This window comes from Streptomyces sp. NPDC008092 (assembly GCF_042957285.1).
Taxonomy (GTDB): Bacteria; Actinomycetota; Actinomycetes; order Streptomycetales; family Streptomycetaceae; genus Streptomyces.
The window spans coordinates 171995-220173 of sequence record NZ_JBIBHY010000019.1 but is presented as its reverse complement, the minus strand read 5'-3'; the positions used below and the strand labels follow the sequence as shown (position 1 = coordinate 220173).

General features: G+C 73.0%; 43 protein-coding genes (1 of these 43 cut by a window edge). 31 read left to right on the top strand and 12 right to left on the bottom strand.

Annotation, left to right across the window (positions count from 1 at the left end):
• Positions 1-733 precede the first annotated feature (733 nt).
• From ACFZB3_RS43745 to ACFZB3_RS43655, 19 genes are all read left to right on the top strand, one after another.
• Positions 734-1558 carry a hypothetical protein gene (locus ACFZB3_RS43745; RefSeq protein ID WP_391387838.1) on the top strand — a complete coding sequence of 275 codons (825 nt, stop codon included), beginning with the start codon at positions 734-736 and terminating at the stop codon, positions 1556-1558.
• Between the two features lie 107 nt (positions 1559-1665).
• Complete coding sequence (locus tag ACFZB3_RS43740) at positions 1666-2850, top strand: hypothetical protein (protein ID WP_391387835.1); 1185 nt, start codon at positions 1666-1668, stop codon at positions 2848-2850.
• Between the two features lie 22 nt (positions 2851-2872).
• Complete coding sequence (locus ACFZB3_RS43735) at positions 2873-3265, top strand: hypothetical protein (protein WP_391387828.1); 393 nt, start codon at positions 2873-2875, stop codon at positions 3263-3265.
• Positions 3266-3268: 3 nt separating this feature from the next.
• On the top strand, positions 3269-3601 hold the full coding sequence (locus tag ACFZB3_RS43730) for a hypothetical protein (protein WP_391387825.1): 333 nt from the start codon (positions 3269-3271) through the stop codon (positions 3599-3601).
• A 61-nt stretch (positions 3602-3662) separates the two neighbouring features.
• Positions 3663-4172, top strand: a complete 510-nt coding sequence (locus ACFZB3_RS43725; protein ID WP_391387822.1) for a hypothetical protein — start codon at positions 3663-3665, stop codon at positions 4170-4172.
• A gap of 58 nt (positions 4173-4230) precedes the next feature.
• Complete coding sequence (locus tag ACFZB3_RS43720) at positions 4231-4599, top strand: hypothetical protein (RefSeq protein ID WP_391387820.1); 369 nt, start codon at positions 4231-4233, stop codon at positions 4597-4599.
• Positions 4600-4633: 34 nt separating this feature from the next.
• Positions 4634-6277: a hypothetical protein gene (locus ACFZB3_RS43715; protein ID WP_391387817.1), complete on the top strand. Its 1644-nt coding sequence runs from the start codon at positions 4634-4636 to the stop codon at positions 6275-6277.
• A complete protein-coding gene (locus ACFZB3_RS43710; RefSeq protein WP_391387814.1) occupies positions 6277-6591 on the top strand; it encodes a hypothetical protein in 315 nt (104 codons plus the stop codon). Before ACFZB3_RS43715 ends, ACFZB3_RS43710 begins: the two co-directional genes overlap by 1 nt.
• A complete protein-coding gene (locus ACFZB3_RS43705; protein WP_391387811.1) occupies positions 6588-7037 on the top strand; it encodes a hypothetical protein in 450 nt (149 codons plus the stop codon). Before ACFZB3_RS43710 ends, ACFZB3_RS43705 begins: the two co-directional genes overlap by 4 nt.
• Entirely contained in the window at positions 7034-8344 is a 1311-nt protein-coding gene (locus ACFZB3_RS43700; RefSeq protein ID WP_391387808.1) for a baseplate J/gp47 family protein, read from the top strand. Before ACFZB3_RS43705 ends, ACFZB3_RS43700 begins: the two co-directional genes overlap by 4 nt.
• Positions 8341-11592, top strand: a complete 3252-nt coding sequence (locus ACFZB3_RS43695; RefSeq protein WP_391387806.1) for a LamG-like jellyroll fold domain-containing protein — start codon at positions 8341-8343, stop codon at positions 11590-11592. The genes ACFZB3_RS43700 and ACFZB3_RS43695 overlap by 4 nt, the downstream gene beginning before the upstream one ends.
• Positions 11585-12193: a hypothetical protein gene (locus ACFZB3_RS43690; RefSeq protein WP_391387804.1), complete on the top strand. Its 609-nt coding sequence runs from the start codon at positions 11585-11587 to the stop codon at positions 12191-12193. Before ACFZB3_RS43695 ends, ACFZB3_RS43690 begins: the two co-directional genes overlap by 8 nt.
• Before the next feature lie 8 nt (positions 12194-12201).
• Positions 12202-12855, top strand: coding sequence for a hypothetical protein (locus ACFZB3_RS43685; RefSeq protein WP_391387802.1), 654 nt, complete (start codon positions 12202-12204; stop codon positions 12853-12855).
• 16 nt (positions 12856-12871) lie between these two features.
• Positions 12872-13507 (top strand): hypothetical protein, encoded by a 636-nt coding sequence (locus tag ACFZB3_RS43680; RefSeq protein ID WP_391387800.1) that lies wholly within the window; start codon positions 12872-12874, stop codon positions 13505-13507.
• 9 nt (positions 13508-13516) lie between these two features.
• Entirely contained in the window at positions 13517-16999 is a 3483-nt protein-coding gene (locus ACFZB3_RS43675) for a hypothetical protein (RefSeq protein WP_391387797.1), read from the top strand.
• Between the two features lie 67 nt (positions 17000-17066).
• Entirely contained in the window at positions 17067-18584 is a 1518-nt protein-coding gene (locus ACFZB3_RS43670; protein ID WP_391387790.1) for a hypothetical protein, read from the top strand.
• A gap of 166 nt (positions 18585-18750) precedes the next feature.
• A complete protein-coding gene (locus tag ACFZB3_RS43665) occupies positions 18751-19563 on the top strand; it encodes a BTAD domain-containing putative transcriptional regulator (protein ID WP_391387787.1) in 813 nt (270 codons plus the stop codon).
• A gap of 129 nt (positions 19564-19692) precedes the next feature.
• Entirely contained in the window at positions 19693-20667 is a 975-nt protein-coding gene (locus tag ACFZB3_RS43660; protein ID WP_391387785.1) for a GH25 family lysozyme, read from the top strand.
• 41 nt (positions 20668-20708) lie between these two features.
• Positions 20709-20975, top strand: coding sequence for a hypothetical protein (locus tag ACFZB3_RS43655; RefSeq protein WP_391387782.1), 267 nt, complete (start codon positions 20709-20711; stop codon positions 20973-20975).
• 113 nt (positions 20976-21088) lie between these two features.
• Here ACFZB3_RS43655 and ACFZB3_RS43650 read toward each other — a convergent pair whose 3' ends face one another.
• Positions 21089-21562: a GNAT family N-acetyltransferase gene (locus ACFZB3_RS43650; protein ID WP_391387775.1), complete on the bottom strand. Its 474-nt coding sequence runs from the start codon at positions 21560-21562 to the stop codon at positions 21089-21091.
• Positions 21563-21785: 223 nt separating this feature from the next.
• Between ACFZB3_RS43650 and ACFZB3_RS43645 the strand changes: the two genes are divergently transcribed.
• The 6 genes from ACFZB3_RS43645 to ACFZB3_RS43620 all read left to right on the top strand — a co-directional run bounded on the left by ACFZB3_RS43645 (position 21786) and on the right by ACFZB3_RS43620 (position 28197).
• A complete protein-coding gene (locus ACFZB3_RS43645; protein ID WP_391387772.1) occupies positions 21786-22733 on the top strand; it encodes an ATP-binding cassette domain-containing protein in 948 nt (315 codons plus the stop codon).
• Positions 22730-23572, top strand: a complete 843-nt coding sequence (locus ACFZB3_RS43640) for an ABC transporter permease (RefSeq protein ID WP_391387768.1) — start codon at positions 22730-22732, stop codon at positions 23570-23572. Before ACFZB3_RS43645 ends, ACFZB3_RS43640 begins: the two co-directional genes overlap by 4 nt.
• A 28-nt stretch (positions 23573-23600) precedes the next feature.
• On the top strand, positions 23601-24908 hold the full coding sequence (locus ACFZB3_RS43635; protein WP_391387866.1) for a histidine kinase: 1308 nt from the start codon (positions 23601-23603) through the stop codon (positions 24906-24908).
• The gene (locus tag ACFZB3_RS43630; RefSeq protein ID WP_362579418.1) at positions 24905-25573 is read left to right on the top strand and encodes a response regulator transcription factor; all 669 of its coding nucleotides are present in this window, start codon (positions 24905-24907) and stop codon (positions 25571-25573) included. Before ACFZB3_RS43635 ends, ACFZB3_RS43630 begins: the two co-directional genes overlap by 4 nt.
• A gap of 183 nt (positions 25574-25756) precedes the next feature.
• Positions 25757-27247 carry a hypothetical protein gene (locus ACFZB3_RS43625; RefSeq protein ID WP_391387863.1) on the top strand — a complete coding sequence of 497 codons (1491 nt, stop codon included), beginning with the start codon at positions 25757-25759 and terminating at the stop codon, positions 27245-27247.
• Positions 27248-27252: 5 nt separating this feature from the next.
• Entirely contained in the window at positions 27253-28197 is a 945-nt protein-coding gene (locus ACFZB3_RS43620) for a lysylphosphatidylglycerol synthase domain-containing protein (protein WP_391387766.1), read from the top strand.
• A gap of 125 nt (positions 28198-28322) precedes the next feature.
• Here the strand turns inward: ACFZB3_RS43620 and ACFZB3_RS43615 are convergent, their stop codons facing one another.
• The 5 genes from ACFZB3_RS43615 to ACFZB3_RS43595 all read right to left on the bottom strand — a co-directional run bounded on the left by ACFZB3_RS43615 (position 28323) and on the right by ACFZB3_RS43595 (position 33934).
• On the bottom strand, positions 28323-29069 hold the full coding sequence (locus ACFZB3_RS43615; RefSeq protein WP_391387763.1) for a response regulator: 747 nt from the start codon (positions 29067-29069) through the stop codon (positions 28323-28325).
• 56 nt (positions 29070-29125) lie between these two features.
• The gene (locus ACFZB3_RS43610; RefSeq protein ID WP_391387759.1) at positions 29126-31777 is read right to left on the bottom strand and encodes an FtsX-like permease family protein; all 2652 of its coding nucleotides are present in this window, start codon (positions 31775-31777) and stop codon (positions 29126-29128) included.
• 67 nt (positions 31778-31844) lie between these two features.
• Positions 31845-32507, bottom strand: coding sequence for an ATP-binding cassette domain-containing protein (locus tag ACFZB3_RS43605; RefSeq protein WP_391387756.1), 663 nt, complete (start codon positions 32505-32507; stop codon positions 31845-31847).
• Positions 32497-33291, bottom strand: a complete 795-nt coding sequence (locus tag ACFZB3_RS43600) for an ATP-binding cassette domain-containing protein (protein WP_391387753.1) — start codon at positions 33289-33291, stop codon at positions 32497-32499. Before ACFZB3_RS43600 ends, ACFZB3_RS43605 begins: the two co-directional genes overlap by 11 nt.
• 7 nt (positions 33292-33298) lie before the next feature.
• Positions 33299-33934: a hypothetical protein gene (locus ACFZB3_RS43595; RefSeq protein WP_391387750.1), complete on the bottom strand. Its 636-nt coding sequence runs from the start codon at positions 33932-33934 to the stop codon at positions 33299-33301.
• Positions 33935-34088: 154 nt separating this feature from the next.
• On the opposite strand from ACFZB3_RS43595, the gene ACFZB3_RS43590 reads away from it, so the two are divergent.
• Complete coding sequence (locus ACFZB3_RS43590) at positions 34089-35411, top strand: histidine kinase dimerization/phospho-acceptor domain-containing protein (protein WP_391387747.1); 1323 nt, start codon at positions 34089-34091, stop codon at positions 35409-35411.
• A 58-nt stretch (positions 35412-35469) separates the two neighbouring features.
• Here the strand turns inward: ACFZB3_RS43590 and ACFZB3_RS43585 are convergent, their stop codons facing one another.
• From ACFZB3_RS43585 to ACFZB3_RS43575, 3 genes are all read right to left on the bottom strand, one after another.
• Complete coding sequence (locus ACFZB3_RS43585) at positions 35470-36564, bottom strand: ABC transporter substrate-binding protein (protein WP_391387744.1); 1095 nt, start codon at positions 36562-36564, stop codon at positions 35470-35472.
• A gap of 84 nt (positions 36565-36648) precedes the next feature.
• Complete coding sequence (locus ACFZB3_RS43580) at positions 36649-37530, bottom strand: ABC transporter permease subunit (protein WP_391387741.1); 882 nt, start codon at positions 37528-37530, stop codon at positions 36649-36651.
• Positions 37527-38387, bottom strand: a complete 861-nt coding sequence (locus tag ACFZB3_RS43575; RefSeq protein WP_391387738.1) for an ATP-binding cassette domain-containing protein — start codon at positions 38385-38387, stop codon at positions 37527-37529. The genes ACFZB3_RS43580 and ACFZB3_RS43575 overlap by 4 nt, the downstream gene beginning before the upstream one ends.
• A 258-nt stretch (positions 38388-38645) precedes the next feature.
• Between ACFZB3_RS43575 and ACFZB3_RS43570 the strand changes: the two genes are divergently transcribed.
• Entirely contained in the window at positions 38646-40340 is a 1695-nt protein-coding gene (locus tag ACFZB3_RS43570; RefSeq protein WP_391387735.1) for an ATP-binding protein, read from the top strand.
• Entirely contained in the window at positions 40337-41026 is a 690-nt protein-coding gene (locus tag ACFZB3_RS43565) for a response regulator (protein WP_391387732.1), read from the top strand. The genes ACFZB3_RS43570 and ACFZB3_RS43565 overlap by 4 nt, the downstream gene beginning before the upstream one ends.
• Before the next feature lie 6 nt (positions 41027-41032).
• Here ACFZB3_RS43565 and ACFZB3_RS43560 read toward each other — a convergent pair whose 3' ends face one another.
• Positions 41033-41815, bottom strand: a complete 783-nt coding sequence (locus tag ACFZB3_RS43560; RefSeq protein ID WP_391387727.1) for a hypothetical protein — start codon at positions 41813-41815, stop codon at positions 41033-41035.
• Between the two features lie 184 nt (positions 41816-41999).
• Between ACFZB3_RS43560 and ACFZB3_RS43555 the strand changes: the two genes are divergently transcribed.
• The 3 genes from ACFZB3_RS43555 (at position 42000) to ACFZB3_RS43545 (ending at position 45842) form a co-directional block, all read left to right on the top strand.
• Positions 42000-43163: a histidine kinase gene (locus ACFZB3_RS43555; protein ID WP_391387724.1), complete on the top strand. Its 1164-nt coding sequence runs from the start codon at positions 42000-42002 to the stop codon at positions 43161-43163.
• Entirely contained in the window at positions 43160-43822 is a 663-nt protein-coding gene (locus ACFZB3_RS43550; protein WP_391387719.1) for a response regulator, read from the top strand. Before ACFZB3_RS43555 ends, ACFZB3_RS43550 begins: the two co-directional genes overlap by 4 nt.
• 268 nt (positions 43823-44090) lie before the next feature.
• On the top strand, positions 44091-45842 hold the full coding sequence (locus ACFZB3_RS43545) for a hypothetical protein (RefSeq protein WP_391387858.1): 1752 nt from the start codon (positions 44091-44093) through the stop codon (positions 45840-45842).
• A 108-nt stretch (positions 45843-45950) separates the two neighbouring features.
• Here ACFZB3_RS43545 and ACFZB3_RS43540 read toward each other — a convergent pair whose 3' ends face one another.
• Positions 45951-47444, bottom strand: a complete 1494-nt coding sequence (locus ACFZB3_RS43540) for an ATP-binding protein (protein WP_391387716.1) — start codon at positions 47442-47444, stop codon at positions 45951-45953.
• A protein-coding gene (locus ACFZB3_RS43535; protein ID WP_391387713.1) for a winged helix-turn-helix domain-containing protein crosses the window boundary here: on the bottom strand, positions 47441-48179 show its 3' portion. The gene runs 23 nt beyond the window's last position; only the last 739 of its 762 coding nucleotides appear in the window; its start codon lies beyond the right edge, outside the window; it ends in the stop codon at positions 47441-47443. The genes ACFZB3_RS43540 and ACFZB3_RS43535 overlap by 4 nt, the downstream gene beginning before the upstream one ends.

Sequence of the window (48179 nt, the reverse complement as noted above, 5' to 3'; positions counted from 1 at the left end):
CCGTCAGGTCCGACGGATACCCACCCCCAACACTGCTCACCGCGAGCTCAACGAGCGCCTCAGCAACGAGACACGGCAGATCTCAAACACGGTCTGAGGGTTGTTCATGGCGAGCAAGCGTACGGCCAGCTCGACGGTGCAAGCAGCGGGTTTTGAGATGCCACGTTGGGGGCCGTGTAGATCCATTAAGCGGGCGCTCCGCGCCCCGATGATCAAGACCTGAGCGGCGCGCACCGCGCGCTTCCTGGCCCCGCTGGTGACGTGACAGGGCCCATGTATAAGGGGTAGGGCGTCTCACACGTTTCTCACAGACCCCCGCCCGTGCGATCACGCCCCGGGCCGCTGACCTGGACGTTTCTCGAACTGCCTGGACTGGATGGACGGTACGGACTGGTCATCAGCTACTGGGGGCCAAGGGGTCGCAGGTTCAAATCCTGTCGTCCCGACTCGATGGAGTCGTAGGTGAAGGGGTGGTTCCGGAGAAATCCGGGACCACCCCTTCATCGTTCTTGGGGACGGCACATGCCACCGTCCCGGCCGGCCGCGGGGAGCGGCCCCGAGGTGGCCCGTACCCCCGATGCCAGGTCGGCTTCTCGACGGCTGCTCGTCCGGTGGCGATCCGGACCCCTCGCTGACGCCGTGGTGACGCCTCCGTAACGGCCCCCCTGCCAACGTGGCCATCGCCGGAGGGGCCTGGATCACCCGCCGGGACCGGACTACCAGCGGGGGAATCATGTCGGCATTCGGGGACCGGGCGCTGCTCTCACTGAGTGACCCTGTCGCGCTGGGGGCGTTGCTGTCGCCCACCGACGGTTCGGGTGAGCAGCGGGTCCGCACGATGCTGGCCTCGGTCTACGACCTGTCGGCCGTCCGGCTCGACACGATCACCGGCGCGCGGGTGCGGGAGATCGCCCTGCAACGGCCGCTGTTCCCGACCGGTCGCCGGGACGGGGCGTGGTCGCAACTCGTACCGTCCTACGCACGGACGGAACTGACCCTGACCGTCCCCGAGCCCACCCGGCCGGTCTGGGTCGACCTGCGCGCCACCATCGACGTCACGCTGGTCGCCGAGATCGACCCGGCCGGCGCGGAATCGGTGGTGGCCCGGGCGTTCGACGACTTCGCCACCTTCGACGAGTTCCGGGCCAGGTTCACCTTCTTCGATCTCGACGCCTTCCTCGCCGAGCACGGAATCAGCACGGTGGAGGAACTGAAGGACGCCTTCCACTACGTGGTCGCGGAGATACAGCTGCGCACACCACCCCCCTTCGACCCCGACGACCCGGCGAACACGCACACCCTCCCGGTCACCCTGGCGGCCGTGGTCGTCGACCCGTTCGACCTCGCCGGCGGGCTGCGCGCCACCCGGCTCGTACGGGAGGCGGCGCGGCCACTGACCGGCCCGCCTCCCGCGGGGCTCCCGGCCGAGGTCGCCGAGGCGTACGCGACCGCCGTCGTCATGGCGGAGGACGGTCTGCCCGACGGGCTCGCCGCCGCCGATGTCGAACGGCTCTGCGCCGGCGAGGGCGTCGCCTGCCTCTTCCTGCCCGCCCCCTGACGAAGCCGTCATGACGGCGACCGCGGCCCGCGGTTCCGTCCACCCTTCTCTGCCTCTGCCTCTGCCATCGACCCGGCCTGACCGGCCCGCCCTGGAGGAGAACCCTGATGCCCGTTCGGTATATCCGGGTTGACCCGACCGTCAACCTGTTCGCACCGGCCGTCCGCGCCTTCGGCACGATCGCGATCGTGGGCCGCGTGACCGCACCGGCCCCCGCTCCGGAGCCCGTGGCCGCGTCGTCGTCGGCTTCGTCCTCGGCGTCGGCCAAGAAGGCCGCCGTCGCCGAGGCGACCGTCGTGGCGCCCACGCCGGTGGCGCTCACCAGCCCGGACAAGGCGGACGAGAAGTTCCCCGGTGAACTCGCCGACGCCATCAGCCTGGTGTTCGCGCAGACCCCCGGCCCGACCCTCGTCTACGCCGTCCCCGTCGACGCCACCGCACCCGACTGGAAGGGCGCGCTGGAGGTCGTCGCCGGTCTGAACGTCCAGCTCGTGGTGCTCGCCAACACCCCGGTCGACGCCGGCTCGAAGACCCCCGACGGACCGATCGGGCTGCTCTCGGCGCACGTCACCACGGTGTCCAACACGGGTGCCGACGGCATGGAACGCATGGGTGTCGCGATGCTGCCGCAGGGCAGCGCCGACCCGAAGGTGATCCTGCCGAACGACCGCATGGTCTACATCGCGCACAACAGCGCACAGGACGCGGCGGTCGCCGTGGCCGGCACCATCGCCGGCTACGAACCCTTCGTGTCGATGCTGCTCAAGCAGGTCAACATCGTCAGCCCGCCGTTCGGCCCCACCGACATCGACACCTTGAACGGGCCGCCGGAGAGCTCCGGGACCGGGCCCACCGGAGCCGGCGTCAACTGGCTGACCAGCCCCGCGCTCATCCCCGGCAACGGCGTCTACCTGGGCGAGGGCTACACCGGCAACCCCGGCAGCCCGAAGAAGTACATCGACATCTGCCGCTTCATCGACCATCTGTCCTTCCTGCTCAAGGCACAGCTGATCAACTCGATCGGCAACGTGCGGATCAGCAGGTCCGGGCTGCGCGCGCTGGTCGCGCAGATGGAGGCGGTCCTCGGCCCCTTCGTCGACGACGGCGTGCTCAACAGCTTCGAGATCGTCGTCCCCGTCCTCGTGCTCCTGGACAAGGACCCCGCCACGCTCACCACCGAGGAGGCGGGCCGGATCCACACCGCCGAGGTGCAGCGCCTCGTACAGGTGCTGGCCGCCGTCGAGTACGCGGGCGCCGTGCACCGGATCTCCATCGACCTGAAGTTCGACTAGTCCGACTAGGAAGGCACTCCTGATGGCCGACTGGAACACCCGCCTCGAAGTGAAACTCGGGGACTCCACCATCACTCCGATCTCGACGTTCACCCCGACCTTCAACGTGCCGCACACCGTGCTGCACAGCATCGAGGCGGACAACGTCGGGTTCGTCCGCCAGCCCACCACGTTCACCTTCACGATGGGCGTGCCCGCGGTGGCGACCGTCGTCGCCGACCTCACCCAACTGGCCACCGAGGGAACCGAGTTCCAGATCATCGTGGCCGAGAAGAAGGGCACGGACTGGGCGTTCAACTCGATGAAGTTCGCCCGCTGCGTGGTCACTTCGGCCAACCCCAGCAACGTGATGGTCGACGGCGTCCCGCAGGCCAGCTTCACCTGCCTCGCGCTGTCCGTCGGGGTCGAGGCCTAGCCCGTGGGCGACGACGGCGACGGCGACGGCGCCCCGGAGGAGGAGCGGGACGGCGTCGAGGCCGGTCCCGGCGGCCAGGACCTGTTCCCCGTACCGGGGTTCGCGACCGGCGGCCGGGTGGAACGCACCGGGATCGCGCTGGTGCACGAGGGCGAGTACATCGTCCCGCAGGCCGGCAGCGAGGCCGTGATCTCGCCGCGGAGCGAGTCCGCGGTCGTCAACTACTACTTCCCGGTCCAGGTCGAGGTCGTCGGGACGCTGCCGGACACCGAGGTCCAGCGGGTGGCCGGTTACGTCTTCGACCAGCTCGACCGGGAACTGGCGACCCGCATCTGACGGACACGGACACGGACACGCACGCCCGCCGTCCGACGGGATTCGAAGGGGGACGAACACGATGGCTGATGCGGTGAACCTGCCCGTGCTGGTGGGCCCTGTGCAGCTGCTGTACGTGCAGAGCATGACCGTCAACGAGGGCTACCGCATCGAGCGGATCATGGGCAGCCGGTTCTCCCAGGCCACGCAGCCCACGAACAGGACGATCGCGATCGAGGCCGTACTGCTCGGCCCGCAGCGGCAGGAGCAGAAGAAGGCCCTGGAGGCCCTCGCGCTCACCTCACGGCTGCTGGTCGCCGCCGTCGCCCGCGGGGAGTCGGCCGTCGGCATCCCGGTGGTGTCGGGCCTGACCATCAGCCTGAACATGCAGATCACCGATCTGCGCTTCACCCAGGGGGTGGCCAAGCGGGACGCGCTGGACGTGTCGATCGCGCTCCAGCAGATCCCGCCCGCGCTCACGGCCGCGGTGCTCGGTGAGATCGGCGACCTGAGTCTCGCCGTGGGCACCGCGGCCGTACCGAGCGGACCGGCGGCCAGTCCCATCGCCCGGACTCCGGGCGCCCTGTTATGAGTTCGCGCCACACACGGTGCGTTCGCCGTGAACCCCGTCATGACCAAGGAGGCAGGATATGGCGGCCCTGAACTATCTCGCCCTGCCGATCGACCCGGCCGAGGGGTTTCCGCAGGCGTTCCGGCTGTCCCTGGCCGGCCGCTCCTACCGGTTCCGGCTCTACGGCAACATCGCGGAGGACGTGCTCGACGACCTCCCGGACGGCCCGCTCGACCTGCCCGCGAGGTCCGCGTTCCTCGTGCTGTCGGTCGAGCGGGAGGACCCGGCGGGCCCGGCCTCGATCCTGCTCCGCAAGCTGGTGCCCGGCGTGGAGTACCACGCGGCCGAACTCGCCCTGACGTTTCCGACGTTGAGGCTCGACCCGCGCAATCTCAACGGAGCCGGCTCGTTCGGCTCCCAGGTCGTGGGAGGGGTGGCCGCGCGATGAGCCGACGCACCGACGCCCGGCGGGAGTCGACGCCATGAGCTTCGTCATCCGCTACGAGGTGGAGATCTCCGCACCCGGGGAAGCCGTGGGGCCCGGACTCCCGGTGACCGTGTCCAACGACGTACTGGCCGGCTCCTTCGTGCTCGACGCCGACATCACCGTCACCATGACGGAGGGCGCCGCCACCGACACGTTCGAGGTCACCCTGATCAACCTGCCGACGGACGTGACCGACCTGATCCGCTCGGCGCAGGCCAGGACACCGGTCAACGTGTCCGTCCGGCTCGGCTACTTCGACGACCCGTCCACCACGAAGGGCGACGCCGGCCGGGTCCTGGTGGGCCGCGTCACCCGGGTCTCCGGCAGCGTCGGCCAGGACGGATACGCCCGCACGGTGCTGCACGGCCAGGAGGAGGGCGGCTATCTGCTGCGCAACGAACCGGCCCAGGCCGGCACCCCCGACGGGACGAGCGCGGCGGAACTCGCCGGCTCCCTCGCCGGCAAGGTGGGCGTGCCGTTCGCGGAGGGCTCGACGCTGCCCGGCGACCTGAGCGGGTTCACGATCCGCAGCGGATCCACCCTGGACGCGCTGCGCGCCCTGGCCGAGCGCGGGAACGTACCGCTGGTGGTCCGGGACCGCACGATCTACCTCGGTGACGCGGTCGGCGCGGCGGGGGACACGGCACCGGTGGCGCTCGACCCCGACACCAACATCGTGTGGCTGGACAGCTCCTACGGGGAGGACACCTCGGGCGAGCTGTCGCCTCCGGTGCGCACCACCGTGAACCTGGCCGTGCTCGGCCATCCGGGGCTGCGGGTCGGGCAGGTCGCGAAGATCGGCGGACTGTCCGGGGTGCCCGACGGGACGCTGCGGCTGTCGCGGGTGGTGCACCGGTTCACCACCGCCGGCGGCTACACCACGGAACTCGGCCTGATCGCGGCGGGCGCCGGCGAGCGGGCCCAACTCGCCACCGGCGTCCAGGTGGTGGTGGACCGCTGGCGCGGCATGGTGGACCGGGCCCGCGACGACCATCCGGCCGTGGACGTCGGCGAGGTCACCGAGTACGCGCCCGGCGCCGCGGGGCACCTGGCCTCCCTGCACTACGCCCAGGTCCCCGAGCCGGGCGTGGTCGCCCCCAGCGTGGCCAGTCCGGTCGACACCGGCGCGAGCATGCACGAGAAGCCGATCTCATCGGTGTTCGCGTTCGACCGGACGGGCCTGGTGGTGCCGGTGTACCCCGGCATGCGCGCCCTGCTCGCGCACAACCGGGGCGCCGTCAACGACGCCGTACTGGCCGGGTTCCTGTGGCCGGACAACCCGCAGACCCGGCGCCCGGCCAACGAGCCCGGCGACTACTGGCTGGCGCTGCCCACCGGACTCGGCGACGACGGACGGCCCACCGGCCCCGGCGCCAACGACCTCACGGACGCGGGCGGCCACCGGGTGATCCAGACGACCGGTCTGCACATCCTGGTCGGCAAGAACGCGCTGCCCGAGGTGGGCACCCGGCCGGAACCGCCGGCCGACGACACGATCACCATCGAGCACAAGAGCGGTACGACCATCACCGTCGCCGCCGACGGCGCGGTCACCATCAGCACGGACCACCACCCGATCTCGCTGACCAACGGCACGGTCGGCCTCACGCTCGACGGTTCCGCCGTGGCGGTGTCCTGATGGCCGCCGTCCTGACCGCCGCGTCGACGCTGCAGTGCCCGCACGGCGCACCGCTGTTGATCGTGCCCGGCGGACATCTGCTCACCGTGGACGGACAGCCCGTCCTCACCCGCGCCGACCTGCTCACCGCGACGGTTCCGGCCTGCCCGAGCCAACCGCCGTGCGGCGCGGTCGTGTCCGTCGACTCCGGCCTCGCCACGAAGCTGCGGATCGGGGACGAGCCGGTGGCGCTGGAGACCGCCCAGGGATCGACCCTGACGGCGTCGCCCTGGCGGGTCGTCTCGGCCGGCCAGACGAAATTGGAGGCAACATGACAACGCCGACGTCCCCGGACCCGTTCGGGCACGGCCTGCGCGTGGACGACGGGGACCTCGTACTCGACGGCGGAGACCTGGCCGAGGTGAGCGGCATCGCCAACCTCACCCAGGCACTGACCCTGCGCGTTCTGACCCCCTTCGGCTCCGACCGCTTCAACACCGGCTACGGCCTGGACGTCACCCGGGCGTTCACCGAGCCGAACGGTGCCCGCATGGTCAAGGAACTGCTGAAACTCAACCTCGTCGGCACCCTGGGCACCGACCCCCGGGTCAGCGAGGTCCGGCAGGTGACCTTCGACGACGATCCCGAACGGCTGGCCGCCGGCCCCGGCGCCGTGGCCCGGGCGCGCGCCGCCCGGCTCCGCCGCGTCTGGACGGTCGAGGCCGACCTGGAGACGGTGGCCGAGGTTCCGGTCACGCTGCGCGTGAACGTGGAGGTATGACGACCGTGACCGACTACGGGGTGACTGCCGACGGCTTCGTCCTCAAACCCGTCGACGCGATACTCAGCGAGTCCTTCGACCGGGCCAGGGCGGCGTTCCCCGGCGCGGACCTGACCAGCACCAGCGCGCTGCGCAAGATCCTGGAGACGGCCGCCGCCGAGGACGGCGAACTGTGGAAGCGGCTGGAGGACCTCTACTACGCCAACTTCATGTCCACGGCGGTCGGCGACGCCCTCGACCTGCTCGGCGAGGACACCGGCCTGGACCGCGCGCCGCTGCCGAGCACCGGCACGGTCAAGGTCACGCTGGACAACGCGGTGGAGGGCCGCCAGTACGTCCTGCCGCAGGGCGCGATCCTGGTGACGGCCGCGGGCCGGACGTTCGGCACGGTGGCCCCGGTCGTGCTCGACAGCACTGAGACCACCGCGAACGTCGGGGTCGTGGCGTTCGAACCGGGACCGGACGGGGACGTCGCCGCCGGGACGATCACCGCCGTCGACCCGACCTACCGGTCGATCTACCTCGCCGACATCGGGTCCGCCCACTTCGAGGTGACCAACCCGGCCGCCACCAAGGGCGGCACCGACGAGGAACCGGACGCCGCCTACCGCGGTCGGCTCCTCGGCATCGCCCGCAACCTGTGGACCGTGGAGGCCGTCGCCCAGGCCGCCCTCGGCGTCAGCGGGGTCCTCGACGTCGTCCTGTCCGACCCGCTCGGCGGGGTCGACGTGTCGCAGAGCTACTTCGACCTGTTCAACTTCGACCAGCGCGCCTTCAGCAGCGAACGCCGCGTCGGGCAGCCGTACTTCTTCACCGTCGTGGTGGCGCACGACTTCCGCTGGCCGTGGCACACCACCGGTCCCGTGCCCGGCATCTTCGAACGGGTCGGCGCGGCGGTCGACGCGGTCCGGCCGATCGGCATCCACGCCAACGTCGTCGAGGCCGACCACATCGAGATCGGCGTACGGGCGACCCTCGTCGTCGCCCCCGGCTCCGACGGCGTCGGCCTCCTTTCCTCGGTGCGCCGACGGCTCGCGAAGGACATCGCGGCGCTGCGTCTGGGCGGCGACGTCCTGTACGCACAGGTGGTCAGCGCGTTCGTCGAGGAACCGGGCGTGCTCGACGTACAGGGGCTGCATCTGCGCCGGGTGCCGGCCGCGTTCGGCAGGATCACCTTCGGCGACGTGCCGTTCCAACGCGTGCTCGCGGAGGGCGCGGTGGGCGAGAACCTCACCATGGGCCCGACCGAACTGGCGACCTTCGTGGCCGACGGCGACGCCTTCGACGTGACGGTGGTGACCGGATGACCACCGAAGCTGTCACCCCCGTGCTCGCCGTCACCACGATGGCGCGCCGCCTCACCCCACCGTTCGCCCGCGGCGCCGACACCCTCGACCTGCGCCTGCTGCCCTTCAACAGCTCGCAGGCGGAGATAGGGAGTTACGACTTCGCCGCGCACGAGGCCCGCTTCGGCGCACCGGCCGAACCGCGCTACGTCCTCGCCACCACCCGCGACGTCGACGTCGACACCACGGTGACCCTCACCTACGAGGAGCCGGGCGCGCCGTCGAGCGTGGACCACCAGCTCACCGTCCCCGCCGGGACGGTGACCGGTACGTCGTTCCTGCTGTCGCGGCCGGTGACCGCGACCGCGCGGCTGGTCCTGCTCACCATGGGCACCTCGCCGTTCGACAACCGGCCCCAGGACTGCTGGACCCTGACCGCCCTGCTCGGCACCACGGCCAAGCTGCTGTGGGTGATCGGCGCCGAACGCGACCAACTGCGCCGGCACGCCGTCACCACCCTCGCCCAGCGGCACCTGCCGACCGCCCTGGGCCTGAGCCTCGACCTGATCGGCGCCGACCTCGGCGTACCGCGCTTCCCCGCGCTGCCCTACGGCTTCGACACCGACGCCGTGGCGCTCTACCACCTCGACGACGCCCCCGGCGCCGACCCGCAGGTCGCCGACGCGACCGCCGCCCACCCGGGCCGGACCGCGCACCACGGTGTGCTCCAGGGCCCGGTGCAGGTCGGCCTGCCGGGGCGGTACGGCCGGGCGATGGGCTTCCGGTCGGCCGACTCGGTGATCACGGCGGCCACCGACGCCACGTTCGACATCGGCGAGTGGGACGACGCGACCCTGGAGTGCTTCGTACGCCCCGACCCGGCACCCGACCCCGACCCGGACTCCGACCCCTGCGCGCACGACGGGCCGGTGCTCAGCCGCCGACCCCCGGACCCCGGCGGGAAGTCCGGCCACGGTGAGAAGGCGCGCGCCGGCTGGGAGTTCGCGATCGGCGACTTCCGGCGCGGGCTTCCGCGCAACGTACGGTTCACGATCGGCGACGGCGATCCCGGCCACGACGTGACCCTGTTCGCCGACACCACCCTGCCGACCGACGTGTTCACGCATGTCGCGGCGGTGGTCGACCGGACCAGGGGACGGGTGGAGCTGTTCCTCGACGGAGTGCTGCGCGACTGGCGGTTCCTGTTCCCGCTCGGCGCGGTCACCGGCACCGAACCGCTGCGGATCGGCGCGGCGGGCGGCGCCTTCCGCGGGGTCGTCGACGAGGTGCGGATCAGTTCCTCGGCACGCAAGGACTTCGCGCCCGCGCTCGGCGAGGACGACGACCACTACCGGCGCCGCCTCGAACTGTTCCGCCGCTGGACCCTGCCGACCCCGGCGAATCTCACCGCCCTCCTCAACCGGCTCGCCGGACCCATCGCCGGGCGGCCCGACGCGCTGGTGGTCGACGACACGAACGCCACCCTGGTCCGCGGCACCCGCCTGGTGCACATCCGCCCGCACGTCCTGCTCCCCGGCGAGACCGTCGACGCCACCGGGGCGCGCCGGACGACCGAGGCGAGCGTGGTGGGCACGGCGGCCCAGGAGGACACCTTCGACCCCGCCTACCTGCTGCGGTACGCCAACCCCGGGGTGGACTTCACCCCCGGGACCGCGCCGGCCGACCCGCACCTGGTCCAGGTCGGCGTGGCCGAATGCCTCGACCGGCTGGTCACCCTGGCCGGAGCCGAGACCGCACCGCCCGGCCGCCTGCGGATCGACGCCGCCTACCACCCCCTGGCGGCCGATCTCCGGGCAACAGGCCGGGCGGTGCTCCTCTCGCACAGCTCGGTCCCCCCGGACCGCCTCGCGGCCCTCGCCCACCGCGCGGGCTTCGACTACGTCGCCCACCGCACGGGGGCCACGGGAGGCGGGGTGTACGCGGCGACCGCCCAGGGCGACTACTTCAGGATCGACATCGCCCCGTCCGTCACCAACACGCTCACCCCGGCCGCCGTCGCCCCGCTCGACGCGGCGTCGGGCGGCCCCGGCCCCGTCGAGCTGCTGCCGGGCATCCCCATGACACTGTCGCTGCGTCCCGCGCCCCCCGCGGACGCCTTCCTGACCTGGCTGGTGGTGCCCGGTGGTGCCGGGCGCGGCACGCTCGCACCGGAGACCGGCGCCGGATCACGGCACCGGACCGCGGAACTGGTCGCCACCGGCCCCGGGCAGCTGACGGTCAAGGCCGATGTGGCCCGGGGCAGGCACACCGTCTCGGCGTCCGCGACCCGCACCCTGCGGATCGGCCTGGCGGGCCTCGACGAGGGCGCCTCGGTCGCCGCGGACGGCACCACCGGCGTTCCCGCGTCGAGCGTGGAACGCCCGGGCACCTACTTCGACCGGGCGTTCCTGGTCCGCCACGACCGACCCGGCCTCGACTACGGCGGCGACGGCGCCCACCTGATGCAGCCCGCCGTGGCCGAACTCCTGGACGCCCTGCTCGCCGAACTGACGCGCCTGTCCGCCGGCGGACGGCTCACCGTGACCGCCGGGTTCGACGACACCGGCGACCCCGTGGACCCGGCCGCCGCGCAGGGGCGCCGGCTCCTGCTCCGGCACAGCTCGCTGGACCCCGGAACGCTGGCCAGGGCCGCGTTCGCCGTCGGGTTCGGGTACCTCCGGCGCAGCGGCGACGACCTGGAGGCGCGGCAGGCCCCGGGCCAGCTCGTCGAGGTGCGCGGGCCCTCCGGCACCGAGGACGGCGCCGTCGTCGAACTGGACGAGGGCGACACCATGGACCTCACGGTGACCCCCTCGCCCGACACCCTCGCCGCCGCCGGGCTGATCGGCCAGTTCCCCGGCGAGGGACCGCGGTTGGGCTGGGCGTCCGGCACGTACGACGCCGCCGCGATCACGGTGGTCTCCAGCACCCTGCAGACCGTCACCCTGCACGCCGGCGCCGCCGGCATGGCCTGGGTGCAGGCGACCTATCCGGTCGGCGGGCAACCGGTGCCGTACACCTTCCAGGTGCGGCTGCGGCCGGAGCTGGACGTGCCGGCGACGGTCGTCACCAAGGACCAGCACGACCTGATCATGAACATCCTCAACGTGCTGCACCCGGTCGGCGTGGAGGTCAACACCGCCGCGGTCCGCGCCCATGTGATCGAACTCCAGGGCGACCTCGCGCAGGCCAACCCGGACTACACCTACCCGAGATTCCGTGTCCGCGGCCCACTGCCGCCCCGAGCGAGGAGGCCCGCCGATGGCTGACATCGTCTTCCGACCCACCTTCAGCCACAAGGAGTTCGTCGACGGCCCGGACGGCGACCGGGTCCGCGCCGACGAACCCAACGGCTTCAACGCCCGGTTCGCCGCGATCGAGACCGATCTGCATCAACTGGCCCTCGTCGTCGAGCAGATCGACGCGGCGGTGGACGCGCGGGGGTCGGGGCCGGTCGGACATCTGCTCGACCTGCCGCCGATGCTGCGGACGACCTCCGCGAACGCCCTCGACTGGACCATCACCGCCAACGGAGCGGCCCAGGCGCAGGGCAAGAACGTGTACGGGCTGATGGAACTGGAACTCCCGGACAACGCAACGCTGTCCACGTTCCGCGCCGTGGGCCAGGGCTCCGCGTCGGCGCAGGGTGTGGCCGTCTCCCTGTCCCGGGTCCGCATCCCCGGCGGAACTCCGGAGGTGCTGGCCTCGGTCGACGGCGGCCCCGACCCGTTCGACGCGACCGCGGACATCGATCCGGCCCTGGCCACCACCGTGACCGCCACCTACCGGTACATCATCCAGGCCTCCGTCGTGTCCACCGACGAACCGGTGACGATCGCCGCCTTCCAGATCGCCTACACGACCAGCTAGGAGTCATCGTGGCCGACATCAGCTACACCCCGACGTTCCACCACGTCCGCTGGGAGGACCGCAAGAACCGTGTGGAGGCGGCCGGTCCCAACGGGTTCAACGTGCGCTTCAACGCGATCGCGAGCGATCTGCGTCAACTGTCCGCGGTGGTGACCCAGGTCGGCGAGGCGATCGACTCGACGAACGTCCCCCCACCGCCGCAGCAGCAACGGCTGACCTTCACACCGTCGTTGCGCAACAGGATCGACTCGACCCGCCCGTGGTTCTACGACGCGAACGGCGTGGCCACGGCGCAGCTGAACCCGTCACCCGGTGTGCAGGCCTTCGGGGTGAGCAACCTGAACCTGCCGGACGGGTACTGGCTCACCGCGCTGCGCGTCGTGGGTTCCATCAACGCCATCAGCGGCGCGCCGCTCTTCGGCAGCGTCACCTTGGCGCGCACCCCGATCCGGCTGGTCGTTCCGCCGGCCACGCCCGAGACGCTCGCCACCGCCACGGGTATCGGCGGCAGCACTCAGGGCGCCTTCGACCTTCCGGTCCCGACCACGGCGACCCTCATCGACACCGGCGTCTTCCGCTATCTCCTCACCCTGGGCCTCACCGGCCTCAACGGCACGATGAAGGTCGAGGCCGTGCAGCTCACCCTGACACCTCCGTCCTGACCGGGAAGGGCCACTCATGACCGACCTCAGCTACACGCCCGCCTTCGACCCCATCGACTGGGTCGACAACGTCAGCCGTATCTCCGGCGACGGTCTGGACGGCTTCAACATACGGTTCGACACGATAGTGAGCGACCTGCACGGGGCAGCCGCCGCGATCGACCGGATCGACATCGCCCTCGGTCGGCCCACCGGCACCCCGACCGGATCACAACTGTTCACGCCCGGCCTCGACTTCGTCCTCCCGGCGGGCGCCGTCGGAGAGTGGACGTACGACAAGACCGGAGCGGTGCACCCCAGGTTCGGTGACGGCGCGAGCACCGCCGTGATGGACCTGAGCCTGCCGGCGGACGTCCGGCTCGACTCGTTCCGCGCCGTCGGCCTGTACGCGGGCAGTCCGACCGCCCTCACCATCGACCTGCTCCGGACTCCGACGGACGACGTGGGCGCGACACCGGACAGGCTGGCCAGGGTCAGTAGCGACGCGTCCCCCCTCACCAATCCGTACGACGTGACGATGCCCGTCGACTCCCGGTACACCCTGGTCGATCCCGTGGCCTACCGGTACTGCGTCGTCCTCACGGCAACCTTCGTGCAGGACGTCACCGCCACGAGCCTCGCCACCGTCCAGCTCGCCTACACCGCGGCCTGAGCCGGCGCCATGCGGATCGACGTCCACGTCCCCATCACCCTGCGGCTCGTCGGGGTGCCCACCGACGACCAACTGGCGGCAGCGGGCCGGGAGCTGACCCGCGCGGTCGCTGCCCGCCTGGCCGAGGCCGAACGTCTGCTGGCCGACCGGCACGGCCACCACGACCGGCACGGTGCCGCCTCGGCAGAGGTCCGGGACCCGTACGACCCGGGCCGCGCGGGCGGCGGGGGATACGCCGTCCCCTCCTACGACGACGCCGGGCACCCGGTCGCCGTCCCCGTGCGCCCACGCGCCAAGGCCCCGGCCCGGCGGCGGGCACGGCCGTTCCGGCTGACGGTGGAACGCGTGATGTCGTCGCCGGAACTGCTGCGCGAGTTCGTCCGGCAGTACTACCGGACCACCGACGAGCGGGAGGTGGACCGGCGGGTGCCCCTGTGGCACTGGCAGAGCCCCCTCGGACGGGCGGCCACCGCGGAGGACAAGGACCGCGGCTTCATCATGCTGAGCGTCACCGACGTGACGCAGACCGCGATGGACCGGCTCTCCGAGACCGAGCGGGCCGAGATCAACGCGGCGGCCGACGCCCGCTTCCGCCGCGACAACGGCCTCGGTCCGGACGTCAGGCTCGGTACCGGCCCCGAGGACGCCGTCCTGCGCGCCCGCTGGCTCTCGGCCCGCGCCGACGTCCTGCACGAGCACGAGCAGCGCCGGGACCTCGCCGCCCTGCCCGAGGGCGTCCGGCGGATCCTCTTCGCGGGCGGCCGGCAGGCGACCCCGGAGGACTACGAGGCACTGCTCCGCCTCGGCCGGAAGCTGACCGGCCTCACCGAGGCCCAGCGCAAGGAGTACCTGGGCAGGGTCACCGGCTCGACGGCGAGCTGGGCCGACCTCGACGCCTCCGTCGACCGCTACCTCGCCGTCGTCCGCAGACGCGACTCCGAGGCCCGGGCCACCGACACGGCCGCGAGCACCCTCTTCGGGTGCGAGGACCTCTACCTGATCTGGGCCCGCACGAAGGAGCTGAGGGCGGGCAGCGCGTACGCCGACGAGGCCGCGTCCTCCGACGCGTACACCGCGCTGGTGGGCGAACTGATGGACGCCGAAGCCCAGTTGAGGGCGGCCCTGGCCCGGCACGGGTTCGCGCACGAGGGCGCGTTCCGCGACGCGACGGAGACCTACCGCCTCCGGTTCCGCGACGAGGCGGCCACCCTCGGCACCGACATCCTCGCCTTCTACGACCACATGCTCCACGAGGAACGCACCCGGCTCCAGGACCTGCGCCACGTCGAGCGGATGCTCGCCGGCATCGCGGGGACCACGGCGGCCGGCGACTACGCGAACGCCGACGCGCAACGCACCCTCGCGATCAACCTGCTGGAGGAGGGCGGCGACGTACTGCCCGTCGAACAGCTCACGGCCAATGCGGCAGCCGCCGACCGCCACCTGGTGGCGGCCGACGCCGCCTGGGCCTCCGCCGAGAACGCGGTGGTCACCGGCTCCGGCGGCGACCCGCTCGTCGACCCCGGGAAACTCGGCCGGGCCACCGACCGCAGGAAGCTCAGCGGACTCGACGCGCCCGCCGCCCAGCGCTATCTGCTCGACCTCGTCGAGCAGCGGCTGGCGGACACGGCGAAGGCCCGCGCGGAGTTCGAGCAGGACCCCGAACGCGTCTTCAGCGAGCGGAAGCTCATCGAGGCCGCGAAGAAGGCCCAGGGCGTGCAGGACGACACCGTCTACGCCTGGATCATCCGCGACCACAAGCCGTCGTCGCACCTCTTCTCGGCCGTGGTCCTCGGCATCCTCGCCCTGGTCCTCGCCGCCCTCGTGCCCGGCGGCGGGTGGGTCGCGGCGGCGGCACTGATCGCGAACACGGCGCTGAGCACCTACCAGGCGGTCGAGGCGATCGACGAGTACCGGCAGCAGGCCGTCCAGTACCGGCTGGCGTTCCTCGACGAGGAACCGTCGCTCGTCTGGGTCGGGATCGCCGTCGCGGCGGCGGCGCTCGACCTCCACACCACGGTCGCCACCCTGCTGAAGTCGTCGGCGAAGGCCCTCACCTCGCTGGAGGCGCCGCTGCGCGAGTTCGCCGCCACCACCGACGTGGAGACCGCCGCCACCCGCCTCAGGGCGCTCACCGAGCGGATCGACGCGGTCGAGGGACTGCGACCGGAACTCAAGGCCGCGCTGCGGGCCCACGCGACGGCGGCCTTCGACCTCAAACGGGCCGCGGGCCGGGCGATCGGCCGGGCCTTCAGCGGGGGAGGGGACCCGGCCGCCGTGCTCACGACCCTGTACCACGCGGTCCGGGCCGGAGCCACCCGCTTCACCCAACTCCGCACGGACGCCCGGCTCCTGGCCCTCCTCGGCGACGTGACCGGACTGACCGGCGCCGAGCGCGCCCAGCTCGAACTCGCCTTCCAGCAGGTGCGCGAGGCCGTCGACCTCGGCACCAGGAGCGGCATGGACGAGGTCACCCTCATGGGGTACGTCGACCGGCTCGCCGCCCGACGCGCCGCGGGCCAGGGGGAGTCGGGGGACATCCTGGCGGAGATGCGGGCCTGGCAGGCACCCGCACCGGGGCAGGCCGCGGCCGAGCGGACCGCGGCGGACTCGCTCGGCGGCCAAGTCCGGCCCGACGCAGGGGAGTTGGCGGCCCCCAGCGGACCGGTTCCCGCCGAGGCCGCCGGCGCCCCGCCCCGCTGGCACAGCCGCGAGGAACTCCAGGCGGCCGCCGCCACGAACCCCGAGGCAGGACGGGCCAGGAGCTGGTACGAGACCGCGACCGAGGAGCAACTCCTCGCCCGCGAGGCCGAGGACCCGGTCGCGAGGGAGTACCTCGACGCCCGCTGGGGCGGTCAACGACGACCCTTCCGGCCCGAACGGCCGACCGACCCCGCGATGCAGGACCGGCTCCGCTCCGACCTGGGGGAGGCCCGCGCCGCCGTCGAGGCCGAACGGCACCGCCTGGAGGCGGCGGGCCTGCGCGAACCCACCACACCCGAGCGCGCGGGCTGGCGCGAACGCCGCACGGCGGCGGGCACCCAGAGCGTCCCGCCGACCGCCAAGGAGGCCGCGGGGTACGAGGGAACCGTCGCCGTCGCCCGCTCCGACATCCCCGCTCTGCAAGGGGAACGCTTCACCGGCGGCTCGCCCCGGGCCCTCGGCACGTACGACCCGGCACACGACATCAGACCGCCCGAGAACGTCGTCGTCCCCCAGGCGCACGGGCACGCGGAACAGGACATCGGCCAGCAACTGGACGCCCGTCTGTCCCGCCTGACCGCCGCCGAACGACAGGCCGCGCACGGGCGGACCGTGTACATCCGCGTCGACCAGGAGGTCTGCTCGATCTGCGCGGCCGGGCTGGGCGGCGGCACCCGGACCGGAGTACTCGGCCGGCTCAGCGCACTCCACCCGGACATCGTCTTCGAGATCACCGCCGACGACACCAGCGCGGTCTACCGCCTCCTCGGCGGAGCGCGGGTGCAATGAGCGGCCCCACCACGGGCCCACCCCGAACGCGACGTCCCGATGCCATCCCACCCGGAGGCCGAAGGCCATGCAACGGCGCTACCACCCGCCCACCGACATCACCCTGCCCGACGACGTCCCGGCCCAGGACGGCGAACGGCTGCGCGCGGCCGTCGCGACCGCGATCCACCGCGCCCTGCGCACCGCGGCGCCGGGGGAGACCACGGCACCTCCGACGGCCCCCCGCCCGAAGCCCCGCGAACGCGTCACGGGCACCGACCGCCACACCTACGCCGTACCGAGCTACGACCACGACGGCGAGAAGGTCGGCGTCCCCGCCGCCGCCCGCTCCGCCGACCCCAACGACCCGCACAACACCCTGACCGCCGACGAGATGTTCGACCTCTGGCGCCACCACTGGACGGCACGCCTCAACCGCGCGATCGGGCGCGCCGAGGAGATCAGGAAACAGCTCTGGCACCGGGACGCCAAGGCCTACACCGACGCCATGGACGCCTTCGCCCACGGCCACCGGGCCGCGCTCGGCCCCGAGTACGAGGCGGCCGTGGACGAGCGGGACCAGTGCGCCTTCATCCTCTCCGCGACCGTCCGGGGCTGGCTCCTGCTCCAGGAGCAGCGCCACCGCCCGGTGACCTTCGAGCAGGTGAACGCCCAGGCGTTCCGCATGGCCCAGGCCCACGCGACCATGCAGAACGTGGTGGCCCCGGTCCTCATCGCGGGCCTGGGCTCGGCACCCGCGCCCGCCGGACGTACCGCACCACCACCCACCACGACCGCGCCGGTGCGGCCCGCCCCGCCGCGCGGCATCGCGGCCTGGAGCCGCGCGTGGGCGGTCCGCTCCGGCCTGAGCAGGGCGATGACCGGCGTCGACGAGGCGCTGCCGGTCCCCAGGACGGCGGCCTCCTCGCGCGCCCCGTCCGAACAGTCCCCGGCACCGGCTCCACCGCCGGCCCCGTCCCGGCCGTCGACCGTCCAGGTCCGGCAACCGGTATCCCCGGTACGGCAGTCGGCCCCGCTGGACACCACGCTCAGCACCGAGGACGTGTTCGCGCAGATCGCCGGCGAACTCGCCGCCCTGCCGTCGTCGGCGGCGGGCGGCAGCGGTCCCGCCGCCGCGGTCGCCGACGCCCGGGCCGCCGGACTGATCGGCCCGCAGGGCGTGCCCGGCACGGCGGACCTCGCGGTGCAGCGGCACACGGACGCGTCCGCGGTGCGCGGCGCCTACGGCGTGACGGGCGCGCAGGTCCAGTCGGCCCACGCGAGCCCGACCTCCTTCCTGCGCGACGTACCCGGCTACAGCCGCGGCGCCGCCCCCAGCGTGCTCCTGCCCACCTGGGTCCACACCGCCTTCGACCAGCACTGGAAGAACTGGGCGATGGCACGCCGCCGGGCCGGCGACACCACCGTGACCGCCGCCGCGCTCTACGCCGAGATGCTCACGGCCGTGGACCGCATCCCCCTCCTCGACCAGGCCACCCGGAACGCCATCGCCTGGGTCATCCACCGCGAGCTCTTCTACGACCTCGGACTCGCCCCCGGCGACCGCCTCACGCTCCCCTACCCGAACGTGCCGCCGAGCCCGTGACGTGCCGTCACACCCGGGCGCCCGTCCCCGGTCCGATGAGCGGAACCGGATATGACAGACCCTTTCCAGCCACCCCACGCTGAATACCTCGGGCATATGCGAACGGCGGCCCGAGCGGCAGCGGCCCCGCAGCAGACGGCCGCCACACGGGGAAACGGGGACGGCGATGGCCGGAAACGAACTGACCGCGCAAGCACGAAGACACCACACGACGGAACAGGCGCCGACGCCCGCCGGACTCCGCCTGTTCGGCGCCTTCCGGCTGGAGGGCGCCGAGGGCGGCATCGCCGTTCCGGCCAACGAACAGCGGCTGCTGGCCTTTCTCGGGCTGCGTCGGCGCACACCCCGGTCGGTGGTCGCCGGCACCCTGTGGCCCGACGTCACCGAAGAGCACGCCCAGGGCAGCCTGCGGACCACCCTGTGGCGGCTGCGTCGCGTCCCGCACCCGGCGGTCGGCACCGACGGCGACACCCTCTACCTCGCCGACGGGATCTCCGTCGACGTCCACGACTTCACCCGCGCCGCCCTCGCACTGACCGGCTCGGCCCACGACCCGGGCGACGCGCTGCCCCCGCTCGGCCTGCTGGACCGGGGTGAACTGCTCCCCGGCTGGGACGAGGAGTGGATCTGCTCCGAGCGGGAGCGGCTGCGCCAACTCCGCCTGCACGCCCTCGAATCGCTGAGCGCCCGGCACGCCCGGCGCGGCAGCCACGCCCTGGCCCTGGAGGCCGCCCTCACCTGCGTCGCCATCGAACCGCTCCGCGAGAGCGCCCACTGCGCGGTGGTGACCGTGCATCTGGCCGAGAACAACGTCGCGGAGGCGATCCGGCACTACGAGGCGTTCCGGCGGCTGCTCGACGAGGAGCTGGGCATCGAACCCTCGCCGCGCTTCGCCGCGATGCTCCCGCACCGGACCGCGCGCGGCACCCGGCCGGCCGCACCGCCCGCGGACACCCCCGAGCGGCACGACCGGGGTTGACGCCACGGTGACGCCGGGGTCACGGGCCGCCTGCCACCGTTCCCCTCACGAACCGAAACCGCACGAACGACGACCCGAACGACGACCCGAACGACGATCCGAACGACGATCCGAAAGGGGAATGCCGACATGGCCACCACCTGCCGTGGCGTCGACGTCTCCGCCTACCAGGCGGCCCAGAACTGGACTGCCCGCAAGGCCGAAGGCGTCGTCTTCGCCTTCGCCAAGGCCAGCGAGGGCGAACACACCCACGACACCCGCTTCGCCCAGCACATCAGCTCCGTCGTCGCCGCCGGACTCGTCCCCGGCGCCTACCACTTCGGCTGGCCGAACCAGAACGCGGCCACCGAGGCGGCCAACTACGTGGCCGCCGTGAAACCGCACGCCCGGCCCGGCTTCGTGCACTGGCTGGACCTCGAACGCCGCTCCGACGGGGCGAACTACGCGGGCGTCACGGCCGCCGGGATCCTCGCCTACGCCGAGGCGTGGATCGCGGCGGTACAGGCGGCGTTCCCCGGCCAGCGCGTGGGGGTGTACACCTCGGGCAGCGACCTGTCCGCCGGACACGCGCCCACCGGGGCGACGCTGTGGTACCCGGCCTACCCGTGGTCCGGCGCCGCGACCTACGCGCAGGCCGAGGCGCACGCGCGGCCCGCGCCGTCCGGCCGTACCCCGCTGTTCTGGCAGTTCACCTCGACCCCGCTCGACCGATCCATCTGCTACCTGAGCGAGTCCGCGCTGCGCACGTGGGCCGCCGGAACGGAGACCGACATGCCGCTCACCGCCGACGACATAGCCAGGATCGCGACCGCCTCCGCGACGGCGGTCCTCACCATGGACGGGCTGATCGCCGCGCCCCCGGCGGCCCCCGACATCAAGACCAACCCGTACTGGGAGCTCCAGTCCTACATCAAGGACACCAACCTCCGCCTGCGGGCCGTCCAGGCGACCGAGGCGGCGCAGAGCGCGGCCATCACCCAACTCGCCGCGGCCGTCGCGAAGTTCGACAAGAACATCGACCCCGCCGCCCTGGTCTCGTCCATCACCGCGGCCATCGAGGCGGCCGTGGGCAAGGTCGTCGTACACCTCGACACCGCCCCTTGAGCGGTACCCGGAACCCGCGAGGCACGGAAAGGACTCTCCCGGTGAACCTCTTTGTCAGCTTCATGCGTACGGTCGTACCGATAGTCGCCGGACTCGTACTGACCCTGCTGGTCCGTATCGGTGTCACCTTCGACTCGGCGGCGGTGGCCAGCGTGGTCACCGCGATCCTGACGGGCGCCTACTACACCCTGTTCCGGCTTCTGGAGACCCTCGCGGTGAAGATCCGGAACCGGCCGCTCGCGGCTGTCGCCGGGATCCTGCTGGGCTGGGCGACTCCGCCGGACTACCCGGACACGGCCGCCGCGTAGCGCGCCGGCGACCCTGATCGTTCCCTTCGTCGCGTACCGGCGTCTCAGGCACGAGGAGCCGATCGGGGCTCGGCATCGGCCCTGCTGGGCGATTGCCGGTGGCGGGCGGTGGGTCAGGGCCGCGGGACGACGAGCGGCAGGTCCCGGTGGAAGACGGCCATGGCCAGGCCGGGGCCGTTGTAGTCGTCGACGATCTTCGCGTCGAAGCCGAGGCTGCGGTGGAAGGCGATCGATCCGGTGTTCCCGGTCGACGTGACCGCCTTCAGCCGCCGTGCACCGTGGCGTTCCGCCGCCTCGGCGAACGCCGCGTACAGGCGGCGTCCGAGGCCGGTGCCGCGGGCGTCGTCCCGTGTGGCGATCAGGTGCACGTACCCGGTGCTGTCCGGGGTGACGAACCCGAAGACGTACCCACGGATTCCGTCCTCGGCCCGGGCGACCAGGCAGGTCGGGCCGAACTCCTGCACCAGTGCCAGAAGATGCAGCGACCGGAGGTCGCGTTCGCCCCAGTAGCGGGGATGGTCGGCCAGGACCTGGTGGAAGTCGCCCACCTGAGCCGGTGCGATGTGTATGCCCATGACGACGATCATGACAGGCGGCCCGGCAGGCCTGCCGGGCGGTCGTGATCGCCGTGACGGCGGGCGCGGCCCGTGCGGCCGGACCGAAGGCGTAGCCGCACGTAGTACCGCGGTACTACCCGCCGGACGTGGATCAGTCCCCGGTACCACCGAATCGGGGCGTTTCGCCTCCTAGCGTTGCCGGTGAGGCGTCAGGGCGACAGACGGGCGCCGGTTCCCACAGGAAGAGGCGCGCATGATCGACGCACAGCAGCTGACCAAGAGATACGGCGAGAAGACGGCCGTCGACGGGCTGGACTTCGCCGTGCAGCCGGGTACGGTGACCGGCTTCCTGGGGCCCAACGGCGCGGGGAAGTCGACGACCATGCGCATGATCGTCGGGCTCGACGCCCCGACCAGCGGGTCGGTGACGGTCAACGGGCAGCGCTACGCCGGCCACCAGGCACCGCTCCAGGAGGTCGGGGCGCTGCTGGAGGCGAAGTCGATCCACCCGGGCCGCTCGGCCTACAACCACCTGCTGGCGCTCGCGCTGACCCACGGCATCCCGCGCCGCCGGGTCGACGAGGTGATCGAACTGGCCGGCCTCGGCAGCGTGGCGAAGAAGCGGGCCGGTGCCTTCTCCCTCGGCATGGGACAGCGGCTCGGTATCGCCGCGGCCCTGCTGGGCGATCCGCAGACGGTGATGCTCGACGAGCCGGTCAACGGGCTCGACCCGGAGGGCGTGCTCTGGATCCGGAACCTGCTGAAGGCCCTCGCCGACGAGGGCCGGACCGTCTTCGTGTCGTCGCACCTGATGAGCGAGATGGCCCTGGTCGCGGACCATCTGATCATCGTGGGGCGCGGGCGGCTGCTGGCCGACACCACCGTGGCCGACCTCGTCCGGGAAGCCGGCGGCGACACGGTGCAGGTGGCCACCCAGGAGCCGGCCCGGCTGCGGGAGGCACTGGCAGGTCCCGGCGTCGACATCACCGGCAAGGCCGGCTCCGAGGAGCTTCAGGTGACCGGGCTGAGTGCCCGCGAGATCGGCCTGAAGGCGGCCGAGCAGGGGATCGCGCTGTTCGAACTGACCGCGCGGACCGTGTCGTTGGAGGAGGCGTTCATGAACCTGACCAGGGATGCCGTGGAGTACCACGGCTCGACGACCGGCATCGAGACCCGCGCGGCCGAGGGGAGTGCGGCATGAGCACCCTCACCGCGCCCGTCGAGGCGTCCCCGGCCGCCGCCCCCGCCCGCCCCGCCTACCGGGTGACCGGCCGGCGCGTGCTCGCCTCGGAGTGGGCCAAGCTGTGGTCGCTGCGCTCGACCTGGATCACCCTGGGCCTCGGCCTGCTCTTCCTCGTCGCCTTCGGTCTGATCGCCGCGAACCACTACAAGTCCGGCATCGGCTCCGGACACCAGGACCGCGACTTCGCCACCGCGACGGCCGTGAGCCTGTCGCTCTTCGGCACCAACTTCGCCCAGCTCGCCCTCGGCGTGCTCGGCGTGCTGGTCACGGCGGGCGAGTACTCCACCGGAATGATCCGCTCCACGCTCACGGCCGTGCCGCGCCGGCTGCCCGTGCTGTGGTCCAAGGCGGCGGTGTTCGGGCTGGTCGCGCTGGTGGTGGGGACGCTGGGCGCGTTCGTCGCCTTCCTCTTCGGGAGCCAGATCGTGTCCGGCACGCCCGCGGCCATGGGCCTCTCGCACGCGGGTGTCGTGCGGAGCCTGCTGGGCGCGGGGCTCTACCTCGGCCTGGTCGGCGTCATCGGCACCGCGCTGGGCGCCCTGCTGCGGTCGGTGGCCGGCGGCATCTCGGTACTGGTCGCCTCCCTGATGCTGGTCCCGGGCCTGATCTCCCTGCTGCCCAGCTCCTGGCAGGACAACATCAGCCCCTACCTGCCGAGCAACGCGGGCGAGTCGATGTTCGCCCTGACCCACGACAGCACCACCCTGTCGCCCACCGCCGGACTGCTGGTCTTCCTCGGCTGGACGGTGCTCGCGCTGGCGGGTGCCGCGTACCGGCTGGTGCGCAGCGACGTCTGACGACCTGCACCATGGGCAGGTGACCACCTTGACGACGACCTCCTCCGCCGCCACCGACATCGGGGCGACGGGACCGCTGGCCGCCCGGCTCGCCCGGGTCGGCCAGCGGCTGCGGCACGCGGACCGCGCCCACCCGTGGGTGCTGGACACCGCGGTGGCGGCGCTGGTCTTCCTCATGTTCTGCCTGCCGGACCTGCTGCACCACGGCGGCGCCGGGCACGGGGACGGCGACGACGACCGGCGCAGGTTCCAGTTCGCCTTCACCCAGCTCCCGCTGGCGGCCGTGCTGGCCCTGCAGGCCGGCCTGGTGCTGCCGCTGCTGTGGCGGCGGCGCCGGCCCATGGCGGCCTTCGTCGCCGTCGCGGCCGTCTTCGTCCTGCAGTGGTCGCTGGATGCCGTGCTGCGCGCGGACGTCGCCCTCTTCGTCGCCCTGTACAGCCTGGCCCTGCACGGGCAGCTGCGCCGGCTGCCGTGGGCCTGCGCGGTCATGGCGGCCGGGATGGTGCTGGTCGCGGTACGGGTCTCGGCGGCCGTGTCCGTCTGGGACGCCCTGTTCTTTCTGCTGAGCACGGCGACCGCGGCCCTGGCCGTCGGCCTGATGGTGCGGATCCGGCGGGCACAGCTCGCGGGGCTGCGGGAGCGGGCGGCGCGGCTGGAGACGGAACGCGACCAGCGCATCAGGCTCGCGACCGCCACGGAACGTGCCCGGGTGGCCCGTGAGATGCACGACATCGTCGGCCACAACCTGTCCGTGATCATCACCCTCGCCGACGCGGGTGCGTACGCCACCGACACCGCTCCCGAACGCGGCAAGGAGGCCCTCCAGCTCATCGGCGACACCGGCCGCACGGCCCTCGGCGAGCTGCGCCGCGTGCTCGGCGTCCTGCGCGAGGCGTCGGACGGCGCCCGCCGGGCACCCGAACTGAGCCCCCAGCCCGGCCTCGCGGACATCGAGACGCTGTGCGACGGCGTGCGCACCGCCGGCCTGGAGATCGTCTACCGGACCGTCGGCGAGGTGGACGCCCTGGACCGCGGGATGCAGCTGACGGTCTACCGCATCGTCCAGGAAGCCCTGACGAACACCCTGAAGCACGCGGGCGCCGGCACCCAGGTGAAGCTGTCGGTCGCCGTCGGGGACGAACGACTCGTCGTCCGGATCCGCGACAACGGCCCGGCCGGACATCCCGGACCATGGAACGAGGAGGGACACGGACTGGTGGGTATGCGCGAACGAGCGGCGCTGTACGGAGGGACCGTGAGCGCCGGACCGGCGGCCGACGGGGGCTGGGCCGTGGAGGCCGCCCTCGACCTGACACCCCGAGGAGGCACCCGGTGACCACGGTGCTCGTCGTCGACGACCAGCAGCTGCAGCGCTACGGCTTCCGGGTGCTGCTCGACTCCATGCCCGAGACGGAGGTGGTCGGTGAGGCCGCGAACGGCTCCGAGGCCGTCCGCAGGACCGCCGAACTGCGGCCCGACGTCGTGCTGATGGACGTACGGATGCCCGGCATGGACGGCATCGAGGCGACCCGCCGGATCGCCGAGGCCGGGGGGCGCTCCCGGGTCCTCGTGCTGACCACCTTCGACGTCGACGAGTACGTGCATGCCGCCCTGCGGGCCGGAGCCAGCGGCTTCCTCCTCAAGGACGCGCGCCCCGACGAACTCCTCGCCGGGATCCGGGCGGTCGCCGGGGGCGACGCGGTGATCGCGCCGGCCCTCACCCGCCGCATCCTGGACGAGTACGCCCGGCACGTGCCGGCCCGAAGGGGCGACCCGGGCGAGGACCCCCGCCTGGCCGCCCTCACCGAACGCGAGCGCGAGATCCTCGTCGCCATCGGCAAGGGCTGGACCAACGGCGAGATCGCCGCCCGCTTCGTCGTGGCCGAGTCCACCGTGAAGACGCATGTCGGCCGCGTCCTGGCCAAGATCGGCGCCCGCGACCGCGTCCAGGCCGTGATCTTCGCCTACGACCAGGGAATCGCCCGCCCCGGTGCCGGCTGAGGGGGCCGGGCGGCCCGCACGGGGACGGGCGGTCCGGAGGAAACGGGCGCGGTCCGGAGGGAACGGACGTCTTCTCACCCGCCTCTAACCCTACAAGCCGTAGGGTGGGATGTCCTCCTACGAGCTGTAGGAGGATCCGGCTCCGCGGCCGGTTCCGCGGTGTGTGACGACGAGAGGTACCAGATGGCCGAGGGCTCGAACGCCACGACGACCGGCGTTCCTCGCACCGGCCTCCCCGCGCGGGCCGTCGGGACCCGGTGCGTGCTCCGGGGCGAGCCCCGGCTCGGGGCGGTCGCGGCCGCCTTCACCCTCGCCCAGCTCGTCCTCGTACGGCCGGATCTCGGTCTCGGCTGGGACGAGACCGTCTACGTCAGCCAGGTCAGCGGCCACGTTCCCGCCGCCTACTTCAGCGCCCCCCGCTCCCGCGGCATCTCGCTCCTCGCCGCCCCGGTCGCCTCGTGGTCCGACTCCACCGTCCTGCTCCGGATCTACCTGGCCGTCCTCTCCGGCCTCGCCCTCTACCTCGCCCTGCGCGTCTGGCGGGACCACTTCGAGCCCGCCGTCCTGGCCCTGGCCGGCGCCCTGTTCGCCTCGCTGTGGGTGACGCTGTTCTACGGCTCCCAGGCCATGCCCAACTACTGGGTGGCCATCGGCGCCCTGGCCTGCGTCGGCTGCTTCCTGCGGGCCCGCGCGAACGCACGGGACCGGGCCGCCTGGTGGGGGGTGTTCGCGGGCGCCGCGCTGATGGCATGGATGCGCCCCATGGACGCGGTCTACGTCGTGCTGCCGCTGCTCGCGCTCTCCCTGCGCCGGCCCCGGCTGCTCGCCGTGCCGGTCGCGGGCCTGGTGGCGGGCGCCGGCGAGTGGGTGATCGAGGCGTACACGAGTTACGGCGGCCTCGCGCGGCGCCTGTCCGCCGCCTCCGCCATCCAGGGCGGCCTCGGCTGGCACCTCGCCGTGCTCGACCAGCTGCGCAGCCTGGGCGGACGCACCCTGTGCCGGCCCTGCACCGGATCGGCGCCCAACCCGGCGGTGACCCTGTGGTGGTTCGCGCTGCCGCTCCTCGCCGTCCTCGGCGCGGTGGTCGCGGTGCGTGCCCGGCGCGCGCTGCCCGTCCTGCTCCCGGGGGCCTGCGCCGTCACGGCCGCGGTCCCCTACCTGTTCCTCATCGGCTACGCCGCCCCCCGCTTCCTGCTGCCCGCCTACGCCCTGCTGGCCCTCCCCGTCGCCCACGGCCTCGTCCACCTGGTCACCGCCCCGGCCCACCGGACCGGGCGCACCGTGGCCGCCGGCCTGGTGGCGGCCGGCCTGGCAGGCCATGTGGCGGTGCAGTACGTCGTCCTGGAGCACACCGTGCACAGCTCCGCCGTCTCCCGCGCCGACTGGGCCCGCACCGCCGCCGACCTGCACAGACTCGGTGTGCGGTCGCCCTGCCTGCTCAGCGGCTACGACGCCGTCCCGGTCGCCTTCGCCGCCGGCTGCGGCTCCGCGCAGACGGCGGGGCACGACGCCAGCACCACCGTGGCCGGACTGACACGCGCCGCTCGGCGCACCTCCTTCGCCGTCCTCGCTCCGGCCGGTGGCCGTCCGCCCGCGTACGCGCGCGCCTGGCCCGAGGAGCGGGCCGGTGTTCTCCGGGCGTACCTGGCACCCGGCGCACGGCAGGGGCGGTGACCGCCGTGACCGAGGCCGTGAGCCCGCCGGCCGCCGCGGGCGGCAGGCGTCTGTACATCCAGCTGGGCATCACCCTGGTGGTGCTCACCGCGGCCGGCGGGATCCTCGCCGCGCACCGGGCCACGCTGGACAGCGGCACCGACCGGCTGGCCGCCGCCGACCGGGAGTGGCTGGTGCTCGCCTGCCTCGCCGCGGTGGGCACCTGGGTGTGCGCGGCCGTGGCGCAGCAGGGGGCCGTGGTCGAGCGGCTGCCCAGGGGGCGGCTGGTGGCGGCGCAGTTCGCGGCCGGCGCGGCCAACCACCTGCTTCCGGCGGGGGCCGGGGCGGCCGTGGTCAACCTGCGGTTCCTGACGCGGTGCGGGCTGTCCGCCCGGCGCTCGGCGACCGCGCTGGCGGTGAAGACGGCCGTCGGCGGCGTCGTCCGGTGCGCGCTGGGCGTGGCCCTGCTGGTCACCTCGCCCGGCACGGTCCCTCTCTCCACGCGGGTCCCGCACGTGCTGCTGGTCCTGCTGCCGGTGGCGGCCGGAGCCGTCGTCCTGGCGGTGGCGGTGAGCGGCCGCCTCAGACGAGTGGCCAGCCGGGCCTTCGCCGACGTGCGGGACGTGCACCGGTGCCGGGCACGGGCCGGTGCGCTGTGGGGCGGGTCGGTCGGGTTCGCCCTGCTGCATGCCGGGGTGATCGTCGCCGTGGTCCATGCCATCGGCCTCGGCCTCCCCGCGAGCCGTGTGGTCATGGCCTACCTGGTGGCCAGCGGCGCGGCGGCGCTGCTGCCCACGCCGGGCGGACTGGGGTCGCTGGACGCCGCGCTCGCCCTCGCCCTCACGGCGGCCGGCGCGCCCGGACCGGCGGCGGTCTCGGCGGTCCTCGGCTACCGTCTGCTGACCGGGTGGCTGCCGATGGTCCCCGGGCTGCTGGTCCTGGCACTGCTGGCCCGCCGCTCGGCAGTGTGAACCGCTCGGCGTCAACAAGCCGGTCGTGAACCGCCTGCCGTGAACTGCCGGTCGTGAACTGCCGGTCGTGAACCGCCCGTTGCGAACGCGCGTTGTGAACCGCCTCGCCGTACCCGCGCCGTCTCTCAGTCCGGCGGATCCGGTTGCCGTTCCAGCCGGTACCCGTGCCCCCGCAACGTGGTGATCCGGGGCAGCCGGGCCTGCCGTCCGCCCGCCTGTGCCGCCTCGGTCAGCCTGCGGCGCAGGCCCGCCAGCGTCACGTCGAGGGTCTTGGTGGAGCCGAACCAGTTCTCGTCCCAGACCTCGGCCATCAGCGTCTCGCGCGAGACCGCCTCGCCGACCCGCCCGGCCAGCACCGCGAGCAGGTCGAACTCCTTGGCCCGCAAAGGGACCTCGGCTCCGAGCAGGACGCAGCGCCGGGCCGTCACGTCGACCACCAGATCGCCCAGCCGCACCGGCTCCCGGGCCGGCGCGGCCACCGCGTGCCGCCTGAGATGAGCCCGCAGCCGGGCGAGCAGCACGGTCAGGCTGAACGGCTTGACCAGGTAGTCGTCGGCCCCGGCGTCCAGCCCGGCGATGATGTCGATGTCGTCGGTCCGCGCCGTCAGGACGACGATCAGCAGGTCGGGGAGGCGGGCGCGCAGCTGCCGTGCGACGTCCAGGCCGTCCACGTCCGGCAGCCCCAGGTCCAGCAGCAGCACCTCGTACGGTGCCCGCCCGGCCTCCGCCAGTGCGCCCGCTCCGGTACGGCACCACGTCGGCGCGTAGTCGTGGCCGCGCAGCCCGGTTTCCAGGTGGCGGCCGATGGTGTCGTCGTCCTCGACGACGAGGACGCGCACCCGGCTGCGGTCCGGTGCGGTGGGCGTACGCATGGTCGACAGCCTAGGAGCCGCCGGGGCGCGGGGCCCGTCGTCGGTGTCCGCCGTGCTCACAGGTCGCGGAGCTCCTCCACGGCGGGGCGGCGGCTGCCGCGGACGCCGTTGAGGGCCGCGGCCAGCACGGCTGCGACGGCGGCTGCCCCGGTGAGCGCCAGGTAGGCGCCGGGGACCGACAGGGCGGCGGGCGGCGGATCGAAGACGCCGGTCAGGACCTTGACCAGCATCTCCGACAGGGCCCAGCCGATGAGGGCGCCTCCGGTCAGGCCGGCGACGGCCAGCAACAGGGCCTCGGAGAGGACCATGCCGCGCAGGTGGCGGGCCCGGGCGCCGAGGACGGTGGCGATGGCGAACGTGCGGCGGCGCTCCGCGAGTCCGAGCGCGAGGACCAGGCCGCCGGCCCCGGCGGCGAGCAGGACGGCGAAGGCGAGCTCGATCCGGGTGAGGCCGGCCAGGTCGACGGAGGTCAGGCTGGTGCCGACGGTGCCGCGGGTCTGGGTGAGGTCGGTGACGGTGGCCCCGGTGCCGAGCTGCCCGCGCAGCCGGTCGGCGATCCGCTGCTGGTTCGTGCCGGCGGTGTCGAGCAGGAAGGCACCCGCCGAGTCGTCGCCGGTGGCCTTGGCGACATAGGAGGCGTTGGCGACGAAGAAGCTGTCCTTGGGGGCGGTGGGGAACTCCTTGACGATGCCGGCGTAGTGGAAGGGGACCGTGCGCAGGGACTTGGTGCGGGCGTCCTGGACGCGCAGGTTGACGGTGTCGCCGGGGGAGAGCTGGAAGTCGTTCACGGTCTCGACGCTGACCAGGAGGTTGTCCGGGCGCTGGGCGAGGCGGCGCATCAGCTGGTCGGCGGTGCCGCCCGCGAAATAGGCGTCCTGGAGCGAGGTGGCCCGCGCGACGGTGCCGGGGCGGACGCCGTAGAGGTCCTGCAGGTCGGAGCCGACGTAGGCGAAGCGGTGCTGGAGGGGTTCGACGTGCCGTACGCCGGCGATCTTCAGCGCTGCCCCGGCGGAGGGCGGGACCTGGGCGCCGGGGGGTTCGGTGACGGTGACGTCGGCGCCGTTGGTCAGCCGGGCGTCGACCTCGGCCTGCTGGTGGTAGGTGGCGTTGAAGACGGCGGTGGAGATGGCGAAGGAGACGGCGAGGGCGAGCAGCACCACCGACCGGGCGAACGGGCGGCGGCGCCGGGAGAGCGTGGCCGCGGTGGTGCCGGCCAGGGTCGCGGTCAGCGGCCGGACCAGCCGGGCCAGGACGGCGCGGCCGTGGGTGAGGGCGAGCAGGGTGAGGCGCCACAGCAGCAGGGCCGCGCCGATCCACAGCAGGGCGGGGCCGAGGAAGGCCCAGTACGACACGGAGATGCTGGGGACGCCCTCGGGCGCGAGGACGAGCGCGTACTGGTTGCCGGAGGAGGCGCGGAAGACGAGCCAGGAGCCGGTCAGGAGGGCGAGGTCCAGGCCGTACCGCAGCCACCAGGGCGACCGGGAGGGTCGTACGTCCTCCTGTTTGCGGGTGTCGGCGACGGTGACCGTGCGCAGGTCCCGCAGGGCGGGGACGAGGACGGCGCCCGCGGCCACCGCGGCCCCGAGGACGAAGGCGACGGCGTACCAGACGGACCAGGTCGCCGCGCTCGCGCCGAAGGAGGCGGTGCCGAAGGCGAGGCGGCCGGTGAGGGCGGCGATGCCCAGCCCGGCCAGACCTCCGGCGAGGCCGGTCAGGGCGGCCTCCAGCCCGGCGAGTGCGGTGATCTGACGGGGCCGCAGGCCGCGCAGCCGCAGCAGCCCCTGCTCCTGGCGGCGCCGCTCGCCGCCGGCCGAGGCGACCGCCGCCGTCAGGGCGGCGGCCAGCACCGCGCCCGGCACACCGAGGAAGAGGAAGAGGATCTGGGCGTACAGGGCGTCCTGGCGGGCCGAGTCGAGGGCCGCGCCGACGTTGTTGCCGACCAGGGCCGTGCCGGCGGAGCGGGCTTCCAGGTGGTGGGCGGCGCCGGTGGCGGCGGAGTAGGCGGCGGCCGGGTCGGAGGGCAGCCGGGCGCTGTCGCGGGCCGCGTGGATCTGGGTGGTGACACCGGTGGCGCCGCGGGTGAGGGCGGCGAAGTCGGCGGCGGGCAGCAGGACGACGTTGTCCGGGGGCGCGGTCGGCTGGGACTGGCTGGGGGCGCCGACGGTCTGGAAGAGGGAGTCGGCCTGGGGCAGGTCGACCACGCCGTCCACCTTCACCTGCCGCAGACCGGCACCGGGCAACCGGACGCCGATGGTGTCGCCGGGGGCCGCGTGCAGGTTGGAGGCGGTCTGCTGGGCCAGCAGGACACCGGTGGAGGCGCCGGAGAGCGTGCGCATGGCGTCGGGGAAACGGGTGCGGTAGCCGTCGGGCAGACCGAGGGCCATGCCGGGGCCGGTGGTCTGGGTGCTGCCCTGCACGTGAGCGGTGAAGCCGTCGGTGTGCGCGAAGCCGACGGGCAGCGCGGTGCGGGTGCCCGGGGTCCCGGCCACCAGGGACAGGACCGTGTTCGGGTCGGCGCCGGGCTGCACCTGGACCTGCCAGTCCACGGCGACCGAGCGCACGGCGCGCTGGGTCATGGTCGCCTTCGACGCGGTGAGGAAGGAGCCGAGCGCGGCGACCAGGGCGACCGCGAGCGCGATGCCGGTCAGGGCGGCCAGGAGCCGTCCGGTGCGGTGGCGGGCCAGCCCGCGGGCCCAGGTGGCGATCATGGCATCTCCTCGGAGGCCGGCGGGGTCGAGTCGCGGTGCCGGTGCGGTTCCCGCACCCGGGCGGTGGTCACGGGACCTCCTCGGGCGCGAGCAGCCGTCCGGCGCGCATGCCGCGGCGGACGGTGAGCCGGGCGGCGACGGCCGGGTCGTGGGTCGTGACGACGAGGGCCGCGCCGGTGTGGTCGGCCGCCGTCAGCAGGGCGTCCAGGACGCGGGCGCCGGTGGCGTGGTCCAGGCGGCCGGTGGGCTCGTCGGCCAGGATCAGGCGTGGCGCCCGGGCCAGGACCCGGGCGGCGGCCACCCGCTGGGCCTGGCCGCCGGAGATCTCCTCGGGGAGCCGGTCGGCCAGGTCGGCGGCGTCCACCAGGGCGAGTGCCGCGAGCGCGCGCTGTCGCGCCTCGCCCTCCGGACGATCGGCGAGGACCAGGGGCAGGGCGGTGTTCTCCACCACGTTCAGGGCGGGGATCAGGCTGTCGCCCTGGAACACCAGCCCGATGTCGTACGGCCCGAGCGAGGCGGCCCGGGTGACGGTGCCGCTGGTGGGCTGTTCGAGCCCGGCCAGCAGGTGGAGCAGCGAGCTCTTGCCCGATCCCGAGGGGCCGACGACCGCGAGCCGGTCCCCGGCCCGGATCTCCAGGTCGGCCCCGTGCACGGCCACGACCGCCCGCGGTCCCCGGCCGAAGGTCAGGGCCGCCGCGGCACAGCTGACGAGCACCTCATCAGACGGCATCGGGCGCCTCCTCGCGGCCTTGGCGCCGGGCGTCGGTGGCCTGCCGCCGTGCATCGACGGCCTGCTGCCGGGCGTCGGTGTCCTGCTGCGGGGCCTCGGCGGCCTTCCCGTCCGTCAGGGTGATCACCCGGTCCGCGACGCGGACGGCTTCGCGGCTGTGCGTGACGATCAGCACGGCGCACCCCTCGGCGGCCCGTTCCCGCAGCATCGACAGCACCAGCTGCTCGGTCTCGCCGTCCAGTTCACCGGTCGGTTCGTCGGCGAGCAGGACGGCGGGCGCGTTGGCCAGCGCGACGGCGAGCCCGGCCCGGGCCAGCTCGCCGCCGGACAGCTGTCCCGGCAGGGCGTGCGCCCGGTCGGCCAGCCCCACCCGGGCCAGCAGCTCCCCGGCCGGGACGGGAGCCCGGCGGCCCCGCGCCCGCTGCGGCAGGCGGACGTTGTCCCGCACGTTCAGGTGCGGCAGCAGGTTGCGGGTCTGCAGCAGGACACCGATGTGCCGGGCGCGCAACCTGGCCCGCTCGGTCTCCGGCCGGTGGCTGATCCGTACGCCGTCGACGCGGACCTCGCCGCCGGAGGGCTCGTCGAGCCCGGCCAGGCACGCCAGCAGGGTCGACTTGCCGGCCCCGGACGGGCCCACGACCGCGACCGTCTCACCGCGCCGCACCCGCAGCGACACCCCGCGCAGCGCGAGTGTCTCCTCCTCCCCGGCCCGGTAGAAGCGGTACAGCTCGCGGGCCGTGAGGACGTCGTCGGCGTCGCCGTTCGGGTGTGTGCCGTCGGACATCGTGCGCTCACCGCCAGCCGAAGGAGTCGCTGACGATGCGCCACGGGTCGACGTTGTCCGCCTTGACCGGCCCCGACAGGGTCAGGTCCACCTCGTGCCCCGCGCGATAGAAGGCGTACCGCTCGAAGGCGTCCCGCACCACCTTGCCGGTGACCGGGTCCTTCGCCGAGTCGCCCTGGTAGGTGAGCAGGACCACGCGCCCGGCGTGCCGGGTCACCTCGCTCACCTTGGGTGCGGAGAACTTCGGTACCTGGGTGCGGAGTTGGGGTATCACCATCTTGGTGACCGAGCCGACCGTGGGCGCGCCGGAGGCGGACACCGCGGAGATCCGCACGGTGTTGAGCTTGTCGGTGAACGCGGTGGTGCCGCCCTGGCCGGTGCGGGCCCAGCCCTCGGGCACCTTCAGGGTGAAGCCGGTGAAGGAACCGCCGGCCGGCCGGTAGGAGACGTACACCTGGTTGTCGGGGATGTCGCCGGGCGGGTTGGACTCGGTGGGCGCCGGCTGGACCTGTCCGCCGGCGGTGGTCGGACCGGACGCGGGGCTGCCGGAGCCGGCGTGCGACCCGGAACCGGAACAGCCCGCGGTCACCGCCGCCACGAGGGTCAGCCCGACGACCGCGTACGTCCTTGTGTGTGCTGCCATGGCCACTGCCCTCCAGGGGAACCTCGGACCGGACGGTCATGGCACCGACGCTAGGCAGCGGCCGGTTAACGCCCTGCCCGCCGAGGGTTAGACGACGGCAAAAGCGTGTGGCGCAACGCATCCGCCCAGGTGAGCGGCGCGCATGATGAGGGGCATGAGACAGCGCGTGGTGCGAGTCGCCCTCACCGCCGCCCTGGTCGCCGTCGTCCTCCTCGCCGTCCCGCTGGCCCTGGCGATCAGGTCGTCGCTGTACGCCGACCAGCGCGACACCCTGGAACGGTCGGCGCTGGCCGCGGCCGTACGCGTGAGCCCGGACTTCGTGACCGGAGACCCGGTGGAACTGCCCGCGCCACCGGCCGGCGGGCGCCTCGGCCTGTACGACCCGCAACGGCGGCTGCGTGCGGGCAGCGGCCCACGGCCCGGCGACACCCCGGTCCGCCAGGCCCTCGGCGGTGAGCTGGAGCGGGGCCGGGCGGGCGCCGACCTGGTGGTGACCGTGCCGGTCTCGCACGCCGAGCGGGTGATCGGCGTCGTACGGGCCTCGTCCCCCGCCGCCGCCGTACGCGACCGGGTCCTCGCCGCCTGGGCGCTGCTGCTCGGTGTGGCCGCTCTCGCGCTGGCCGTCGCCGTCCTCGTCGCCCGCCGGCAGGCCCGGGCACTGGCCGCGCCGCTGGAGGACCTCTCCCGGCACTGCCGGGCCGTGACCGAGGGCGACCTGACGGCACGGGCCGCTCCGAGCAGCGTCGCCGAGATCGACCAGGTCGCCCGCACCCACAACGAGATGCTGCACAGCCTCTCCGAACTCCTGCGCCACGAACGCGACTTCACCGCCAACGCCTCCCACCAGCTGCGCACCCCGCTCACCGGCCTGCAACTCGCCCTGGAGGCGGGCCTCGCCCAGGACGACGACGCCCGGCTGCGGCCCGTGCTGGCCGAGGCGCTGGCCACCACCGAGCGCCTGCACCACACGGTGGAGGAGGTGCTGCGCCTGTCCCGTTCCAGGGAGGCGGCCCGCCCCGCCACCGGGACGATCGCCGTGCGGCAGCTGCTGCGGGAGACGGAGGAACGGTGGCACGGTCTCTTCGCCCAGGACGGCAGACGCCTGGAGTGCGCGGGCCAGGACCTGCCCGCCGACCTCCGCGTTCCCGGCGGGCCCGTGTCGGAGGTGCTCGGCATCCTGCTGGACAACGCCCGGGTGCACGGGCGCGGCACCGTCCGGGTGGCGGTGCGGGACCTGGAGGACGCCCTCGCCTTCGACGTGAGCGACGAGGGCGCCGTGACGGGCGAGCCGTCCCGGCTCTTCGACCGCGGCCGCAGCGGGAACGGGCACGGAACGGGCATCGGCCTGGCCCTCGCCCGCGACCTGGCCGTCTCGCTCGGCGGCAGGCTCTCCCTGACCGGCCGGCACCCGGCCACGTTCACCCTGCTCCTTCCTGTCGGCCAGGACGGGACACAAGGCGCGGGGACAGCCGGGTGAGCATGCCGCAGGACCGCCCGGGTGGCTGTCACCCGAGCGATCCTGCGTCCGGTGGTGATCAGCCGGTCGGTCCTGCCGGGGCCGTGGTGGTCTTGAAGCCCTCGGTCCTGTTGGCCTGGAGGGCGAACTCGTTGGTGAACGTCTTGCTGAGGTCCACCGATCCCTTCACGTTGCCGACCAGCTGCTCCGTCGCCAGGGAGGTCTTCGGACCGCCGGCCGGCATGATGCCGTCCGGAAGGAACTGGCCCTTGTCCTCGGTGAGGGCGGTGATGTAGTCGGCCTTGGTCACCAGCTGGTTCGACACGAACGACGCCGGCAGCTTGTTCGCGATATCGGCCGCGCTGTGCGTGTTGATCCAGTGCATGGTTGCGACCAGCGCGTCGACGACCTTCTGCACGGTGTCCTTGTGCGCGTCCACCCAGTCGGTGCGGGCGAGCACACCGGCCGCGGGGTAGGCGCCGCCCATCGCCGCCGTGGCGCCCTGCGTGGTGGCCAGGTCGATCGCGGAGCTGCCCACACCCTTCTTCTGGATCGCGGCGACCGTCGGCTGCGTCGTCATCACGCAGTCGACCTTGCCGTTCTGCAGCGCGGCGATGGCCGTGGAGCCCGCGCCGACCCCGATCCGGTGGAACTGACTCGTCTTGACGCCCTTCTTGGCGGCCAGGAACTGGGTCAGCGTGTCGGTGCCCGAGCCCAGGTCGGTGACGCCCAGGGTCTTGCCCTTGAAGTCGGCGCCCGAGGCGACGCCCGACTTCTTGGTGCACATCTCCCGCTCGCCCGGTGCGCCGGAGAGCTGGACGACGTCCTCCACCGCCTTGCCCTTGGCCTCGAACTCGATGGTGTGGTTGTACCAGGCACCCGCCATGTCCACCTGCCCCGAGGCCATGGCTTCCTCGGCGCCGACACCGCCGTCCTGCTCGGTGCTGAGCTGTACGTCGACGCCGTACTTCTTGTAGAGGCCGAGGTTCTGGGCGAGCTGGTAGGGCAGGTAGATCTGCTTGTCTATGCCGCCGACCATGAGCCGGACCGTGGGTGTACCGCCCGAGCCGTCGGTCGCGGTGGTGCTGCCGGAGTTGCCGGAACAGGCGCTGACCGCGCCGAGGACGAGAACGGTGAGGACGGACGCGGCGACGGTGACGGGTCGTCTGGACATGGCTGGCCACATTCCTTTTGTGAGGTCGAACAGGGAAGAGCGCGGGAGGGAGGGGAGGGGGAGCGAGAGGGAAAGAGGGCCGGGTCAGAGGGCGTTGGACGCCTCGGAGGGGGCCGGCGGTCGCCAGGACAGCAGCCGGTGTTCGAGCTTGCCGATCACCCACTCGGCGCCGAGCACGATGACGGAGATGACGAGCATCGTCGCGAACACGCCGTTGGGGTCGAAGTTGTTCTGCGCGGTCTTGATGACCAGGCCCAGGCCGCTCTGCGCGCCGAGCACCTCCCCGACCAGCGCGCCGACGATGGCGAAGCCGAAGGCACTGTGCAGGCTGGCGATGATCCACGTGAGCGCGGAGGGCACGGTGACGTGCCGGATGATCTGCAGTTGGGAGGCGCCGAGCACCCTGGCGTTGGCGAGGATGTTGCGGTCGACCTCGCGCACGCCCTGGAAGGCGTTGAAGAAGACGATGAAGAACACCAGCACCGCGGCGAGCAGGATCTTCGGCAGCACGCCGATGCCGAACGCGACGATGAAGATCGAGCCGAGGACGATCCGCGGGATCGCGTTGACCATCTTGATGTAGGGGCCGAGGACGTCGGCGAGGAAGCGGCTCTGGCCCAGTGCGACGCCGAACACCACGCCGGCGACGGCTCCGAGGGCGAAGCCGGCGAGTGCCTCCTGGATCGTCGTCCAGATGTTCGCGTAGAAGGACCCGAACTCGGTGCCGTGCTCGAAGAGGTCGGCCAGCCGCCTGGCGATGCCGGACGGTTGCCCGAAGAAGAACGGGTCGACGATCCCCCAGGTGGTGAACGCCTGCCAGCCACCGATGACGAGGAACGCGAGACCGACGCGGCCCGCCCACACCAGGGCGACGCGGCGCCGGAGGGCGCGCTTGGCGGCTGCCCCGGCCGGGAGATGTGTGCCTCCCCTGACGGGAGCGGGGGAAACAGCGGACGTCGTGCTCATGCCGTACCTCCTGCGGTGCGTGCGTAGGCGCGCTCCACCTCCTCGCGCAGCGAGTCCCAGATCCGGTGCTGAAGTTCGATGAAGCGGGGCTGGAAGCGGATCTCCTGGACCGAGCCGCGCGGACGCGGCAGGTCGATGTCGAAGACCGCCTTGACCGAGCCGGGGCTGGACGTCATGACGACGACCCGGTCGGCGAGTGCCACGGCCTCGTCGAGGTCGTGGGTGATGAAGATGACCGACGGCCGGATCTGCTCCCACAGGCCGAGCAGTTCGGTGGACATGATCGCCTTGGTCTGCACGTCCAGGGCGCCGAACGGCTCGTCCATGATCAGGATCCGGGGCTCGTTGATCAGCGCCGCGGCCATCGCCACCCGCTTGCGCATACCGCCGGAGAGCTGGTGCGGATAGCGGTCCTCGAACCCCGCGAGGCCCACCCGGCGCAGCCAGTCGCGCGCCGAGACCTGAGCCTGCCGCTTGGGCACCCCGCGGAAGACGGGGCCCATGAGGACGTTGCCGAGCACGGTCTTCCAGGGCAGCAACGCGTCCGCCTGGAACATGAAGCTGACGCCGTCGGTGACGCCGTCCACCTCACGGCCGCCGACCCTGACCGATCCCTCGCTGGGCCGGTCGAGCCCGGACACCATGCTCAGCGTCGTGGACTTGCCGCAACCGGTCGGGCCCACCACCGCGCAGAACTGGCCGGGCTCCACGGTGAACGAAACGTCCTGCAGGGCCGTGAACACCTCACCGGCGGGAGTCAGAAATCGTTTGGTGAGCCCGGAGATCTCGACTCGTGCGCTGTCCTGGCCGGTCTTCTCGGCGACCGGACTCGCCGCGACATCGTTTCGCGAAGCCATCTGAGGCTGTCTCCTTCCTGACCTCGGGGGTCGAACCTCGGGGGTCGAGGAAGGCAGACGCTAGAGGCCGCCGGGTGTTACGTCGCTGTTTCATCCGTATCCCGCGTTAGCCGTGTTAGCCGGACTTCTGCTCGTTCTGCTCAGCGACCCGGGGGTGGGCAGAAGACCGAGGGCGGGGCACAATCGCGCCACCACGGGTACGGCGCAGGGACCGGCCCCGGCAGCCGAACGGCAAGGCGAGAGACGCGAGGGACGCTGGTGAAACCCATCCGTATCCCGGTCGGACGTGGCGGGAAGGGGCGGCTCTCCGCGCGGATTCTGGCCAACCAACTGGTCATCCTGGCGCTGACCGGGCTGATCGGTTTCGTGCTGTTCGCCTTCGCGCAGCGGGGCGAGATCGACCGCGCGTACGAGCAGCGGGCGCTGGACATCGCACAGACCACGGCCGCCGAACCGCAGATCCGGCGGGCCATGGAGTACGGGGGCGGCGGGGACGTGGTGCAGACCGTGGCCCAACGGATCCGCAAGGCGTCGGGGGCGTCGTACGTGGTCGTGCTCGACCTGCGCGGCATCCGCCACTCCCACCCGGATCCGACGCTGGTCGGCGAACCGACGGGTGATCCGATAGTGGTGCTCGACGGCAGGCCCCACGTCGGCACGGACCAGGGCGCGACCGGGCGTTCCGCCAACGGCAAGGCTCCGCTGTACGGACCCACGGGAAAGCTGGTCGGCGAGGTGTCCGCGGGCATTCCCGAGCACTATGTGCTGGGCGAGCTGTGGCGCGAGCTGCCGACCTTCGGTCTGTACAGCGCCATCGCCGTCGCGCTCGGCTCGACGGCCGCGTTCCTGCTGGCCGGGCGGCTCAAGCGGACGACGTTCGGGCTGGAACTGGAGGAGATCGCCGGGTTGCTGCAGGACCGTGAGGCGATGCTGCACGGCATCCGTGAGGGAGTCGTCGCCTTCGACCCCGAGGGCAGGATCACGGTCGTCAACGACGAGGCCCGCGACCTGCTCGGCCTCGGCACCGCGCTCGGCAGCACGCTGGCGGAGATCCTGCCGGACGGGCGGTTGCGCCGCGCTCTGGACGGCACCCTGGCGGGCAGTGACATCAGCGTGCTCACCGACGACCACTGCCTGGTCGTCAACCGGATGCCGGTGGCGCTGCACGGCCGTGAACTGGGCGCCGTGGTCACCGTGCGCGACCGCACCGAGCTCATCGGGCTGCTGCGCGAACTGGACTCGGTGCGCGGGCTCACCGACGCGCTGCGCGCCCAGCAGCACGAGTTCACCAACCGGATGCACACCGTGGCCGGCCTGCTGGACATCGGCGACCACGACGCCGCGTACGAGTTCGCCGTCGAGACGGCCGGCGCCGAGCAGGCGCTGACCGAGTCGGTGCGGGAACGGATCGGCAGCCCGCTGCTCGTGGGACTGATCGTCGCCAAGACCACGGTGGCCGCGGAACGCGGGGTGCGGATCGTCCTCAGCGACGACTCCGCGCTGGGCGAGGAACCGCCGCATCTGCGTCGGCTGCTGACCATCGTCGGCAACCTGCTGGACAACGCGATCGACGCGTCGGCGGCCGGACCGGCGCGGCCCGGCGGCTGTGAGGTGCGGCTGTCGCTGATCGAGGCCGTCGACGTCGTTCGGGTGGAGGTGGCCGACACCGGGCCGGGCATTCCGCCGGGTGGAGCCGAGTCGATCTTCGAGGACGGCTTTTCGACCCGTCCGGACCGGGGCACGGCCCGGCGCGGCCTCGGACTCGCCCTCGTCCACCGGCTGGTGCAGCGGCACGGCGGCACGATCACGGTCAGCGAGGGACCGGGTGCGGTCTTCACCCTGACGTTGCCCGTGCCCGACACCGCGCCGGCTCCGCAGGGCGCCCTGTTCACGACGGCCCCGCCGGTGCCGGTCGGCGCGCCGGACGGCAGTGCCGGAGGTGACCGCTGGTGATCCGGACCCTGGTCGTGGACGACGACTTCCGCGTCAGTCGCATCCACTGCGACTACGCGTCCCGCGTCAAGGGCTTCGAGGTGGTCGGCCAGGCGGCGACCGTGGACGCGGCGCTCGACGCGGTGCGCGCCCTCCACCCGGACCTGCTGCTGCTCGACATCTTCCTGCCGGACGGCAGCGGACTCGACGTGCTGCGCCGCCTGAACGGGGACGAGGGCGGCGACCGGCCCGACGCGATCATGATCACCGCCGACCGGGACATCACCTCCGTGCGGACAGCGATGAAACTCGGCGCCGTCGGCTACCTGGTCAAACCCTTCGGCGCGCCCGACCTCGCCGAGCGGCTCACCGCCTACCGCGAGCTCCAGCACCGCATGGACGCCCTCGGTACCGTCCCGGAGACCGACCAGGCCGATGTGGACGCCCTGTTCAGCGCCGCCCGCCCGCCGGCCGTGCCCCGAGTCCCCGCCAAGGGCCACTCCGCGCCGACCCTCGCCCTGCTGCACCAGACCCTGCGCACCACGCACGACGCCCTCTCGGCCGCCGAGGCCGCCGAGCGCACCGGGGTCTCCCGTGCCACGGCCCAGCGCTATCTCTCCTACCTCGTCAAGGAGGGCATGGTCCGGCTCGAACTGCGCTACGGGGCCACCGGACGCCCCGAGCACCGTTACCGCGCCGCGCACTGAGCCGGATCAGGGCAGGGCGGCGGGAGTGAGCGCCGGGGTGTCGTGGTCCTCGCGCGGGTGGGACAGGGCGAGGTAGCCGACCAGCGCGGCGCACACCAGCGCGGCGAGGATCGCCGTGGCGCCGAAGCCGACGCCGACGCCGAGCGGCTTGTCCATGCCGAGCCAGTCGGCGAGTGAGGCGCCGAGGGGGCGGGTGAGGACGTACGAGGCCCAGAACGCCGCGATGGCGTTCAGCCCGGCGAAGCGGTGCAGCAGCCACGGCACGAGGATCGCCGCGCCGAACAACAGCGCGGAGTGCACGAATTCGAGGTCGAGGTAGAAGCCGGTGAGGTCGCCGGCGGCGGTGCCCAGGGCGAAGGTGAGCAGCACGGTCAGCCAGTAGAAGACCTCGCGGCGGCGCGTGGTGACGGTGTGGATCGACAGCGTGCGCTCGGTGGCGTACCAGGTGGCGAAGCAACCGGCCAGGGCCATCGCGTACCCGGTCGTCGTGACCGGCAGGGGCACCTGCAGGCCGACGCGGAAGCAGTCCGCGGCGGCGGTTCCGAAGACCGCGATCATCGCCACGGTGAACCAGTACGGCGCGGGGTGGTAGCGGGAGGAGCGGAACTGCCACCAGAAGGCTCCCACCAGGGCGGCGGCACTCGTCCCGGCGGACAGCCACAGGCTCCACCGGCCGAGGAAGTCGGAGGTGGCCTCACCCATGCCGGTGGTGAGGACCTTGACGATCCAGAAGAGCGTGGTGGCCTCGGCGACTTTCGTCGGCGCGTTCGGCGGTTTTCCCTTTTCCATTTCTGATCCTCTGCTTCTCTGTGATTTCACTGTGCCGATTTCGGGGTGACGTTTCCCGGGGCGTTCTTCCGGCGAGGTTAGGAATTCCGGTGGGAGTGGCGCGTCAGCCGATGGTCGCTACTTTCCGCAGGTGTACGACCTTCGGTTGATGTCCCGGGCGCGGGTGTCCCGTAGCCTCGGGAGAGTGATTTCGATCGGCCCGGAATTCCTGGAGCGTGTGCACCGGCCGGCCCTCGCGCCCCTGCTGGTGTTCGGGCCGCCCCTCGTCTGCGCCGCCGTCGCGGTCCACGAACTGCTCTACAACCGGGCCGGTGCGGTGGACTGGACGCTGGCGGCGGCGGTGATCGCGCCGCTCGCGCTGCGCCGCCGGGCACCGGTCGCCGTCTTCTGGTGCTGCTGGGCGGTGGCGGTGCTGACCTGGGCCCTGGGCACTGTCTCGCTCGCCGAGCTTGCCGTCCTCGTCGCCCTGTACACCGTCGCCGCCGAGCGCGGCCTGCGGTATTCGCTGAGCGCGGCACTCGCCGTCGCGGCCGGTGCCGGAGTGGTGGCGGTGCGGTTCGGGCCGCCGGGCAGCGTCAACGACGTCGTCGTGGTGCTCACCGGCCTGGCCGCGGCGGCCTTCTTCCTCGGTACGACCGTGCGGGCCCAGAGCCGCTACCTGCTCTCCGTGGAGGACCGTGCCCAACGGCTGGAGCAGGAGCGCGCCCAGCAGTCCCGGCTCGCCGCGGCGGCCGAACGCACCCGTATCGCACGGGAGATGCACGACATCGTCGCCCACGGGCTGGTGGTCGTCGTCGCCCTCGCCGAGGCCGCCGCCGCCACGACGGCGACCGATCCGGGCGGCGCCCGCGACAAGATGCTCCAGGCCGCCTCGACCGGCCGGCAGTCCCTGACCGGCATGCGCCGCCTGCTCGGGGTCCTGCGGGCGGAGGACGGGGCCGACCGGGCACCGCAGCCGGACCTGGGCTCGCTCGAGACCCTGGTGGACGAAACCCGCCGCACCGGCCTGGACGTCCGGCTCACCGAGACCGGCACCGAGCAGCAGTTGGACGCGGAGGTGCAGACCACGCTGTTCCGGATCGTGCAGGAATCACTCACGAACGTCGTCAAACACGCGACGGAGGCGTCCAAGGTCGACATCACCCTGGACCGCGATCCCTCCAGGGTCGCCTTCACCGTCACCGACGACGGCAGACCGGTCCCCCGCCCGCGCACGGACACCCGCCCCGGCAACGGTCTGACCGGGATGCGGGAGCGCATCGCGATGTTCGACGGCAACCTGACCGTGGGACCCACCGCCACGGGCTGGACGGTCTCCGGCGAACTGAAGCTGAGCGAGCCGCGATGACCATCAAGGTCCTCCTCGCCGACGACCAGGCGCTCGTCCGCATGGCGTTCCGCAGCCTGCTCGGCACCATGCCGGACATCACCGTCGTAGGGGAGGCCGCCGACGGCCGGCAGGCCGTCGACCTCGTCCGGCGGACGGCGCCGGACGTGGCTCTCATGGACGTCCGCATGCCCGTGATGGACGGCATCGAGGCGACCCGTCGGATCACGGGCGCCTCGCCGTGCCGCGTCCTCATCCTGACCACCTTCGACCTCGACGAGTACGCGTTCGAGGGGCTTCGGGCTGGAGCCTGCGGGTTTCTCCTCAAAGACGTCGTCCCGGCCGTGCTGCACGAGGCGATCCGGGCCGTCGCCTGCGGCGACGCGGTACTCACCCCGCGCATCACCCGCGACCTCGTGGACCGCTTCGCCAAGGCCGCGCCCTGGCCCCGCGACGAGGCGGCCGGGGCGCTGTTCGCCCAGCTGACGGCCAGAGAACGGGACGTCTTCCACCTCATCGCCACCGGCCTCACGAACGCGGAGATCGCCCAGCACCTCCACCTCACCGAGGCCACCGTGAAGACCCACATCACGCGCATCCTGGCCAAGCTCCAGCTCCGGGACCGGGTGCAGGTCGTGATCTTCGCCTACGAGCACCGACTGCGCCCGCACGGAGCCTGACCGCTCACGCCCGCCGGGCGGCGGTAAGAGACGGACGCCTTACCCGGCAGGTGATTTCACGCGATCCGCTTACCGACTACAGGCTTGTAGACGTCAGGTGAACTGTAGATGATCGAACCGGGTCGTTCATTCGTCCCTGCCCTGAACGGCGGATGCGTGAATCCCGCGCACGGGCGGCCGGACCGACCTCCGACCCGGCACACGAGGCTGCCGTCCGGCGGAGGTGAGACAGAGGAGACAGTCCTTGGCTGACACCCATCGGGGCGGAATGGGCGTCGAGACCCGTCGTCGTCCCGCGACGCACCTGGCGGCACCGCCCCCGAACCGGGCGCCGGCCCTCGGCGCCCCGGACGCCGGACCCCAGCAATGGCACCGGGGCATGACCCTGGTGGCCACGATCAGCCTGTTCATCGGCACGCGCGCCGCCTGGACGACCGCGATGGCGTCGCGCCCGGCGGTCGCCGGCGTCATCTCCGTCTGCTACGCCGCCATCCTCGGCTGCGCCGTCCTCTGCCTTCTCGTCCGCGGCCGACGGGCGCTGACCAGGGTCGACGCGGCCGTACTGGCCACCGCCGTCACCCTGGTGATCTGCGGCTGGCTGCTCGACCACGCGGGCAGCGACGAGGGCGTGCTGACCGTCCAGGCCGCGAGCCAGATACTGCACGGCCAGCCGGTCTACGGCCGGTCGTGGCCCTGGCTGTTCGCCCTGCACGGCGTCGGGATCACCAAGACCATGTCCGGCGGCGCCGACTACACGTACGGCTATCCGCCGCTGACCGCCCTGCTCGCCGCACCGGTGTACGCCGTCCTGCACTCGACGGCGGCCGCCACCCTGGTCCCCACCGTCGCGCTGCTCGCCGCCTCGGTCCTGCTGTGGTTCCTGCTGCCGGCGCCCTGGCGGTCCGCGGCCACGGCCGTCTGCCTCGGTTTCGGCTTCCTGCCGCACTACGCGTACTCCGGCTACCCGGCCATCACGGCCCTCGCCCTGCTCGTCCCCGTCGTGGTCCGCTGGCCCCGCACGGGCGAGGGCGGCCACCTCGGGCCGAGGGGCGTACTGCGGGCGGCCTGTCTGGGCGCCGCCTGTGCCGCCCAGCAACTCGCCTGGTTCCTCGCGCCGTTCCTCCTGATCGGCCTGTACGCCGTCCGGCGCGGCGAACTCGGCCCCCGGCGCGCGCTGGCGGTCACCGCCCGCTACACGGCCACCGCCGCCCTCACCTGGTCCGCCGCCAACGCGTACTTCGCCGTCCAGGACTTCCCGGCCTGGCTGAACGGGATCCTGCTGCCCCTGGAGCAGAAGGCGATCCTGCACGGCCAGGGCGTGATGGGCATCTCCTACTACTTCACCGACGGCAGCAGCCGCCTCGACTACTACTCCTACGGCAGCCAGCTGCTCCTGCTCGGCCTGCTCGCGGCCGCGCTCCTGTTCGTCCGGCGGCTGGGCCCGGCCCTCACCGTCCTGCCCTGGCTCGCCTTCTACCTGGCCACGCGCTCCCAGGACGGCTACTTCCTGATGATGACCCCGCTGTGGCTGGCGGCCGCCGCCACCGTCCCGGCCACCGCGTTCGCCACCGCCTGGCAGCCGCGGCTGCCCCGGATCACCGGCCGCCGGGCCAGGACCGCCGTCGCGGCCGGGTTGCTCGCTCCCGCCCTCGCCTGCGTCGTGATCGCCGCCGCGAGCCCGCCGCCGCTGCGCATGAGCCTCGCGCCGCGCTTCGCCAGGCACGGGTCACACGTCGGTGTCACCACCATCGACGTCCGGGCCGTCAACACCACCGGTACGGCACTCGAACCGCACTTCGCGAGCCGCACCGGCCAGGGCGCCTCCAACTGGTGGACGATCGCCTCGGGCCCCGCCGTGCTGGCCGCGCACGCCACCGCGGACTATCGGGTGGAGCCCCAGGGCGGATTCCGCGCGATGCCCGGTGGCCACGGGCCGGGGAGCTACCTCATCGCGGTCACCGGCACGCCGATGACGATCACTTCCGCCCGCATCCCGGCCGCCACTCCGGCCCTCCGGTAGGGCGGCCTTCTTCCGCGCCGGTGCAGGGAGCATGCCGCTCGTGCGGCATGCCCAGGGCCGTCCGGACAGCTCCGCCGGAGCCTCACCCCCCGGCCGCATCGCCGGCCGTCACGGCTCCGCGCCCGAGGCGGTCCCGGCGACCGGCCGGTTGCCCGTCGTGCCGTTGCCGCGCAGTGGCGGGAGCTTGCGATGGGCCGCCGCGTGGGTCCGGGCGCGGACCGCCGGCACCGGCCGCAGCGTGACGACGGCGTCCAGGCCGCCGCCCGGCGCCGCGTTCAGGGCGACGTCTCCGCCGCCGGCCTGGGTGAGCCGCTGAACCATGGAAAGGCCCAGGCCGGTGCCGTCGTGGCGGGCGTCGGCGGCCCGCCAGAAGCGGTCGAAGGCCCGTTGCCTGTCGGTCGCGGTCATACCGGGGCCCTGGTCGACGACGTGGAGTTCGACCGTGCGGCCGTCGTCCGTGGCCGCGGTGGCGGTCGCCAGGGTGATCGTGGTGCCGGGCGGAGAGACGTACAGGGCGTTGGACAGCAGGTTGTCGAGGATCTGTTCGAGCGCGCCCGCGACGGCCCACACCCGGCCGACCCGGGGCCCGGCCACCGTGATGCCGACACGCTGATCGCCGGCGAACGCCGTCCAGATCGCCGCGCGGTCGGCGACGACGGCGTCGAGGTCCACGGCCTCCGGGGTGATCGCCGAGTTCTCCAGCCGGGCGAGGGCGAGCAGCCCCTGGACCATGCGGCTGAGGCGGGCGACCTCGTCGATGGCGTCGCCGAGACTGTCCTGGGCGCAGGCGGCGAGGTGGGGCTCGAAGTTCTCCAGACGCAGGCGCAGCGAGGTCAGGGGCGTCTTGAGCTGGTGCGACGCCTCGGAGGCGAAGGCCTGCTGGGCGTGCAGCAGGTGCTGCAGCCGGGTGGCCGTGCGGGTGAACGTGGCCGTCACCCGGCGCAGTTCGGGCGGTCCGCGGTCGGTGGCCGGGGGGTCGGTCAGACGGCCGTCGGCGAGTTGCGTCGTGGCGCGCTCCAGAGCCCGCAGCGGGCGGGTGATCCAGCGGGCCAGCGCGAAACCGACCAGCGCGACCACCGCCAGCACGGCCAGGCCGACCGCGCCGAGCGCGGCCCAGGTGGCATGCACCTTCTGGGCGATCGGGGCGAGCGGGTAGAGGGTCCGGACGACGCACGGGACGGTGTCGCCCGACCCGCCCGGCACGGTGGCGAACAGGACCTTGACGCCCGGGACGAGGTCGTCGCGGATACCGGTGGCGGGCCGGTCGTGGAGGGCGGTGGCGATGTCCGGCTGGGCGGCGAGGTCCGTGCCCACGGCGGTGGCGTCGGCGGAGTCGGTGAGGACCGTGCCGCCCCGGTCGGTGATGGTCACGCTGCTGCCGGTGCGCCGGGCGTAGTCGCGGGCGAATTCCGGCAGGTCCGACGCCCGCCCGTGTTCGAGTTTCTCCTCGCACACGGAGGCGAGGGTGACCGCGCTCAGCTCCGCGGTGTGGGAGAAGCGGTTCAGCTCGTTGCGGGCGTAGACGAAGCCGAAGGGGACTTCCAGGGCCAGCAGGACCAGTGCCATCAGGCTGAGGTAGCTGAGCAGCAGACGGCGGGTCACCGGGCGCCTCTGCGGGGCCGGTCGGCCACGGCCGGGGCCGGGCCGGGGCCGGTGGGCGGGACGAGACGGAACCCGATGCCGCGGATGTTCTCGATCCAGGAGGGGTCGCCCAGCTTGCGGCGCAGGGCGGCGATGTGCACGTCGAGGGTCTTGGTGGGGCCGAAGTAGTCCGGCTCCCACACCGTGTCGAGGATCTGCTGGCGGGAGAAGACGGCACCCGGATCCTCGGCGAGGCAGACGAGCAGGGAGAACTCCTTGGGAGCCAGGGTGATCGGCACCCGGCCCACGTGCACCTGACGGGTGCGGAGATCGACGCTGAGGGGACCGATCCGCTGGGCGCCGGTCTCGCCGGCCGGGTCCCGGCCGCCCGGGGCTCCCGCCACCGGGTCACCCGCGGTGCCGGGCACGGCCCGGGTCCGCCGGGCCACGGCCCGGATCCGTGCCACCAGCTCCCGGACCCCGAACGGCTTCGACACGTAGTCGTCCGCGCCCAGTTCCAGACCGAGCACCCGGTCGGCCTCGGAGTCCCGCGCGGTGATCATGATGATCGGGACCGCGGAGCGGGCGCGCAGCTCCCGGCAGACGTCGATGCCGTCCATGTCGGGGAGCCCCAGGTCCAGGAGCACCATCGCCGGCTCCGCGGCGGACAGCCCGTCGGCGCCGGTGCGCGCGTGTTCCACGGTGAACCCGAAACGGCCCAGTCCCTCCAGCAGGGGCCCGGCCACCCGGTCGTCG

What these genes read in the sequence shown, in the direction of transcription:
- ACFZB3_RS43745 (WP_391387838.1), top strand. Translation starts at nt 734, where the DNA reads ATGTCGGCATTCGGGGACCGGGCGCTGCTCTCACTGAGTGACCCTGTC.
- ACFZB3_RS43740 (WP_391387835.1), top strand. Translation starts at nt 1,666, where the DNA reads ATGCCCGTTCGGTATATCCGGGTTGACCCGACCGTCAACCTGTTCGCA.
- ACFZB3_RS43735 (WP_391387828.1), top strand. Translation starts at nt 2,873, where the DNA reads ATGGCCGACTGGAACACCCGCCTCGAAGTGAAACTCGGGGACTCCACC.
- ACFZB3_RS43725 (WP_391387822.1), top strand. Translation starts at nt 3,663, where the DNA reads ATGGCTGATGCGGTGAACCTGCCCGTGCTGGTGGGCCCTGTGCAGCTG.
- ACFZB3_RS43720 (WP_391387820.1), top strand. Translation starts at nt 4,231, where the DNA reads ATGGCGGCCCTGAACTATCTCGCCCTGCCGATCGACCCGGCCGAGGGG.
- ACFZB3_RS43715 (WP_391387817.1), top strand. Translation starts at nt 4,634, where the DNA reads ATGAGCTTCGTCATCCGCTACGAGGTGGAGATCTCCGCACCCGGGGAA.
- ACFZB3_RS43710 (WP_391387814.1), top strand. Translation starts at nt 6,277, where the DNA reads ATGGCCGCCGTCCTGACCGCCGCGTCGACGCTGCAGTGCCCGCACGGC.
- ACFZB3_RS43705 (WP_391387811.1), top strand. Translation starts at nt 6,588, where the DNA reads ATGACAACGCCGACGTCCCCGGACCCGTTCGGGCACGGCCTGCGCGTG.
- ACFZB3_RS43700 (WP_391387808.1), top strand. Translation starts at nt 7,034, where the DNA reads ATGACGACCGTGACCGACTACGGGGTGACTGCCGACGGCTTCGTCCTC.
- ACFZB3_RS43695 (WP_391387806.1), top strand. Translation starts at nt 8,341, where the DNA reads ATGACCACCGAAGCTGTCACCCCCGTGCTCGCCGTCACCACGATGGCG.
- ACFZB3_RS43690 (WP_391387804.1), top strand. Translation starts at nt 11,585, where the DNA reads ATGGCTGACATCGTCTTCCGACCCACCTTCAGCCACAAGGAGTTCGTC.
- ACFZB3_RS43680 (WP_391387800.1), top strand. Translation starts at nt 12,872, where the DNA reads ATGACCGACCTCAGCTACACGCCCGCCTTCGACCCCATCGACTGGGTC.
- ACFZB3_RS43675 (WP_391387797.1), top strand. Translation starts at nt 13,517, where the DNA reads ATGCGGATCGACGTCCACGTCCCCATCACCCTGCGGCTCGTCGGGGTG.
- ACFZB3_RS43670 (WP_391387790.1), top strand. Translation starts at nt 17,067, where the DNA reads ATGCAACGGCGCTACCACCCGCCCACCGACATCACCCTGCCCGACGAC.
- ACFZB3_RS43665 (WP_391387787.1), top strand. Translation starts at nt 18,751, where the DNA reads ATGGCCGGAAACGAACTGACCGCGCAAGCACGAAGACACCACACGACG.
- ACFZB3_RS43660 (WP_391387785.1), top strand. Translation starts at nt 19,693, where the DNA reads ATGGCCACCACCTGCCGTGGCGTCGACGTCTCCGCCTACCAGGCGGCC.
- ACFZB3_RS43650 (WP_391387775.1), bottom strand. Translation starts at nt 21,562, where the DNA reads ATGATCGTCGTCATGGGCATACACATCGCACCGGCTCAGGTGGGCGAC.
- ACFZB3_RS43645 (WP_391387772.1), top strand. Translation starts at nt 21,786, where the DNA reads ATGATCGACGCACAGCAGCTGACCAAGAGATACGGCGAGAAGACGGCC.
- ACFZB3_RS43640 (WP_391387768.1), top strand. Translation starts at nt 22,730, where the DNA reads ATGAGCACCCTCACCGCGCCCGTCGAGGCGTCCCCGGCCGCCGCCCCC.
- ACFZB3_RS43625 (WP_391387863.1), top strand. Translation starts at nt 25,757, where the DNA reads ATGGCCGAGGGCTCGAACGCCACGACGACCGGCGTTCCTCGCACCGGC.
- ACFZB3_RS43615 (WP_391387763.1), bottom strand. Translation starts at nt 29,069, where the DNA reads ATGCGTACGCCCACCGCACCGGACCGCAGCCGGGTGCGCGTCCTCGTC.
- ACFZB3_RS43610 (WP_391387759.1), bottom strand. Translation starts at nt 31,777, where the DNA reads ATGATCGCCACCTGGGCCCGCGGGCTGGCCCGCCACCGCACCGGACGG.
- ACFZB3_RS43605 (WP_391387756.1), bottom strand. Translation starts at nt 32,507, where the DNA reads ATGCCGTCTGATGAGGTGCTCGTCAGCTGTGCCGCGGCGGCCCTGACC.
- ACFZB3_RS43600 (WP_391387753.1), bottom strand. Translation starts at nt 33,291, where the DNA reads ATGTCCGACGGCACACACCCGAACGGCGACGCCGACGACGTCCTCACG.
- ACFZB3_RS43595 (WP_391387750.1), bottom strand. Translation starts at nt 33,934, where the DNA reads ATGGCAGCACACACAAGGACGTACGCGGTCGTCGGGCTGACCCTCGTG.
- ACFZB3_RS43590 (WP_391387747.1), top strand. Translation starts at nt 34,089, where the DNA reads ATGAGACAGCGCGTGGTGCGAGTCGCCCTCACCGCCGCCCTGGTCGCC.
- ACFZB3_RS43585 (WP_391387744.1), bottom strand. Translation starts at nt 36,564, where the DNA reads ATGTCCAGACGACCCGTCACCGTCGCCGCGTCCGTCCTCACCGTTCTC.
- ACFZB3_RS43580 (WP_391387741.1), bottom strand. Translation starts at nt 37,530, where the DNA reads ATGAGCACGACGTCCGCTGTTTCCCCCGCTCCCGTCAGGGGAGGCACA.
- ACFZB3_RS43575 (WP_391387738.1), bottom strand. Translation starts at nt 38,387, where the DNA reads ATGGCTTCGCGAAACGATGTCGCGGCGAGTCCGGTCGCCGAGAAGACC.
- ACFZB3_RS43560 (WP_391387727.1), bottom strand. Translation starts at nt 41,815, where the DNA reads ATGGAAAAGGGAAAACCGCCGAACGCGCCGACGAAAGTCGCCGAGGCC.
- ACFZB3_RS43550 (WP_391387719.1), top strand. Translation starts at nt 43,160, where the DNA reads ATGACCATCAAGGTCCTCCTCGCCGACGACCAGGCGCTCGTCCGCATG.
- ACFZB3_RS43545 (WP_391387858.1), top strand. Translation starts at nt 44,091, where the DNA reads ATGGGCGTCGAGACCCGTCGTCGTCCCGCGACGCACCTGGCGGCACCG.